This is a genomic window from Ruegeria sp. F5 (assembly GCF_056533845.1).
Window position 1 is genome coordinate 1 of sequence record NZ_JBQFOU010000025.1, and the last position, 53,085, is coordinate 53,085.

The 53,085-nt window shown below is 55.4% G+C and carries 55 protein-coding genes and 1 pseudogene; 27 read left to right on the forward strand and 29 right to left on the reverse strand.

The genetic code is table 11. From position 1 onward, the window contains the following. Positions 1-199: 199 nt before the first annotated feature. The 4 genes from ACR0K1_RS22935 to ACR0K1_RS22950 form a co-directional block, all read right to left on the reverse strand. Entirely contained in the window at positions 200-802 is a 603-nt protein-coding gene (locus ACR0K1_RS22935) for a nuclear transport factor 2 family protein (RefSeq protein WP_480851973.1), read from the reverse strand. A gap of 194 nt (positions 803-996) precedes the next feature. After that, on the reverse strand, positions 997-1,461 hold the full coding sequence (locus ACR0K1_RS22940; RefSeq protein ID WP_480851974.1) for a GNAT family N-acetyltransferase: 465 nt from the start codon (positions 1,459-1,461) through the stop codon (positions 997-999). Between the two features lie 202 nt (positions 1,462-1,663). Further along, complete coding sequence (locus ACR0K1_RS22945; protein ID WP_480851975.1) at positions 1,664-2,152, reverse strand: ClbS/DfsB family four-helix bundle protein; 489 nt, start codon at positions 2,150-2,152, stop codon at positions 1,664-1,666. A 280-nt stretch (positions 2,153-2,432) separates the two neighbouring features. Then, the gene (locus ACR0K1_RS22950) at positions 2,433-4,856 is read right to left on the reverse strand and encodes an arylsulfatase (RefSeq protein ID WP_480851976.1); all 2,424 of its coding nucleotides are present in this window, start codon (positions 4,854-4,856) and stop codon (positions 2,433-2,435) included. A 189-nt stretch (positions 4,857-5,045) separates the two neighbouring features. Between ACR0K1_RS22950 and ACR0K1_RS22955 the strand changes: the two are divergent. Then, positions 5,046-5,147, forward strand: a pseudogene (locus tag ACR0K1_RS22955) (IS110 family transposase); the annotation flags it as partial. 40 nt (positions 5,148-5,187) lie between these two features. Here ACR0K1_RS22955 and ACR0K1_RS22960 read toward each other — a convergent pair. Continuing rightward, complete coding sequence (locus ACR0K1_RS22960; RefSeq protein WP_480851977.1) at positions 5,188-6,069, reverse strand: alpha/beta fold hydrolase; 882 nt, start codon at positions 6,067-6,069, stop codon at positions 5,188-5,190. A 185-nt stretch (positions 6,070-6,254) separates the two neighbouring features. Beyond that, the gene (locus ACR0K1_RS22965) at positions 6,255-7,073 is read right to left on the reverse strand and encodes a nuclear transport factor 2 family protein (protein WP_480616987.1); all 819 of its coding nucleotides are present in this window, start codon (positions 7,071-7,073) and stop codon (positions 6,255-6,257) included. 127 nt (positions 7,074-7,200) lie between these two features. Between ACR0K1_RS22965 and ACR0K1_RS22970 the strand changes: the two genes are divergently transcribed. Continuing rightward, positions 7,201-7,578 (forward strand): winged helix-turn-helix transcriptional regulator, encoded by a 378-nt coding sequence (locus ACR0K1_RS22970; RefSeq protein WP_480616986.1) that lies wholly within the window; start codon positions 7,201-7,203, stop codon positions 7,576-7,578. Between the two features lie 195 nt (positions 7,579-7,773). Here the strand turns inward: ACR0K1_RS22970 and ACR0K1_RS22975 are convergent, their stop codons facing one another. Next, positions 7,774-8,283: a nucleoside deaminase gene (locus ACR0K1_RS22975; protein ID WP_480851978.1), complete on the reverse strand. Its 510-nt coding sequence runs from the start codon at positions 8,281-8,283 to the stop codon at positions 7,774-7,776. 137 nt (positions 8,284-8,420) lie between these two features. Then, positions 8,421-9,098, reverse strand: coding sequence for an ankyrin repeat domain-containing protein (locus ACR0K1_RS22980; protein WP_480851979.1), 678 nt, complete (start codon positions 9,096-9,098; stop codon positions 8,421-8,423). 54 nt (positions 9,099-9,152) lie between these two features. Between ACR0K1_RS22980 and ACR0K1_RS22985 the strand changes: the two genes are divergently transcribed. Both ACR0K1_RS22985 and ACR0K1_RS22990 read left to right on the forward strand, forming a co-directional pair. Then, positions 9,153-9,497 carry a WGR domain-containing protein gene (locus ACR0K1_RS22985; protein ID WP_480851980.1) on the forward strand — a complete coding sequence of 115 codons (345 nt, stop codon included), beginning with the start codon at positions 9,153-9,155 and terminating at the stop codon, positions 9,495-9,497. 518 nt (positions 9,498-10,015) lie between these two features. Continuing rightward, positions 10,016-10,348, forward strand: a complete 333-nt coding sequence (locus ACR0K1_RS22990) for a YegP family protein (protein WP_480851981.1) — start codon at positions 10,016-10,018, stop codon at positions 10,346-10,348. A 467-nt stretch (positions 10,349-10,815) separates the two neighbouring features. Here ACR0K1_RS22990 and ACR0K1_RS22995 read toward each other — a convergent pair whose 3' ends face one another. After that, on the reverse strand, positions 10,816-11,682 hold the full coding sequence (locus tag ACR0K1_RS22995; protein WP_480851982.1) for an NAD(P)-binding domain-containing protein: 867 nt from the start codon (positions 11,680-11,682) through the stop codon (positions 10,816-10,818). Positions 11,683-11,783: 101 nt separating this feature from the next. Here ACR0K1_RS22995 and ACR0K1_RS23000 point away from each other — a divergent pair, with 101 nt between their 5' ends. The 14 genes from ACR0K1_RS23000 to ACR0K1_RS23065 all read left to right on the forward strand — a co-directional run bounded on the left by ACR0K1_RS23000 (position 11,784) and on the right by ACR0K1_RS23065 (position 21,113). Continuing rightward, the gene (locus tag ACR0K1_RS23000; protein WP_480616980.1) at positions 11,784-12,701 is read left to right on the forward strand and encodes a LysR family transcriptional regulator; all 918 of its coding nucleotides are present in this window, start codon (positions 11,784-11,786) and stop codon (positions 12,699-12,701) included. Positions 12,702-12,893: 192 nt separating this feature from the next. Continuing rightward, positions 12,894-13,256, forward strand: coding sequence for a nuclear transport factor 2 family protein (locus tag ACR0K1_RS23005; protein WP_480616979.1), 363 nt, complete (start codon positions 12,894-12,896; stop codon positions 13,254-13,256). 200 nt (positions 13,257-13,456) lie between these two features. Next, entirely contained in the window at positions 13,457-14,260 is an 804-nt protein-coding gene (locus ACR0K1_RS23010) for a class I SAM-dependent methyltransferase (protein ID WP_480851983.1), read from the forward strand. Positions 14,261-14,293: 33 nt separating this feature from the next. Then, entirely contained in the window at positions 14,294-15,004 is a 711-nt protein-coding gene (locus ACR0K1_RS23015; RefSeq protein ID WP_480851984.1) for a hypothetical protein, read from the forward strand. Between the two features lie 173 nt (positions 15,005-15,177). Beyond that, complete coding sequence (locus ACR0K1_RS23020; protein WP_480851985.1) at positions 15,178-15,594, forward strand: hypothetical protein; 417 nt, start codon at positions 15,178-15,180, stop codon at positions 15,592-15,594. After that, positions 15,591-16,133 carry an RES family NAD+ phosphorylase gene (locus ACR0K1_RS23025; protein ID WP_480851986.1) on the forward strand — a complete coding sequence of 181 codons (543 nt, stop codon included), beginning with the start codon at positions 15,591-15,593 and terminating at the stop codon, positions 16,131-16,133. Before ACR0K1_RS23020 ends, ACR0K1_RS23025 begins: the two co-directional genes overlap by 4 nt. Before the next feature lie 296 nt (positions 16,134-16,429). Then, positions 16,430-16,675 (forward strand): hypothetical protein, encoded by a 246-nt coding sequence (locus tag ACR0K1_RS23030; RefSeq protein ID WP_480616974.1) that lies wholly within the window; start codon positions 16,430-16,432, stop codon positions 16,673-16,675. A gap of 175 nt (positions 16,676-16,850) precedes the next feature. Next, positions 16,851-17,108 carry an antitoxin gene (locus ACR0K1_RS23035; protein ID WP_480851987.1) on the forward strand — a complete coding sequence of 86 codons (258 nt, stop codon included), beginning with the start codon at positions 16,851-16,853 and terminating at the stop codon, positions 17,106-17,108. Beyond that, the gene (locus ACR0K1_RS23040; protein ID WP_480851988.1) at positions 17,105-17,497 is read left to right on the forward strand and encodes a PIN domain-containing protein; all 393 of its coding nucleotides are present in this window, start codon (positions 17,105-17,107) and stop codon (positions 17,495-17,497) included. Before ACR0K1_RS23035 ends, ACR0K1_RS23040 begins: the two co-directional genes overlap by 4 nt. Continuing rightward, positions 17,494-18,036 carry a hypothetical protein gene (locus tag ACR0K1_RS23045; RefSeq protein WP_480851989.1) on the forward strand — a complete coding sequence of 181 codons (543 nt, stop codon included), beginning with the start codon at positions 17,494-17,496 and terminating at the stop codon, positions 18,034-18,036. The genes ACR0K1_RS23040 and ACR0K1_RS23045 overlap by 4 nt, the downstream gene beginning before the upstream one ends. Positions 18,037-18,541: 505 nt before the next feature. Continuing rightward, positions 18,542-18,904 carry a hypothetical protein gene (locus ACR0K1_RS23050; RefSeq protein WP_480616970.1) on the forward strand — a complete coding sequence of 121 codons (363 nt, stop codon included), beginning with the start codon at positions 18,542-18,544 and terminating at the stop codon, positions 18,902-18,904. Positions 18,905-19,354: 450 nt separating this feature from the next. Beyond that, positions 19,355-19,729 carry a VOC family protein gene (locus ACR0K1_RS23055; protein WP_480616969.1) on the forward strand — a complete coding sequence of 125 codons (375 nt, stop codon included), beginning with the start codon at positions 19,355-19,357 and terminating at the stop codon, positions 19,727-19,729. A 161-nt stretch (positions 19,730-19,890) separates the two neighbouring features. Further along, on the forward strand, positions 19,891-20,022 hold the full coding sequence (locus ACR0K1_RS23060; RefSeq protein WP_480616968.1) for a hypothetical protein: 132 nt from the start codon (positions 19,891-19,893) through the stop codon (positions 20,020-20,022). A gap of 503 nt (positions 20,023-20,525) precedes the next feature. Then, positions 20,526-21,113, forward strand: coding sequence for a DUF3987 domain-containing protein (locus tag ACR0K1_RS23065; RefSeq protein ID WP_480852012.1), 588 nt, complete (start codon positions 20,526-20,528; stop codon positions 21,111-21,113). 252 nt (positions 21,114-21,365) lie between these two features. On the opposite strand, the gene ACR0K1_RS23070 is transcribed toward ACR0K1_RS23065, so the two are convergent. From ACR0K1_RS23070 to ACR0K1_RS23100, 7 genes are all read right to left on the reverse strand, one after another. Then, the gene (locus ACR0K1_RS23070; protein ID WP_480851990.1) at positions 21,366-23,357 is read right to left on the reverse strand and encodes an O-linked N-acetylglucosamine transferase, SPINDLY family protein; all 1,992 of its coding nucleotides are present in this window, start codon (positions 23,355-23,357) and stop codon (positions 21,366-21,368) included. A gap of 169 nt (positions 23,358-23,526) precedes the next feature. Then, positions 23,527-24,552 carry a LacI family DNA-binding transcriptional regulator gene (locus ACR0K1_RS23075; RefSeq protein WP_480851991.1) on the reverse strand — a complete coding sequence of 342 codons (1,026 nt, stop codon included), beginning with the start codon at positions 24,550-24,552 and terminating at the stop codon, positions 23,527-23,529. Positions 24,553-24,628: 76 nt separating this feature from the next. Next, on the reverse strand, positions 24,629-25,690 hold the full coding sequence (locus ACR0K1_RS23080; RefSeq protein WP_480616965.1) for an ABC transporter ATP-binding protein: 1,062 nt from the start codon (positions 25,688-25,690) through the stop codon (positions 24,629-24,631). Positions 25,691-25,692: 2 nt separating this feature from the next. Further along, complete coding sequence (locus tag ACR0K1_RS23085) at positions 25,693-26,520, reverse strand: carbohydrate ABC transporter permease (protein ID WP_480616964.1); 828 nt, start codon at positions 26,518-26,520, stop codon at positions 25,693-25,695. A 6-nt stretch (positions 26,521-26,526) separates the two neighbouring features. Continuing rightward, on the reverse strand, positions 26,527-27,399 hold the full coding sequence (locus ACR0K1_RS23090) for a carbohydrate ABC transporter permease (protein WP_480616963.1): 873 nt from the start codon (positions 27,397-27,399) through the stop codon (positions 26,527-26,529). A gap of 78 nt (positions 27,400-27,477) precedes the next feature. Beyond that, positions 27,478-28,800 carry an ABC transporter substrate-binding protein gene (locus ACR0K1_RS23095; RefSeq protein ID WP_480616962.1) on the reverse strand — a complete coding sequence of 441 codons (1,323 nt, stop codon included), beginning with the start codon at positions 28,798-28,800 and terminating at the stop codon, positions 27,478-27,480. Positions 28,801-29,019: 219 nt separating this feature from the next. After that, a complete protein-coding gene (locus tag ACR0K1_RS23100; RefSeq protein ID WP_480851992.1) occupies positions 29,020-29,205 on the reverse strand; it encodes a hypothetical protein in 186 nt (61 codons plus the stop codon). Between the two features lie 1,645 nt (positions 29,206-30,850). Between ACR0K1_RS23100 and ACR0K1_RS23105 the strand changes: the two genes are divergently transcribed. From ACR0K1_RS23105 to ACR0K1_RS23120, 4 genes are read left to right on the forward strand one after another with little or no spacing between them, the layout of a single operon-like run. Next, on the forward strand, positions 30,851-31,891 hold the full coding sequence (locus ACR0K1_RS23105) for an ABC transporter substrate-binding protein (RefSeq protein WP_480851993.1): 1,041 nt from the start codon (positions 30,851-30,853) through the stop codon (positions 31,889-31,891). Continuing rightward, complete coding sequence (locus ACR0K1_RS23110) at positions 31,892-34,108, forward strand: ABC transporter permease (RefSeq protein ID WP_480851994.1); 2,217 nt, start codon at positions 31,892-31,894, stop codon at positions 34,106-34,108. It begins immediately after the preceding gene. After that, complete coding sequence (locus tag ACR0K1_RS23115) at positions 34,105-35,178, forward strand: ABC transporter ATP-binding protein (RefSeq protein WP_480616958.1); 1,074 nt, start codon at positions 34,105-34,107, stop codon at positions 35,176-35,178. Before ACR0K1_RS23110 ends, ACR0K1_RS23115 begins: the two co-directional genes overlap by 4 nt. Before the next feature lie 2 nt (positions 35,179-35,180). Beyond that, entirely contained in the window at positions 35,181-35,747 is a 567-nt protein-coding gene (locus ACR0K1_RS23120) for a histidine phosphatase family protein (protein ID WP_170660750.1), read from the forward strand. Positions 35,748-35,753: 6 nt separating this feature from the next. On the opposite strand, the gene ACR0K1_RS23125 is transcribed toward ACR0K1_RS23120, so the two are convergent. After that, entirely contained in the window at positions 35,754-36,545 is a 792-nt protein-coding gene (locus ACR0K1_RS23125) for an inositol monophosphatase family protein (protein ID WP_480851995.1), read from the reverse strand. A 554-nt stretch (positions 36,546-37,099) separates the two neighbouring features. Between ACR0K1_RS23125 and ACR0K1_RS23130 the strand changes: the two genes are divergently transcribed. Further along, positions 37,100-37,663 (forward strand): DUF429 domain-containing protein, encoded by a 564-nt coding sequence (locus tag ACR0K1_RS23130; protein WP_480851996.1) that lies wholly within the window; start codon positions 37,100-37,102, stop codon positions 37,661-37,663. A gap of 325 nt (positions 37,664-37,988) precedes the next feature. Here ACR0K1_RS23130 and ACR0K1_RS23135 read toward each other — a convergent pair whose 3' ends face one another. From ACR0K1_RS23135 to ACR0K1_RS23155, 5 genes are all read right to left on the reverse strand, one after another. Then, positions 37,989-38,426: an adenylate/guanylate cyclase domain-containing protein gene (locus ACR0K1_RS23135; protein ID WP_480851997.1), complete on the reverse strand. Its 438-nt coding sequence runs from the start codon at positions 38,424-38,426 to the stop codon at positions 37,989-37,991. Then, positions 38,410-38,700 carry a transglycosylase SLT domain-containing protein gene (locus ACR0K1_RS23140; protein ID WP_480851998.1) on the reverse strand — a complete coding sequence of 97 codons (291 nt, stop codon included), beginning with the start codon at positions 38,698-38,700 and terminating at the stop codon, positions 38,410-38,412. Before ACR0K1_RS23140 ends, ACR0K1_RS23135 begins: the two co-directional genes overlap by 17 nt. A gap of 373 nt (positions 38,701-39,073) precedes the next feature. Next, a complete protein-coding gene (locus tag ACR0K1_RS23145; RefSeq protein WP_480851999.1) occupies positions 39,074-40,372 on the reverse strand; it encodes a DUF1173 family protein in 1,299 nt (432 codons plus the stop codon). A gap of 605 nt (positions 40,373-40,977) precedes the next feature. Next, positions 40,978-41,385 (reverse strand): thermonuclease family protein, encoded by a 408-nt coding sequence (locus ACR0K1_RS23150; protein WP_480852000.1) that lies wholly within the window; start codon positions 41,383-41,385, stop codon positions 40,978-40,980. Positions 41,386-41,433: 48 nt separating this feature from the next. Then, a complete protein-coding gene (locus ACR0K1_RS23155; RefSeq protein ID WP_480852001.1) occupies positions 41,434-41,790 on the reverse strand; it encodes a hypothetical protein in 357 nt (118 codons plus the stop codon). Positions 41,791-41,945: 155 nt separating this feature from the next. Here ACR0K1_RS23155 and ACR0K1_RS23160 point away from each other — a divergent pair, with 155 nt between their 5' ends. Continuing rightward, entirely contained in the window at positions 41,946-42,725 is a 780-nt protein-coding gene (locus ACR0K1_RS23160) for a hypothetical protein (RefSeq protein WP_480852002.1), read from the forward strand. A gap of 334 nt (positions 42,726-43,059) precedes the next feature. Then, positions 43,060-44,013 (forward strand): LuxR family transcriptional regulator, encoded by a 954-nt coding sequence (locus tag ACR0K1_RS23165; protein WP_480852003.1) that lies wholly within the window; start codon positions 43,060-43,062, stop codon positions 44,011-44,013. Between the two features lie 96 nt (positions 44,014-44,109). Here the strand turns inward: ACR0K1_RS23165 and ACR0K1_RS23170 are convergent, their stop codons facing one another. From ACR0K1_RS23170 to ACR0K1_RS23195, 6 genes are read right to left on the reverse strand one after another with little or no spacing between them, the layout of a single operon-like run. Further along, positions 44,110-44,499, reverse strand: coding sequence for an enolase C-terminal domain-like protein (locus ACR0K1_RS23170; protein ID WP_480852013.1), 390 nt, complete (start codon positions 44,497-44,499; stop codon positions 44,110-44,112). Between the two features lie 46 nt (positions 44,500-44,545). Beyond that, complete coding sequence (locus tag ACR0K1_RS23175; RefSeq protein WP_480852004.1) at positions 44,546-46,057, reverse strand: AMP-binding protein; 1,512 nt, start codon at positions 46,055-46,057, stop codon at positions 44,546-44,548. Further along, on the reverse strand, positions 46,054-47,475 hold the full coding sequence (gene sauS, locus ACR0K1_RS23180; protein WP_480852005.1) for an acylating sulfoacetaldehyde dehydrogenase: 1,422 nt from the start codon (positions 47,473-47,475) through the stop codon (positions 46,054-46,056). Before sauS ends, ACR0K1_RS23175 begins: the two co-directional genes overlap by 4 nt. A gap of 55 nt (positions 47,476-47,530) precedes the next feature. Beyond that, positions 47,531-48,490: a Bug family tripartite tricarboxylate transporter substrate binding protein gene (locus tag ACR0K1_RS23185; RefSeq protein WP_480852006.1), complete on the reverse strand. Its 960-nt coding sequence runs from the start codon at positions 48,488-48,490 to the stop codon at positions 47,531-47,533. Between the two features lie 44 nt (positions 48,491-48,534). Beyond that, the gene (locus ACR0K1_RS23190) at positions 48,535-48,990 is read right to left on the reverse strand and encodes a tripartite tricarboxylate transporter TctB family protein (RefSeq protein ID WP_480852007.1); all 456 of its coding nucleotides are present in this window, start codon (positions 48,988-48,990) and stop codon (positions 48,535-48,537) included. Continuing rightward, positions 48,987-50,498 carry a tripartite tricarboxylate transporter permease gene (locus ACR0K1_RS23195; RefSeq protein ID WP_480852008.1) on the reverse strand — a complete coding sequence of 504 codons (1,512 nt, stop codon included), beginning with the start codon at positions 50,496-50,498 and terminating at the stop codon, positions 48,987-48,989. The genes ACR0K1_RS23190 and ACR0K1_RS23195 overlap by 4 nt, the downstream gene beginning before the upstream one ends. 113 nt (positions 50,499-50,611) lie before the next feature. On the opposite strand from ACR0K1_RS23195, the gene ACR0K1_RS23200 reads away from it, so the two are divergent. Both ACR0K1_RS23200 and ACR0K1_RS23205 read left to right on the forward strand, forming a co-directional pair. Next, on the forward strand, positions 50,612-51,640 hold the full coding sequence (locus ACR0K1_RS23200; RefSeq protein WP_480852009.1) for a LacI family DNA-binding transcriptional regulator: 1,029 nt from the start codon (positions 50,612-50,614) through the stop codon (positions 51,638-51,640). Between the two features lie 314 nt (positions 51,641-51,954). Continuing rightward, on the forward strand, positions 51,955-52,137 hold the full coding sequence (locus ACR0K1_RS23205; protein WP_480852010.1) for a hypothetical protein: 183 nt from the start codon (positions 51,955-51,957) through the stop codon (positions 52,135-52,137). Between the two features lie 114 nt (positions 52,138-52,251). On the opposite strand, the gene ACR0K1_RS23210 is transcribed toward ACR0K1_RS23205, so the two are convergent. Continuing rightward, positions 52,252-52,881, reverse strand: coding sequence for a response regulator transcription factor (locus ACR0K1_RS23210; RefSeq protein ID WP_480852011.1), 630 nt, complete (start codon positions 52,879-52,881; stop codon positions 52,252-52,254). Positions 52,882-53,085 lie beyond the last annotated feature (204 nt).

A 53,085-nucleotide genomic window follows, 5' to 3' on the forward strand; every position in this document is an offset into this window, starting at 1 on the left:
TGGCGGACCTTTTCAGGGCTCGGCGTAGACTGTATCCCATTCACAACCAGCTTCGCTTTGTCTGATGCCACCGAACTGTTTGCGTCTAGTTTGACGCTATTGGCCGTCGCCATTCCCATGCTTTCATCTCCTGTCCCTATGCTTGCGAGGGCACTAGCAGATCCTGGTTTCCAGCGCTTTGATCGGTGTCAACGAACTATCATAAATCATGTCTTGGAGGGTTGTGTTCCGGCGGAATGCTTATTTGAGACCATCGCTGATCACCTAAGGTTTCTGCCAATGCTGTACTGCCTTCAACGTCAGTAAAAAGGACTGACGCCAATCCTTCAGTTTGAATTAGTTCTGGTCCATCTTCTCTTGTTGCATCCAGGAGCCGCGGGATCGCGAGCTGTTCCTTGCCAACAACTTCGGTATTGGGCGTCGGCACCGAGGCGTGTCGGTTGACTATTTTCCACGACGCAGCTTCCAGGACAAATACCAAGACTGTACGATAGATGACCGGCTCATCGAAGCCGGCAAACTGAATCCTATGAAGAAAGGATGACCAGCCTGTTTCTCCGTTTTCGAAAGCTTCGGCTTCAAGTTCCTCAAAGACTGTCGGCGCTGGGATTTCTGCAAAGAGCTTACTGACTCCTTTGCGAGCGGCTAGACCGCTCCAAAACTCGTCGTCTCCGGTTCGGATGAACCGCAATTCTCTAGCGCTCGAAAGAAAACCACTCAGTTCGTCTGTGTTTAGCTTGGTTCTGAGTATCTCAAACCAACGTCTTGAAATGGATAGCAGTTCAGGTGAGGCACGTATCATGTGTTGGTGACCGGAACAGTACTTCAGCCTTTGCTATCAAGGTTTTCCGACTTTTATCTTCTTTTTGGGAACTTGCCGCCTCATGCTGCCGGCGAGCGGTCTTTCAATCAAGATGTTTGTTTTTGCTCAGCGCGAAAAAGCGCTTTGTCAGGACAGGCAAAGGCCGAAACTCACACTCAGTGGCGCTCAGATGGCTAATCGAGTTCCTTTACCATCAGCAAAGCTTCAGTTGGCTCTTCGCCAAATCTAGACAGGTCGAACGGTCGCCGGGCGCGCTCGGTGTACCCTGCCCGCCGATAGAGGCCTAAAGCGTTTGTGTTTGTGGCGGCAACGATAAGCGCGAGCCCTGGGCAAGAGCCTTCACGTGCCTGCTCCTCAGCCTTGTTCAGTAAGGCAGCGCCGATGCCTTGCCTTCGCCCGTTGGGCAAGGCGGCCATAAAATTGATGTACCAATGACCCGGCGCGAGCTCCGCGAGTTCCTCGACGCAGACAAATTCCTCGGGAACGTCAGGCCCTACCGGTTGCGGCGTGGTCGGGAGAACGTAACCGATCAGTCCGCCCAATGCAGCACCATCAAATTCGGCAATGAACCCGTTTCGATAGCTGAATTCACCAGCTTTTGCGGCAACAATTGCGCGCCCGACGTCGATGCCGTCCATGTCCGGAGGGGCCATCTCATCCCAGAGCGTAGGCACTACTCCGTCACTTGCCATATCCACGACGCGTACAAGTAGGGGCGCATCGTCCGGCCTCGCTTTGCGAATAGTCAGTGTCATGGTGCGTCTTCCGTGTGTACCTCTGTCCCGCCGCACGGGTATTTCATAATCTTGAAGGTCAAAAGTGCGGCGAGGAGAATTAGCCTCAGCAAGCGCTACGCAGCGCCTTTCGGATGTAAGTATTGGCGGATCGGAAATGTGATGGACCGGACGCCTCGGCAAACCGACCAAGGGTCCATTTGCCGGTCCATGGAAACACGCAACTGGTGTATAGCAAGGCGTCATCTTGAGTCTCAACAAAGTGACGCAGTTTGTCGCAAGCGGCCCCGAATTCCGAGAGCAGTTCCACCCAAGGAGTTTCGTTGCCTCTCGCATACAGCGGAGCATTGTATTCCTTGAGCTGGTTCCATTTGTAGCCCTTAGCTGGCACATGCACCTCGCGCTCCGCAACGCCGTCTTCGTACCACTCGTGGAACATCCCCATCCAATGGATGCGGTGCGCGATTACACCCTTGATCGTGGTGTCGTCATCAGGGGCCGACAAAGATGCATTTGTTTCGTCGACGCCATCGAGCGTTTTGCTTAGCTTGGCTAAATCCTTATCGAACTGGGCAAGCAAATCGGTTTTGTTCATTGCTGCTGACATGACTCACTACTAGTCAAACCAGACGATCGGTTTCTTGATCTGGCTCAACGAAACCAAGTTTTCCAGCGAGGCCATTGCGATTATTCGCGCCAATGCAGCGACAGCTCACTTCGTTCCGATTCCGGACATTGCCTCCTCAGTGTGAACTCTTGAATGTCCGCACCGAGCCCTTACTTTCTTGTTCCGCTCAGCGTTGAAACGTCTGCTATCCAGGCAAAAAGCGAAGTGAATAGCTCTACAGCGCTTTGGGACCTTATGAGATCAATATCTACTGTCGCTTAAGCATGCGCTTTGCAGCCGCTTCCATGCTTTCGTAGCTGTCACCAGACACCGAAACAGCAACCTTCTGAATGATCCCGCCCTCGAACTCTCCGGGTGTGGTGTAGAGCTTGCTAACTGCGTCGCCGCTGTCGTACCCGATGCACAACCCATCGCCTGACAGTGTGAACTTGCCCGACTGGGCGCGCATATCACCTGAGGCGACCTCCTGATCGTCGATGTAAAGCTTCATCGAGCCCAAGACCTCACCGTTGTCGCCAGTGCCGGTCGCGTCAAACTCCATGCCAAGAGTATAAGCGCCGGGCTCTAGCTCCACATCGGACTCAAAGATCTGCTCAGGTTGAATACCAAGGAAGTTGTACGTGTAGTACAGCTTATTGTCCTTCACGACCAATGCATGACCCCCAAAACGCGAACCGTGGGCAAAGATCACGCCGCCTGCGTCGGCATCTTCGATCTCGACGTTGGCAAGGATTTTGTAATCGCGCCCACGGATATTCACGGCGACGCCTTCCGGCACACATGTTGTGTTTGGATAATAGACGTAGGTGTCACGTGGCGGCTCGGCGGTGGGGCGGTCGATCCCAAGGATTTCAACCGCGCTGCGGTCATCCAGCGGCAGGACGTTGTTCTTCGCAGCCTCGTCGAACCAGACCTGAATGAGTTCCTGTAGTTTTTCAGGTTCCTGTTCGGCCAAATTGTTGGATTCTGACCGGTCGACATCCACGTGATAAAGCTCCCACACATCTTTGTCGAAGTTGCTGGTTCCTGTTAGCGGAGCGTGAACGGCAACCGCTTTCCAGCCATCCTTCCAGATGCCACGGGTGCCCAGCATGGTGTAGTATTGCACCTCCTTCTGGGTGGGATCGTCCGGCTTGGCGTCAAACGTATAGGCCATCGACACACCGGACAGGGGATACTGATCCACACCATTTTTCGACTTCGGCATTTCCAGCCCGGTAACTTCGAGGATCGTAGGTACAATATCGACCGAATGGTGATACTGATGCCGGATCTCACCACCGTTCTTGATGCCGTTTGGCCATGAGATGACCAGCGGGTCGTTGGTGCCACCGGCATAGTTCGAATACCGCTTGAACATCTTGAATGGCGCTGAGAATGCTGCGGCCCATCCGGTCGGATAGTGGTTGTAGGTGTCCGGACTGCCCAAGGTGTCGAGATACTTCATGTTCTCTTCCAGCTCATCCGGGAAACCGTTGAAGAACTTGTTCTCGTTCACTGATCCATTGGGCGAGCCTTCACCCGAGGCCCCATTGTCGGCGGCATAGATGATCAGCGTGTTTTCGTACTGACCGGTTTCCTTCAGATAGTCGATGATCCGCCCGACCTGGCTGTCTGTGTATTCAGAGAAACCGGCATAAACTTCGGCCATCCGCGCGAACAATTTCTTCTCATCGTCATTCAGAGAGTCCCAGGGCCGCACGGCATCGTCAGGGTTGGCGACGTCTTCGGGCATGAAATTCAGTTCGGTATTCACCGTGCCTTCCGGAACGATCCCTTTGTCTATCATCGCTTGCGTGATCTCTTCACGATAGACGTCGTAACCCTCGTCGAACACGCCCTTGTACCTATCCGCCCATTCCGTCGAAGCCTGATGTGGTGCGTGATTGGCGCCGGGGTTGAACCACATGTACCAGGGCTTGGAGGGGTTCGTGGCCTTCTGATCGCGCAGCATCGTTATTGCCTGATCTGCCAGATCCTTGGACAGGTGGTAGCCATCTTCGGGACCATAGGGCTGTTCGATGAAACGATTGTCTTCAACCAGGTCCGGATACCATTGATTGGTCTCGCCCCCCAGAAAACCATAGAAACGGTCAAACCCCTGGTTCAGTGGCCATTCCGTGCGGCTGGCCCCCGAGGCAACATCCTGCTCGGGCACGTTGTGGTTCTTACCGATCCAGAACGTACTATACCCGTTGGCCTGCAAAACTTCAGCAATTGTTGTCACCTGCGGGGGCAGCCTGCCGCTTGCCCCTGGAAACCCGTCGGCCGTTTCTGTAATTGCCGCCATCCCGTTCAGGTGATGGTTGCGTCCTGTCAGCAGGGTTGAGCGTGTTGGCGAACACAGTGCAGTCGTGTGCCATTGGGTAAAGGTCAGACCTTGAGCCGCGAGATCATCCATCGTGGGCATGTTGATCTTGCCACCATAAGGTGACCAAGCACCAAGTCCCGTGTCATCGTAAAGAACAAAAAGAATGTTCGGGGCACTCTCTGGTGCGGCTTTGGGAGTGAAGGGTGTCCAATCTGACTCGGAGTCCCGGACGTCCAGCTCAATCTTCCCGTTGAACCCTGGATAACCCAAAGGTTCCTTCATCTCCGGAGCATCCTGCGCGGCCGCTGGCAACACACCCAAAACCGCAATCGCTCCAGCAGTTAAAAAACGATAGATCATCAATCAATCCTCCCATGGAATAGTTTGTTTTGTCACAAAAAACTGAAATTAAAAATCAGATTACCAACTTGCGACTATCGATCAACCTAGCGATACAATTCGCGCCAGATGGGCATTTCAAATGAGCCCGTCGTCTCATTTGTCGATTTCTGGGATGGACTTTGGGTTTTCGTAAGCCGGACGCTGCGTAAGATGGGCATTGAGCCAAGAATCATTCCCGCGATCTATGTGAAGCCTTTCATCAAGGGCCAGAAGAACGATTACATCGATGCTGAGGCGATAGCTGAAGCGGTTTAGATTTGGCACTGCATCTCAGGTTGGCTGTGAGCCCTCAGCCGCCGTTGGCAAGGAACTCTTTGATCCGCGTATTTAGGGTATCTGGTGCGTCCTCGTGGATCATGTGTGACCCGTTTTTGATGATTTCGACATGCGCATCAGGCAGCCGCTCGCTAAGTCCATCGATTAGCAGCCTGAACAAGTGCGGACTATCACCCCCGCCTACGAGAAGAACCGGAATATGGATGTCCGAAAACGATGTTCCGATCAGATCAGGGAAGCCATGATACAGTGAGAGGGCTTTGTCAGGACCTCGGTTATCCCAAACTTGAGCGTAGCGTTCCTCCGACAGTGCCTCGAAATATCTGTCACCCAAAACCCCTCGGCCAAACGTTTCAATTGCCAATTCATCGTCGCCGGATCGAAACGCCTTTTCAGAAGGGCCAACGGTGCCTACGCCAAACCTAATGATGGCGAGCGCAAGTCGGGGCGCCGAGAACAAAAGGCCGATCAACTGGACCGGCTTTGGTGGAATACTCACGTACATTGAGACAGTAGGCGGCTCTATGAGGACGAGGCTGCGGAACATCTCCGGCACCTGCTGGGCCGCTAAGAGTGAAACAAGGCCGCCCCACGAATGCCCTACGACGTGTGCCGGTCCTGCATCCATTACTTTTATCAAACTCGCCAGGTCTTCTACATGCACCTGGATAGGGTCTCTGGCATCGGTTGATATCGGAGCGTTCGGCACATGATAGCGTCGACTGTAGGCAATCGTGCGATAGTTTTCCGAGAAAACGCCAAGCTGTTGGGACCAAGTGCGCACGTCCGAGGCGCTGCCATGCACAAAAACCAGTGGCTCGCCTTCACCCTTTTCGAAGGTCGCAAGAACGGCACCGTTCACTTCTACTGACTTGGCTTCATCCAAATCGAGCATGGTTCTAAAAATAGCGCAATCCAACATCGTTGTTAACGGCAGCTTCGCCGGCCGCACTGCAGGTGCGGCTTTGCAAGATGAACGGCAGGTTTGAGTCGAGAGTACTTGCTGCGACTGCCCAATCGAAGGCCGGTTTTTTTGGTGGGCGGGTCAGCCAACTCCGACCCGCCATCCCCCTATGGTTTTTAGAACTTACCGTTCCCATGCGCCATCTCTGCAGGGGTGGGCGAAACGACATCCCAATGCTCGACGATCTTTCCGTCCTCAACGCGCCACAGGTCGAAGAAAGCCCAAGGTTTCTCGCTGACAGTGGCATCTGAAGCGACAAAGACAAAGTTGCCTTCTGCCACAACGATCTGTGGCTCAAATTTAGTTATGACGTTGCCTTGTTCAGCCCAGGCCTTGGTGCCATCCATCAGACCATCAATCCCATCGGCAAGCATTGGATTGTGCTGCATATAGACCTCAGAATACTCGGGGGCTTTCTCTGGTGCGGCTCCACCCAAGACGTCGCGAACAAACCCAAGAACCAACGCCTTGTTCTCTTCTGTTTTGTCCAAATCGGTGATCTCTGTCGCGCCATCCGTCATCCCCCGACCAGACACCGTCGTTTCAGGAACTGGCTGCAAATTGTCCCAATGCTCTGCAACTTTGCCGTCCTCGACCCGGAATATATCGAATGCGGCAAGGGTCGGTGCGCCAAACGCATCAGCATTTTCAAAGGTGCTGTGCAGAACCACCATATCGCCTTCTGCGATGACGCGATGGGTTGTGCCAATCATTCCGGATTGCTCGACCAAAGGTATCAGGCCAACCAACCCGTCGGCTCCGGTCGGGATTTGTGGGTTATGCTGGATGTAATCCGAGGTCACGAGTTGCCGCACGGCTTCCGGATCGTGATCGGCAAAGGCAGCGGTAAAGAGTGCGATTACAAGTTCTTTAGGAGACATGGCTTTATCCTCTGATTCGTATCCTCTCGATACGTGGTAGCAAAACCATACCACATTGCAATTACGTACCTTAAACTAACTTGGTATGCTCAACGCTACTGCTATATAGATCGGGGTGTTGTGCAAAACCTGATGCAGGGCTATGGTGTCCCTCAGTTTCGAAATAATACCAGAGACTGATATGCTACCTATTGGTGTTGCCAACAAAGCAGAAGCTTCCAACTGCTCAATCCGCTCCGTGCTATCCAATGTGACCGGCAAATGGCGGATGATTATTATCCTAGCTCTGGAAGATGAGCCGAAACGCTTTGGCGACTTAAAACGCTGCATCGGAGACGTCACGCAAAGTGTGCTAACCGAGAACCTGCGTGGATTGCAGCGTGACGGTTACTTGACCCGCACTGTCGATCCCGGGCCACCAGTGGCTGTTTCCTATGAATTGACGCCTTTAGGCCGAAGCTTACTCGAGATGCTGAAGCCACTTGTCTTCTGGTCGCATGAACAGATGGATGAAGTCAGAAAATTCCGCATGCAATTTGACCGCGAGCAGGCGAGCTGACCTCAAAGCCGATACATGTCTATTTACGGTAGATAGTTGCAATGTTGCGCAGACTGTGGGTTCAGCGAAACCTCAATCTCACGCACGCCGCGAACGGCAGCAGGCCGTTGAACGACCAAAGGCGAGAATGGGTCGAGACTTCCAACCGTGGAAAGCGAACGCTACAGGAAACTTCGATGATGGTTGAAAACCATTCTAACTGCAAAGCTTCGGGGAACCTGCGCTCGTGATTTTCCGGCCGTAGAACATGAGGCGGACTCCAGCCCAGTATGCCGCAGCTTCACACATGGGACATGGTCGGGAAGATGAGTACATGATCGCTCCGCTCAAATCCCGGTCACTGAGTCGACGCGCCGCGTCCCTGATCGCGGCCATTTCAGCGTGGGCCGTGGGGTCTTGATCCAAGATGACCCTGCTCCATGATTGGCCAATAATAACGTTGTCGCGCACCACAACTGCGCCATACCCCTGATCTCCATGATCAATCGCATACTGACGCATTTCGAAAGCGCGTTCCATGAATGTGGCATCCTTGGGATCACTTGGTTGAGGTATTGCGTCGTCCGCCCTTGTAGAAGTTTGGCCTACAGCGGAGCCACTCAATCCAATTGTCAGTGCGCCAATGCCTGATGCAGCGAGAAAGCCGCGCCTCGGGAAAGCGAGCGTGCTGTAGCAGTCCTGTTCACTTTTTCTGATCTTGTCCATTGTGCCGTTACCTGTGAGATGTGTTCAACTCTGTCCCCGCTCCGCTACGAGAGGAACTTGATTTGAGGTTGGTCTCATACAAGCTGCCATCGGCACGTGTGAGGTGGAACGCTCCGCTTCAGCCTGCTGGACTGGTCTCAATCCTCTTTTCTTAGCCGTTCTGCCATCTCAGCAAATCCGCGTAGTTCAGCGTGTTCGATTGGCGTAGTTCCGTTTCGATCGGCAAGCGATCGGTCAGCACCCGCTGCCAACAGTGCATCCAGAACTGCAATATGATCCGGCCCGCCGTCACCAAGCACAACGGCTTCGATAACTGCTGTCCAGTGCAGATTGTTCACATGGTCCAGAGGCGCGCCAGCAGCGATCAGCCGTCTGACAATCTCAACATGACCAAGGTGCGCGGCCGCGATCAGAGCCGTTCCTTCATAAGGGCTGGTCGTTAGGCCGGGATCGTTGCCCAACTCGATTGCGAGCGTCATCAGTTCTGGATCGTTTGCAACGGCCGCGATCGTGACCACGTCGTAAGCCTGACCTTCTAACGCATTCATATCGGCGCCAGCCTCAGCCAGTGTACTCAATGCCTCGTCCTCTGAAGCAAAGGCGGCCACATGGGCTGGTGTGCGACCCCGCGAGTCCCGCGCGTTGACGTTTGCCCCTGTCGCAACGAGTTGCCGGATCCTTTCTTCGTTGCCGGTGTGAGCGGCTGCGAAGAGACCGTCGTATTGCGCGACCTCATCAACCGAAGGCGGTGTCTGCGCCGCGCTTGCGCTGGCGGCTAGACCCGTCACGAAGGCAAAAAGTAGAAAACGAAACATGGCTGATCCTATTACCTACATATTGATCAGCTATAGTATTAGCGGATGCATTCGATGTCATTTTCCATTCAGGATCAGAATCCTTTCACGGGAATTGATTTCGCAATGTCATTGGACAGACGGGCTGAGTTTGCCGACAGTCGCGTCATGGAACTGACAGACACCACACCTGTCCACCTGATCCATGTGGATCCAGACGTCAACATGGCGCGGTTCTATGGCATAGAGTTGCAGCCGACGCTGTTTGGCGAAGTTTCCGTTCTTCGTACCTGGGGACGCATTGGTACAAACGGGCAGGCCATGATGGTGACATATGACAACGAAGCCCAGGCTGCTGATGCACTCCATAACCTCGAACAGCAAAAGCGCCGACGAGGCTACGTCCCGGTCGGAGAGTGACTTAGGGTTGCAATCTGTTTCCGTAGCAAATCCCGAGCCTTTCGGCTCGTGACCAGTCTCTAGATTCCTGCCAGCGTGCCGGCTTCTACTCAGAACACCCCAGCATGATCTCCCTGACACAACGGCCCCTGCATCGTCTCTCGCGAGCCGGGGCAGCTTACACGTCTGCGCTTGTCTGGCTTGGTTAAGTCAAGGCGCGACGGGAAAAGCATCTATTACAGGATTGCGGATGAACGAGTGCTGGCGATTGTTAAGGTCCTGTACGATTTCTTTTGCAGCGAAGATGCGAAAAAGTGATCTGTACCCGATGCGGTCATAACTGCGCTGGACAAAATCGGACTAACGAAAACGCAGAGCCCTTTGCGCGTCTTTTCTAAGCAACTAGTTTGAAACTATGGACTCCGTATCCCAACTCACCAACTAGATGATTTGGATTTTTGTATTTTTGCCTTGTGACGAACCGGCGAACATAGCAACGTCGTGTCGAATTTTGGTTCAACAATAAAGAGGTAGGTCACATGGCTGGAAAATTCGAAATTTATGAAGACAAGGCGGGAGAGTTCCGGTTCCGGCTCAAAGCCGGTAATGGCGAGATTATCTTAGCCAGCGAAGGTTATGTACAGAAAGCAAGTGCCGAGAACGGTATCGGGTCCGTGAAGACAAATGCGCCAAATGACGACCGGTACGAGCGCAAGGAGACGAAGTCAGGCGGGTATATGTTTAACCTCAAAGCCAGCAACGGTCAGGTGATCGGCACCAGCGAGAGCTACACCAGTGCATCCGCTCGGGATAATGGAATTGAGTCCGTAAAACGAAATGCGCCAGACGCGCGTGTCGAAGACCTGACCTGATCTGACAAAGACTAAGCTTCGGCTGAGCAACACGCTCGCCGAAGCACTGCACTGGTGGTGAAGAATTACATTATCATATACACCGCGCTGGATTCAAAAATGTAGAAATAGAGCCTAACCTCCAGAGAGCGGATTTGCGTACCATACCGGTTTTGTCACCTGGATGAGGACTGCTGTCGATCCGCGGCGGGCATTTAGATCCAAGTTTTTCAATATTTGAGAAGCGCAACAAACTCGCTGTTCACTATCGTGCAGCAATGGCAGCTTCCCACCCTACCCTGGACATTCAAAACAAGACTCTGCAAATGCCGCTTCGCGGGACTTTGCGGCCATCCGATTTTTTCTCCAAAGGACCGCAGGCAGCCCAAACCGGACATTGGCGACGAAACTTCGCAATCCCATGTACGCAACTTTGCAGCCGATTGTTTGTCAAGTCGAATGGCCATTTTGACAGTAAGCCTTCGATATCAAAAGGCTTCCGTCATGTGCTGGACCAAAGAGGTTAATTGTTTGTCTCCATTTCCATCCTCCCACGCGGCTTTTGTGCGGTCATGCATAATTCGGATAAAGTCAGCCGGTGCATTCAGAGAAACGCACGTCTTTAGAGCGTCCTCCTGGGCCAATGCGTAAACTTTCAACGAGGCTTCAGCGCCGTCATAGTCCTCGGACGGAACAGTTCGGGCAAAGAGATCATAGTAGTCATTTACCAATTTGATCGTGGCAGGGAGTTGATCGGCATAGACCTGCATCGGAACACCTGCTTTCTGGCAAACCAGTGCGCCGTATATCATCCCAAACATGAACCCCTGCCGGACAGTGAAGAGACCGGCAAAAAGTGCTGCAAGAGCTGCGGGTTTCTCACCGATCTGAGCGGATTTTCCCCCAAGACACCTTATGACTTCGCCGAAGCGATCCCAAGTTCCGGCACTGCCCACGGTAAGGATGGTGGTGTCGCTGCTACCAATGCCGGAAGGGTATGCATTGATCATGCCCAGCATGTAGTCGGCCTTTTTTTCGATGAGAAATGAGACCAGTGAATCAGCATCGGACGTATCGCCGGTGCTCATGTCGCAAATTGTTTTTCCTTCCAAAGACACACTTAGCCCACGGACCAAATCGACGGTTTCCTTGTGGCTTTTGATACAGACGACGACGAAATCAGACGCTGCAACAGCATCTTCTGGCAATGCGCAAATAACTGCACCTACCTTTGCAAACGATTTTGTCTTTTCAGGTTTCCGATTCCAGACGCAGACGCTGTAACCTGATTGGAGCAGGCAATGCGCCAGCGCCGAACCCATGTTGCCCAATCCCAGTACCGCAAGCGTTGCCATGATTTCCTCCTGTTCTGGTCATTGGTGTTTCAGTCAACATGCGTGAGAATCGAGAAATCGCGTAGTTGTAAATTTTTCTGTATTGTTAGATTTTCTCACTTATGGATTGGCACGCGTTACCCTCGCTGACGTCTCTCAGAGCCTTTGCCGCCGCCGCAGAGTTTAGAAACTTGACCCGCGCGGCAGCGGCACTGAATGTGACCCATTCCGCCGTCAGCCAACAAATCCGAGGGCTGGAGCAGCATCTAGGAACCCAGCTTGTTACTCGGACGCGACACGGTATCGCTCTGACCGCAAAGGGAGAATTCTTAGCGGCGGGTCTGCATGAAGCATTCGCCTCAATGGCGTCCCTGACTGAGAGCATATCAAATGCAGAGGCGGTTCGCCCGCTGTTGGTCAGTGCTACACCGATGTTTTCAAGCGCAATCCTCATGCCGCGCCTATCGGCGTTTGTTCAGGAGTTCCCGGATATCGAGCTTCGGATCGACTCAACAATCCAGGCTGTCGACCTCAAGCCAGGGGGCATTGACATAGCCATTCGATACGGCACCGGGCGCTGGTCGGGGCTGGTGTCGCAAATGTTGCTACCTGGCTGTCTGACAGTGGTTGCTGCAAAAGAATTGATTGGAGAACGGGTACTCAAAGACCCAATTGAGTTGCTCGACTTTACTCTTCTTCAGGAACAGGCTTCGGTCGAATTTGACCTGTGGTTGGAAAAGGTTGGAGTGCCACCTGGTGCAGATAGGAGAGTTGTTCGCTTGCCGGGCAACATGCTGCTTGATGGAATCCGCCAAGGTGATGGTATCGGGGCAACGGTTCCGGCATTCATCTCTGACGAATTGAAGTCTGGAGATCTCGTGGCGATTTTCGATGATCCAATCCCGCAGATCGGCTATCACCTTGTCACGCTGCCTGGAGCAATTCGCCCAGCGGCAAAGGTGTTTCAGAAGTGGCTTTCGAATTCAATTACCGAATATGAGAAAAGCCTTTTCAGGTGGACGCCTGCTCATTTAGTTTGACCGTTGTTGGTGTTCAACTCGATTGGATAGAAGCAGCCCGAAGCGGACCTTCACTATGAGCTTTGCACCCTCTGAGATGCGGGACGAAGCGGTCATTGGTAACGGCGGTGGGATGCGATACAGTAGCTTGGTAGCCATCAAGTGCTACGACCGATTGACCGCATCACTCCTAAAAATCCGCGAGATGCAAAAATGGGCAATGAGGAAGAAGCCATCCGGGCCGTGATTGAAATGTATGTGACCGGCTTCAATCGAGGCGATAAGGCACTGCTAACGGGGGCCTTTCATCCGCGATTTGTGTCGTCGGGGCTGATTGATGGCGAACTTCAATGGGATAGCGCAGAGAAGTTCGCTGAATTCTGTGTAGAAGCTGCTCCCGACCCTACGGGCCCGGTTCCGGACTGGGAAATCAGGTCGTTGCATGTTTCCGGTGCGACAGCGGTCGCAGTTGTCCACGACCAATGGGGACAACGAAAGTTTTGCGACACGCTTACATTGTTGAAGGACCGAGGACGCTGGCAGATTGTCTTCAAGGCATTTCAAAGCCTCTCATAGACAGTGCGGAGGCACAGGTTGGGCTCGAACCGGTCATTCGACGTTTCCGGTAAGGTTCGTAAGCTTGCCTGACGTGTTCAACAGCGGCTCAGCGGACATAGCCGCTGGTTGACCGACTTGCCCAAATGTCTGCTTTTTTTGATTTCGAGGCGGAGTACGGTTAGCGTACTGCCGCATGATGTGTTTCGAGGAGCGAAGCTATGTCTGATCCATATTCTAATCTAGGAGCGCAAGATCCTGAGATTCAGGAACGGATTGCAGCAGCGATGGAAGCCCGCTGTCTTGAGCCTGCACAGGTAGCAATCCGCAGAGCCTATCTGAATGATTTAGAGCTCCCGAGCAATGCAAGTGCGTTGGAATTGGGGTCCGGCACCGGCCATGTAACTAAAGACCTGTTGGACCTTGCTGGCGCATCAACCGCGCATGGGCTCGAACCCTCGCCGATTATGGTGGAACGGGCCAAAAAGAGCTTCGGCGATGATACGCGTCTCAATTTCGATATCGGCGACGCCAAGAACACAGGTTTTGAAGACGCATCATTCGACCTTGTTTTGATGCACACCTTGCTCTGCCATGTGCCTGACCCCGAAGACGCAGTTCAGGAAGCATTCCGCATCCTGAAGCCGGGCGGTGTGTTGGCAGTCTGTGACGGCGACTACGACACCGCGACGGCGCAGATTGCAGATTTTGACCCGCTCGATCAGCTCATCCGTTTCATGATTAATCAAAACGTCACCAATCTTTGGATTATGCGACAAATGTCCGGCATGCTTGCCAAGACTGGTTTTCAACTTGGAGCGCGCAGAGGGCATGGATACGTCGCCGAAGGAGAGGCGACATATTTCCTGACTGTTATTGACCGAGGCGCGGATCGCATGGTCGAAGAGTGTTTACTGTTCCCGGAAACAGCGGAGGCACTAAAGACAGAAGCAAGACGTCGGGTGTCCGAAAAGACCTTCTTCGGCTTTATGTCTTACGTGAGCCAGATTGCCACAAAGCCCTAGGAAACTAAGAAATCTCGTAGTCCGGACATTCGTTTGACGCGCAGCATCGGTCACTCAGGGGCACGAAACGCTATTTCGCCCCATCGCGTACGAGCGGCTGTTCAAAGCGTCGAAGCTGACATTCCCCGTTTTCCCTATGAGTGCACAGTGGCGATGGCCCGGCTTCAAGACGCCATCTCAGATGGTGTACAGGAGCTACTTGTCCGGGCGCGACTTATCCTACGCCGTCGACTGCAACAGGATGTTCTTCAGAACCTGCTGGACGAGTTAAATGAGTGTGTCTCTGTGGAAAACCGCTCATCAGAAACCTGCGAGCCCACCAATTTGAGGGATGGCGACGGCGAAATTGAGGGGCATAAAGAACACTCACTGAATCCTAATAGTAAAAAGGAAGATCAGTATTGGAAGAAAGTGACCCAGGATCAAATGGAACACGCATTTCCTCGGTTGTGCTCAGAATTGCGGTTCGCCCGAAATCAAGCGCATTGTGATCAACTAATGGACCAATTAGCGAACCACATGAAGCTTGGAGAGGCTTGGTATGCAATGAAATCATCACATGCCCCAGCGGTACGCTTCATGGTCTTAGGTTATGTTTTGCAACGCGTTGAAATAGTACGAAGCCATAGAGCATATCTGATGTCGATTATGAACAAGATTGACCGCGGAGAAATGGAACTCAGGACTCTGTTGATACCTCAGAAAACCAGGCGGGATGAATGGGAGGATCGTAAGAATTCTTAGCGCGGTGCCGCGGATGGCGGCCATTTGCTTGAGGGCAACACCGGAAACCTGTGTAGCGGTTTGTCTCCGGCGAATGATTGAGAAAGCGAGGGTAGGGGAGTTGTGTACTGAACGCGGATTCTATGTACGATTGAGCGGCTGGCTGGCCAACGTTTCACTACGAAACGCGAAGCATGGGATCTGGCTTCCTTGATTGTCAAGAAAATTGCCACTATATTATGGCATCAGGAGTGATCGATATGGAATTACGTGATCTTGTAGAAGACCGGATGATCTCACCGGATCGTCTCGCCCGGCACCTGAAAACCACCAAGCGTGAGATTGGTGAGACCTTGGGCATTGCTCCGGAGTCTTTGTCTCGGCGGAAGCGAATAGCATCCGTTTCAGTTCAGACATCGTTGCGTCACCTGGTCGAGATTCTGAACGCTGTTGCGCCGGCAGTTGGAAGCTCGCTCATGGCTTATGCCTGGTATCGGTCTGAACCCATTGTGGGGTTTGGCGGGCGGACGCCCGAGGAAATCGTCAAGGACGGAGAAAACGCGGCGTTGAAGTCTCATATCCTGCGGCGTCTTGAAGGCGGTTACGCTTGAAACATGCCATACGGTTACGGCGCACGGTCATCCGTGCTGCCAAACCGCGTTGGTCATATTTGCCAACATCAGGGGAGGGCGCTGCACGACGGGGCGGGCGGTTCAACCCGATCGGGGTACCCGCCCTCTATACGTCGCTTTCCCATGAAACAGCCGCGCGCGAAGTCCGCTTCAGCCTGAATCAAGAGCCATATACCTTCTATTTTCTCGCAGTAGATTGCCAACATATCGTCGATCTTACCAGCCGGGATACAAGACAGGCATTGGGCATCTCTTGGGAGGATATTGCCAATGACAACTGGGAATCCGAGATGCACCAGGGACTAATCCCTTCAACCCATGATGTAGCCGAAAGGCTGAAAGGCAATGGCTATGCCGGTGTCCTGGTGAACAGTTTCGCATCAGGGGCCACGCCTGATGACATCAACTTGGTTCTTTGGGATTGGGATGCGGTCGACCATTTGCCGTCAAGCAGAGCAAATGCGGTGATGGTTCTGCACCGGGACGATCTACCGAACAGTGATGTATCCTGGCAATAAGATCACTCCCCCCGATCTCGAGGATTTCTTGATGGTCCGCGAACCCGTCTTTTCTTTTGATATTCTGAAAGAACGTGGCGTTGAATAGTCTTGCGAGGGTTACGCTTGCCAAACGCGTTGCTGATAATCTTCCCTGTTACGGCGCTCCGCATCGATCCATGAGTTGAAAGTATGCTGCGGAGTAGGCGGCAACTTTGGTTGCGCCCGTAGCGAATGGCAGCAATGCAGGCTGCAATTGCAGCATTTGAATACATAGCTCAAGGTCCGGTTCGGGCCGCCCAGTTAGGCAGCGCAGCTTGATTAAGTTTCTTCAATTGATCCGTAGCCGCATTGCCGGGCCTTACCTTAACGACATCTGGAAAACCGTGCTGGGTTTGAAGGCAGGCAACCATCAGGTCAACAATTTCGAAAGCCTCAAGGTGGGCGAAAAGCGCAAGAAGCTGGATGCGCTGTTCAATGACCCGGAGACCCGTGAGGCGATGCAGCTTAACAAAGCGGTTGAGAAGCGGATCGCCACATGGGTGCCCGAGGGCATGGTCTGAAAACCGCAGGTGGGGCGCGTTAGCGCCCTGCCACTCCGATGACGTTCTTGCAGGCGATAACAGGTTGAAAGCGAACGCGGAAAACAGCCAATAGAGGCGGACATTCACTCACCCATAGCTTGAATGGAGTGGCAAGGCGATATATATTAATGATAGATATCAAATGGAGGTGACAATGCCAGATACAGCGGTTGCAAAAGTGTTCATGACCGGTCGGTCTCAGGCGGTTCGGTTGCCGAAAGAATTCCGCTTCAAGACCGATGAAGTGCGGATCAGGGCCGAAGGCTCAAAGGTCATTCTTGAACCCATCGAAAACGATTGGGAGTGGTTGAACGAGCTGCACAGGCTGGGTCCGCTTGATGAGGATGCTGCGCGGGCTGCCGAGGAAGATGTGGCACCGCAAGACCGCCCGGAACTGGATGTGTTCAAGTGAAATTCCTCCTCGACACCAACGCCGTCATTGGGATCATCGCTGGCAATCGCGATTTGATTGACCGTTTGTCCGAGCATGTGCCTCGTGATTTCGGTGTTCCCTCTGTCGTCATGTATGAACTCTATTGGGGCGCATACAAAAGCGCGAGAGTTGCTGAGAATGTTGCGCGCGTCGATGCGCTCCGGTTTGAGGTGCTGGACCTGTCGGTAGAGGATGCGAAAGCCGCTGTCCTGATCCGCGCTGATCTGAACAAGAAAGGCACGCCGATAGGGGCCTATGATTTGTTGATCGCGGGGCAGGCGGTTTCGCGCTCCCTGACGCTCATCACCAATAACGTCAAAGAGTTTCGCCGGGTTGAAAATCTGATCTATGAGGACTGGCAATCATGACTAATGTCACCACGCCAACCGCCGCGGAGAACGCAATCCGCCGCGTGTGGAAATCTGCGCAGATGTATATCGCGTTTCACAAGGACCAGAGTGGTAATGAACGCTCCGACCCGAAACTTTGGCCTCCGAAGAACGGCAGCGCGTCACTGCATGATGATATCGCCGAGCAGGAAGCCATTGTTGTCGTCAAAGCCGCTGATGTTGAAGTCACCCAGGATGTGCAAATCAAACTGCATCCCAGCCGGATCGTTGTGCGTCGTGATGCCGACAAATGGTGGCAGGGTGTTGCGATGGACGATCATTCGGTGACCGTCCGTATGGCCGATAACACGATGATCGAAATCCGGCATGACGGGTCGATCAAGCGCCGGTCCGCCGAGGATGAAACCCATGTTGAAGCGGATGGCAGCATTTTCAAATGGACGCCGCACGCGGAGGCCATGATGACCGGCGACGGGATCGAAATGTCCCGACGTACCGACGACCGGATTGCGGCGATCACGCATGACGGCGTTTTGGATCGGGCCCGCAAGCGTTAGCCTGACTTCAATACCTCCAGATTTTACTACGGTTTGACTGGTGGCCCGCATCGTCGGGCCATTCCTTTGCCATTGCGCCGGCGTCGATGCTCCTCTGGTGCCGCTTGACACCCGGGGCCGTTGCCCCATGTGCCGACCCGATTGGTCGCTTCGCTGTGACGGCCGCTATTGCGTCCGGTGCATCGCCGAACCCTGGCGCCAGGGCACAAACGGCTCTCCGCCTCCGCTGGCAGGAAAGGGCGACTTGCGCCCCTACGCACTTTACCAATCTCCTGCAAGTCAATCCGTTTCAGGAAGGCCACCAGCTCGCGGATCTGAGCAATGCGCGTGTGATGGATCGACTTGGTTTCGCCGTCATCAGAAGTCGACCGGTGTTCAAGCCTTTCGCTCGCATCGGCCCCAATAGTTCGTGCCACTAACCCGGACTGACAGTCTTCAACCCGTTGCCAATGAAGATCCACGCTCCCCGTGTTTCTTCAAGATGAACATATGCGAGCAGTCGGGAATGGCACTGCTGATCTGGCAACAGATCAGCAGCTTCAACGACTATTTTCCGCAGCCGGACAAGCCCAGCTCTGCATCGCGAAACAAAATAGCCGCTGACATCCCCTTAGTGCCCGCAAAACCCATGTTCATCGAAACACTCAGAAGCGAGGATCTAACAATGGCAACTCAAACTCTGAAACTGAATGTCAAAACCGGCGAAAAAGATGGCACGAACTACTGGGACCGATGCGGGGTTCTCTTCGCAAACACCGACGACGTTTCTGGCGAAATCAAGTCGATCACCGTCAAACACAGCATGTTCCCCAGTGTCGAAATGGTGGCCTTCCCGAAGCGGAGCGACGACGATGGTGTAACCGAGTAACAAAAGGTTAGGGCGGCGCAAGTCGCCCTTTCCCGTGCTCCGGCATTTGGTCGGTTGTAGACCCGCTGCATCACTACAGGCGACGTCTGGCTGAGTTGCCGCAAAGGTCTAAGTTGAGCCCATCGTTACAGAGTCAGCCGGTTGCACGAACGTCCGCTTCGCCTCAACCGCAAGTCACGACATCGTCTACCAGTTCGTGATCAAATGTGTCGTTAGCTTGCCGGACCCGGTTCATCCAGCAAGACCGACCGAGGGCGGCGTATTTATTTGCGCTGCATCGCTGAAGACGAGACCGATCGAGCTGGCCACGACAGCGACTGCGGGCTTCACAACACGCCTGGGCCGCAATCCAGGACCGGCGATCGCGCTTTGGCTAGGTGCCTGATTATGGTACTACGGTGTAGGTGAGCGGGCTGATTATTGGTCTTCACGGAAACTAGGGAGGCGAAGATGATCGCGTACACGACAATCGGGACCAACGATCTGGAGCGAGCCTTGGCGTTCTATGATGCTCTGCTCGGCGAGATCGGCGGTAAGCGAGCGGCGGAGTTGCCCGGCATCGTTCTTTACGTAGGCGCGGACGGCACGCCATTTTTCGCCGTGGCGGAGCCTTGGAACAATGAGGCCGCCACCGTTGGGAACGGCTCGATGATCGGCCTTGGCGCCGGGAGTCAGGATGCGGTCGACAATCTATATGAGCGCGCGATCGACCTCGGGGCCGTCGACGAAGGCGAACCAGGCCCTCGAAAGAGAGGAGCGCTGGAGTTTTACGCAGGCTACTTCCGCGATCTTGACGGCAACAAGCTGAGCTTCTTCCACATGTAGTCTGGGGTCTTGTATCTTCTTTTCACTCCGCAGCGCGATCGCTGCTCGGCACTGGTTCCTACAACGCCTACGGCCGATAGCTGCGAGCCCGCTTTGCGATTGGCGCTGCTCGATTTGAGTTTTGACCAACCTGATGGCGCTGTGACCCGGCGAACGTTCCGATGACCGACCTCGAAGACTGGCTGTCGCAGCACGACTTGTCGGCGATCGGGCCGACGCTGACTGCACACGATATCGATCTGTCGACGCTGCCGATGCTTGACGAGGTTGGGCTGTGTGCGGTCCTCCGGTGAAAGTGGGCCAATGGCGGCAAAGTCCGGATTTTGTTGAAAAACTCGAAAAGCCGGGAAGTTTGTTTTTTTTCCGCGAATTGGCGTTCGACCGAAAAGTCCGCCTCCGACATTTCTGACAGTCGTTGACGCGTCCTAAGGCAGCCGGTGTTTATTTTGATCCGACCCCTAAGCTGAAAAAACTTAGCGGCTCTGTACGCGCAATTTTTGATTTAAGTTTTGCAAATTCGGAGTTTTTCAACAGTATCTCCGCATAGCTGCCGTCAACGACGACTGGTGCTGCAACCGCAGCGAAAGGCGGCTGTGTGGCCTAAGTGTCAAGTTCGTTTTGTTCAACTTGCTGAGGAACGACCTCAACCACCTGCTGCCCAGAAACTCTGCCATCCGAGCCCGGATCGTTTCTGACTTGGCGTTGTGCATTAGATCCAGCGCCACCTCGATCGCCCGGGTCTTGCCCAAGGAGCGGAGCTGCTCTGCCTCCTGGATATAGGCGTGCTGAGCCGACGATAGAAGGACTGGTGAAGCTCTACCTTGTCGGCCAGCCGAGCCTTGGCCTGTTCTCTGACGAAGGCGGCGGGTTTCTGGGCGGTCATGCCATGAATTCGGACAACCGCATGAAAACCGTTGCAGGGCTTTCGAAGCTCTGGGACGGCGAACCGCCCGACCGGGTTCGTGCTGGTGACGGTGCCGTGACGCTGTATGGTCGCAGGCTAGCGATGCACCTGATGGTGCAACCGGTCGCTGCAAGGCCCTTGCTATCAGATCCGATTGCATCTGGTCAGGGGTTCTTGGCGCGGTTCCTGATAACCGAACCAGTCAGCCATATTGGCGGACGATTGAACCGGCCCGCCGCTCAAGTAGCAGATGCAGCAAGTGTAGCAATGTCAGGACGGCTGAACGCGATTTTGATCCACCCTAAACCGGTGGATGAGGATAAGCCGCAGGAATTGCGCCCACGGGCGTTACACCTGTCGAATACCGCCAAAGACATGCTGTTTGCATACTACAAGGCAACTGAGTTGGCGCAGGCCGCAGGCGGTGATTTCGAGCATATCAAATCATTCGCTTTGAAGTCGGCGGAACGGCGCGGCTAGCACCATCACCCATGTACGGCCCGCCGCCTAGTATAGCGCGAACTTCTTAGCTTTCGGTGACAGTAAATTGGCTCTGTGTCCCGGCGACTGTGCTCAGGCCGCCATCCGTCCCAAAATCCCTGACGACGGACACTGCCCACGGCTCCAAAACACTGCATCTTTGATTTAATTGGCAAAACGGATTTTAAGTGGCGTTCGTCAGTTGTGTGAGTGATCAGCCTGTATTTCAGTCTCCGTCAACGTGAGGCGGTTCTAATCTGATGCGTTGCCTTCGGTCGAAGTGGCAGAGACTTGAAAAGATTCTGCGGGCAGGTCTGCCGCACGGCGTGCTTGCGCCTGAGTGTATGCGTCTTCGAGATACCGCGTGTGGGCCGTCGTGTAGAATAGCGGGCAGGTCAGTCGATTGGAAGCGAGCCGGTTGCGGATTGCCCCCAGTCTCTCGGGATCAGTGGCGAGCGCCAAGGCGAGGCTTTCGTAACCGGCGTCGCTGGTGGTGATCATCTCGGGCAGGTCCGCCGCTGTCAATACGCTGGCGGCAACGCGGGCGGAGAACTGGTCTCCGATCCGGGTCAGAACCGGCAACCCGGCCCAGAGCGCATCGACCGCAGTTGTATGCGCATTGTAGGCAAAGGTGTCGAGGAACAGATCCGCCAGACGGTGCCGGGCAAGGTGTTGCGGGTTGGGCATCCTGTCGGCGAACACCAGCCGCGCGTCGTCCACCCCGTGCGCCCGGGCGGTGTTACGCAGGTTGCGTTCGGCTAGTTCGCTGGTCCGGAGTAGCCACAACACGCTGCCGGGTGTTCGGGAGAGCAGCCGCATCCATATCGCGAAGACGCGTGGGCAGATCTTGTAGCTGTTGTTGAAGCAGCAGAAGACAAAGGCGTTTTCCGGCAAGTTGTGCTCGGCCCGGGTTTGGGGGTCTTCCGAGATCGGACGGTTGCGGTCGCTGGGAAAATAGCTGTGGGGCAGGGAAATGACAGCCTCGGAAAAACCGTAATGCCGGTCGGGCGGCAATACCGTGCCATCGGCGATCACGTAGTCGATGTAAGATGCTCCGGTGGTGCCCGGATAGCCGAGCCAGGCGATCTGCGTTGGGGCCAGCCGGCGGGAAAACAGCGCGGCCCGGTTGTGTCGGGTGTAGCCCATCAGGTCGATGGCAATATCAAGCCCGTCCTCGCGCGCCAGTGCGGCGGCCTGCGCATCGGAGAGGCCGCTGATGTCGCGGAACCGGTCGCAATGAGCGCTGACCTTGTCCCGCATCGCGTCGCCGGCGCCTGTGAGCGCATAGGCAAAGAGCGTGAAGCGGGATTTGTCATGGGCGGCCAGCGTGCCGGTCAGCAGATGCGCGACGGCGTGATCGCGGAAATCCGCGGATACATAGCCGATGCGCAGTTTTCTGTCCTTGCCTCCACCACGTTCGGGCAGGGCCGGCGCGAGGTGGCCGATGCTGTGCTGTACATGAATTGTGGATCGCTGTTTTTGCCGGGCGGGGTGATCCTCAAGCGCCAAAGTGGCGAAGGGGGGCACGGGTTGATCTGTAGTTCCCAGCGTCTCAAGCCGAGCATTCAGCCGCTCCATTTCGGTCCAGTCGCATAGGTCCGCCAGGTGATGCAGGGCTTGGACAAGGAACCGGTCGTTGTCAGGGGCCAGGGCTTGGGCGCGCAGGAAATATTCGCTGGCAAGTTCGGGCTGTTCGGCATCCTGCAGGGTGAGGGCCAGGCCAAAACAGGTTTCGGCGGAGTGAGGCGCCTGATTAAGCGCCTGCCGCAGGCACTCGATCGCGGCCTCATAATCCCCAGTACGGCGCAGCGCGTTGCCCTTGTTGACGAGGGCGTCGTAATACTCCGGCTGCCGGTTCAGCGCGGCGTCGAAACATTCGAGTGCCGCGGACCACTGATGCTGCTCCTGCCGGAGATTGCCCAGATTGTTCCACGCCTTGACGTGATCCGGGTTCCGCTTGAGCACCGAGTGATACTGCGCTTCGGCGGCGTCGGTTTTCTTCATCGCCTGCAGCGTCACGGCGAGGTTGTAGCGCACTGTGACGTCATCGGGACACAGTGTGAGCGCCTGTTCGTAGCACTCTGCCGCGACTTGCAGCTCACCCAGTATCTTGGAGACGTTCCCCAGTGCGGTGTGAACCCGGGCGGTGTCCTGGGCGGGGAGGTTCCGGGACAGAACTTCGCGATAAAGATCGGCGGCTTCGCGGAAGTGACCGACACGCAGCCGCGCCTCGGCCCGGCGCATTAGAAGGTTGACGCTTGGCATGTCTCTCCCACTTTTCGGCTGCGGCCACTTGGACCCATGTTTGGGTTCCGTATAGCACTTAAGTGCGGGAAGCGGTGAATTGGCTACTGGGGTTTGCACAGTACCAGATCTCCATAGCGCACAATGCGACTTTCCATTTCTTGCGGAGTCATTTCAGCCTCCTTGATTTTTTTGTAGCTGCGTGTTGGAGCGCCGTATCGGGGATGCGGGCACTTCCGCGGACGATCAGTTCGCCGGGAATAACGACATTCTCAGGCATTCGTTCTCGGTCCTTGATTTCCGCAATCAGCAGCCTACAGGTAGCCTCGATCATTTGGGACAAGGGTTGACGCACCGTCGTCAAATCGAACGTTTTCCAGCTGGCCATGGGAGCGTCGTCGTAGCCAATGACGGAGACATCTTCAGGTACCCGCAATCCGAGTTCTTGGCGGAGAACTTCCAGCACGCCAAAGGCCATGTGATCGTTGGCAACGAAAAGCGCGTCGGGCGGCGTATTGGATCTAAAGAGTTTGCGGGTTTCGTCCATCGCGACTTCGCGCCGGAAATGGCAGTCGATGCAGGCAACGGGCTCTATCCTGGCGTCCTGCATTGCGGCCAAAAAGCCTTCCCTGCGGTCGATGCCATTCAATGCGCCACGCCAGCCAGCGATATGTGCAATGCGTTTGTGTCCATTCTGAATCAGGAATTCGGTCGCTCGCTTCGCTCCGTCGTAGTTGGACGCAACGACCATCGAGGCGTCAGGATCGATCTGACCGCGATTGAACAGAACGCAAGGAATGCCCGACTTGCGCACCCGCTGGACCAGCATGTTGGACAAGCTGATCGAGGCAAAAACGATGCCGTCCACCTGATCCGCCAAGAGGCCGTCCACGATATCATCTATCTCTTCGGCGCTGTTGCCCGCGAAATAGACCGTGACCGAATAACCTTGAGCGTTCAGCGCTTTGGAGAGGCGCTGCAAGGTCTCGGCGAAGAAGCCGTTCTTTAAATAGGCCAGAACGACGCCAATCCTGAATGTCTGACCGGAGTTAAGTGATCGGGCCACGAGGTTGGGAATATATCCTAGCTCTTTTGCGACCGCCCGAACTCTCGCTGCTTTTTGTGGGTCAACGGACGTCGTCTTCGTGAAAACACGGCTCACGGTTGGTTGGCTAACCCCGGCGGCCTTGGCCACATCGCTTGCTGTTACGCGGGGTGGCGCCATTTCTCAGGCCCAGATTCTACGGAAAATTTGACTGTGGTGAGCCATGTTAGCTTGCCCGGATCCGGTTCCCCGTTACCGGGTCGAAGAGATATAGATGGGCGGGGTTTAGCGAGATGCTGACCATGTCGTCCTGTTCTTTGCGAAGGTGGCGGTCCCCCTTGGCGATCACCCGCTGTTTACCCCACTGTACGGTAAGAAGCGTAGCTTCACCTGTGTTTTCGAAGGCGTAGATGCGAACGTCGATGTCGCCATCGCCGTCAGGCAATACACTCATGTCGTCTGCTCGGACGCCGAGAACGACGCTGTCGCGATCTTCGGCATTCACAGCGATCAACCGCGTACCGCCCGTCGTGACAAACTGCCCATCTTTGACCGAGCCATTGATGAGGTTCATCGCAGGCGAGCCAATGAAGCCCGCGACGAAAAGGTTGGCCGGATCATTGTAGATCTCATCCGGTGTCCCAAGCTGCTGGATGACACCGTTCTTCATGACGGCCACGCGATCGGCGAGCGTCATGGCTTCGATCTGATCGTGAGTCACATAGACGGTTGTGACCTTTAGCTCCCGGCTCAGGTGCTTAAGTTCAGCGCGCATTGTCACGCGCAACTTAGCGTCGAGGTTTGAGAGCGGCTCGTCCATAAGGAACACCTTGGGTGTGCGCACAATGGCGCGTGCAAGCGCCACACGCTGCCGTTGGCCGCCGCTCAAAGCCTTGGGCTTGCGGTCGAGGAATTCGGACAGCTCAACCTGTTCAGCCGCCTGTCGCACGCGCGGATCAATCTCGGGCTTTGGCACCCCGCGCACTTTGAGGGGGTAGGCGATGTTGTCGTAGATTGTCATATGCGGGTAGAGGCCGTAGTTCTGGAAAACCATCGCCACGTCGCGGTCCTTGGGCAGATCGTCATTTACAATGCGGTCGCCGATCCAGATTTCGCCAGTTGTCGGCTCTTCAAGCCCCGCAATCATCCGCATCGTCGTGGTCTTTCCGCAGCCGGAAGGACCAAGCAGAACCAGAAATTCCTTGTCCGCAATCTCCAGCGACTGATTATCGACACCGACGAAATCGCCCCAGCGCTTGGTCAGGTTCTTGAGAATCACTTCGGCCATTCTTAGCGCACCGCCCCCATTGTCATGCCTTGCACGAAATACTTCCGGATCAGCAGCGCGAGGATGAACATCGGCAGCATGATGATGATCCCCGCCGCGCTAAGCAGGTTCCAGAGGTCTCCCTCTTCAGCCTTGAAAAGCGCCAGCCCGATTGGAAGCGTCACGGCGTCCTTGTTTGTCAAGATCAGCGCGAAGAGGAACTCGTTCCACGCGATGATGAAGCAGAAGATGCCTGCCGTCAGGAGACCCGGCGCGGCCATTGGCAAAACGATGTTTCGGATCACCTGAACACGTGAAGAACCGTCAACCATGGCGGCTTCTTCCGTGTCCATTGGGATGCCATCTATGAATCCTTTGATCATCCAGATCGCAAACGGCATAACGATAGCGAGGTTTACAAGGATCAGACCCACCCGCGTGTCTAGGAGGCCGATGTCGCGGAACATCACAAAGAACGGTAGGATGATCACGACGGCAGGAACGAACTGAGTGGCAAGGATCGTTACAAGCATGGCCGTCTCGCCGCGAAGCCGGAATCGGCTGAAGGAATAGGCCGCCATGGTCGCGATCGGGATCGCAAAGAGTACTGTCACGAATGCGACAATCGTCGAATTGAAGAGCTTTTCGCCAAGGTGATACGGCGCATCGAAGACCAATCCGAAGTTCTCAAGCGTTGGCGTGAAGAAGAGCTTCAGCTGATAGACATCTACATGGGTCTTGAAAGCCGCGAGGAAGATCCACGCAATCGGCACCAACATGATGAAAGTTGCAATAAGGATCAGCGTTATCTGCACCGCGCCGATTAGTTGTTTTCTCTGTCGTCCGGTCATTGACGTTTACCTCTTTTTGAACACGTACTTTGCATACGCGTAGGTGAGGAAAATCATCGGGATGACCATGAGCCAGGCCACGGACGCGGCGTAGCCGATCTGCCCGTATTTCATGCCGTTGAAGTAGATGTAGTGGCTGAGCGTCTGTGTCGCTGTGCCCGGCCCACCGTTAGTGAGCATGAAGATTTGGTCGAACGTTTTGAGGCTAAAGATCGACTTCAGAATGATGACGACGGCAAGAACTGGCGCGAGTTGCGGGAGCGTGATGTCACGAAACACGCGCCAGCCGCTGGCACCGTCTACCTGCGCGGCCTCAATCGTATCTTGCGGCACACTTGCCAATCCGCCGATCAGGACGAGCGTCAGGAATGGGATCCAGCCCCAGACGTCTGCCATCACACAGACTGCAAAGGCGAGGACTGGGTCCGCCAGCCAACTCACATCTGCAAGAGGAGGGATCATCACACCGAAAAAGGCGTCAAAAAGGCCGAACTCAGGATTGAACATAAATCGGAAGCTCACACCGATCAGAGCCGGCGACATAGCAAAAGGCAGAATCAGAAGGGTCTGAACGCCAGACCGCAGTTTGCCGCCCGGCGCGAGCAACAAGGCCAAACCCAAGGCCAGAAGTGTGGTGAGCGCAACGGTCAAAACCGTGTAGATCGCCGTGACCTGCACAGAATTCCAGAATGCCGGTTCGTAGAGAAACGCCCAGGTGTAGTTCTCCCAGCCGAGATATTGCTCCAGCGATCCAGGCCGGTTCAGACGACCAACCGTGAAGGACAAGCGAAGGCTTTCGATCAGCGGCCAGATCGCTGTCGCGAAGACCACCAGCACCGCTGGCATCACGAGTAAGTATTTCAGCGTTTGATCGCGCATGAGTGGTCCCCGACAGCGCAGACCGGTACCTCGGTCTCCGGACTGCAATGGCCCGCCCCAAAGGGTGGGCCGCACGTTCTATTGGATCCGACCGGCGCGGCGGAGAACCCGCTCGGCTTGCGCAGCGGCATCCAGCATCAGCTGGCGCGTGTTGCCACCCGCCGCCGCTTCGGCGATTGCAGCCGACAGGATGTCGCCAACCTCGGGCCATTCCGGGATCTGCGGCATGATGTCGGACTCTTTCAGTGAGTCCCAGGCGGCCGCCTGAATGCCGTCGTTGGCCGCATTTACATCCGGGTCCTGCAGGGACGAGATGTGGGTGACCACGTTGTTGACAATCGGCTTGCCTGCAACCTCACGTTCGGTGGCGTTCGCCTTGTCCATCTCCGGGTTCGACAACCACTTCAGGAATTCCCATGCAGCGTCCTTGTTCTCGGAATATTCCGAGATCGAGAACGGCATAGAAATAGCATAAGTTTTCGTCGTCCCTTTGTAGGACGGCATACCCGCAAATGCGACCTGATCCTTGGTCAACGTAGATGAGTCCGGGTTGTAGAAGCCCGAATAAGCCCACCACCACACAGGGATCATCGCCGAATTGCCCTGCATGAACGACTGACGCGCATCCTGCTCAACAAATGCCAGGCTGTTCGGGTTGGTCACTCCATGTACGGTGTGCAGCGCGATGTAATCTTCGGTCGCCTGCAGTGCTTCTTCGGACGTCCATGCTGGCGTCCAGTCATCATTGAAAATGTCTGCACCCGCTGCCCAAAGGAAGTTGATCCAGATGAACAAGTTCTGCCGGTTGCCGTCATTGTTGTAGTAGAGCGCGAGCGGCGCGATATCCGGGTTGGTCTCCTTCAACTCTTTGCCTATCTCGATCAGCTCTTCCCAGCTTGTGGGCGGCTCGGGGATGAGGTCCTTGCGATAGAACATAAGTTGCGGGTGAGCGCGCAGCGGGAAGCCCAGCGTCTCGCCTTCGAACTGCGCTGAACGGGCGAAGGCTGCCGGGTAGCGATCCATCGAGATGCCGTCGCGTTCCATCAGATCGTCGATCGCCATCAGCCAATGCGCATTTGGCGGGCCCCAGCTGTCGAGATAGTTAACAACATCAAAAGTTCCGTTTGCCGCGATACCTTCAGCGTTGATCTTCTCCTGAAGGCTCCCAAACGGAATGAACGTCCACTCGGTCTCGATACCTGTGAGCTCGGTGAATTCGCCGTCGCGAAGCATAAGGCCGTCAAACTGAGGCGTAACAACACTCAGAATGTTGAGCTTGGTGCCTTCAAATGGTTTCCCGTCAAGCAGGTTGTAAGGTGCGTTCTGGGCCGAGACCGTGAGCGGTGCCAGAAATAGGCTGGCCACCGCGACACCTGCCTTCAACAGAGTCCTTTTTCGCATTTCATCCTCCCTTATGAATGGCAACTGATTCGAGCCTAGTGGGCGATGAATGCGTATTCAAGGTTGTTTTAGAGAAGGACTTTTGAGGTATTTGAAGGCAAGACACATAAGATTGCCAGCTTGATCAAATTGCCGCCACTCAACGCTCTGGGTCCGCAGGAGTTTCGGCGCAACATGGGGTTCTCTCAGGGTCAGCTTTGTCCCGCATAGCCGACATTCCTACTGGTCATTGGCGGCCTGAAGAAACGGCTTCAGCCAAGCAGCAGGAAGCCAATTGTCAAAGGCGGCATGGCGAACTCTGAACGCGGCCATTCCATTTTGCACGACTGGACCTTCAACAATCGTTCCAACTTCACTCGTAGTATTGTCTGGGAAGGTGGCTACCAACCTGTCGCCAATTTCCATAGCCTGCCCCTGCTTTTCAAACGCTCAATCTTGCAAGTTTTTTGAACCTAAAGGTTTGAGTCTACCGGCCCAACGGTCGGCATGCTCCTGCAGCGTATCAGCACGACTGTCGTGCATCGCCATCAGTTCGCACGCGGCCCACATTGCTACGTCCTGGTTCGTGCTCTTGCTACTCAGCAAGTAGGCGTTAGCGGTCGCCGTTTCTGGGGTCGCTGGTTTGTGTCTCACTTCGGGTTTCCCATCTTCACGTTTGCCGCATCGAGGTCCAACCCAGGATGTTGACGCGCCTCGGATAGCACAAATGCCTCTGCTGTTAATACAGGGGATTTACAGCCGGACTGCCCCTCGAAATAGTGGCGAGACAGGTGCGACGCGCCAAACTCATACCCCCTCTTGGAAATCGTTAACCCCCTCGGGGCGCGCCGCACTTGTTTGGTATGGACACAGATTGTTGGAATTGTGTCTGCAACAAGGTTTTGTGCCGTTAAGTCCGAGAGCACGCACATGTTCCCTGCTTGAATGAGGGATAAAATCTACACTTATTACGGGAAAACCCCAATTTCGGAAACATGAATCAGAGGGTAGTGTTTTATCAACGGATCACTTGACCCAATCCGTTGCAACACACACAGGGGCTGGCCAGTTATACCCCCTCACTTGTGCCAGCCCCTCATACCATCCATCATAAGTAATGCGGTTGTGCGCCCTTAATTGACGGCAAACTATGAGCCGGTCTAAAGAGCCTTGCCCCCATCCTGCCGGTAAGGGTTCACCGCCGGGTCATGTTGTGCGCCTTTATGGACTTGGCCCGCTCTATTTCCCCACTTGGGAATGTCAGCTTGATTTCACCGGGAAAGTAACACCGCGGACAGACGAGCTTATCCAAGATTGTGAATGGCCACGGAGACTGGATGTTCTACGTTCATGCGGGGCCTGACGGGCAGGTGATTGATAGATTGTGGTTGATTGACCTAAGGGCGTTCAGAGCGGCGCTGATCCGGCACAGAACGACAGGCACGCACTTGCTCATGGGCCACAAGCGCAACGCCGATGGCACGTGTTTCAAATAGTTCGACATTAGGTCGTTTCCGAAGGAGCCGCCTTTGGTGGTGGCGCAGGGATAGGAGTAAATCTAGCCAGAGACCACCCCTTGAACCGGGTGGGCTTTCTCGTTGGCAATGTCTGGTTTGAGCCCATTGTTGTCGTTCGCAGGGTAAGTTTCCTCGGTCAAGTAGGGCGATGAGAACGCGCTCACTGCGTGAACCCACACATCACAAGTGGGGTCAAAATAGGAAGCTAGCTTTCAACATTCGCGGCATAATCTGTATGACCGCTAGACCATCTGATTGCCCAGAACACATTCGCCAATTGGCGCAAGTATCAAGCTCCGCGCATTCGAAGGCTATGGGTGAGCTTGCGATCTTCCTTTGAATAATGCTTGCAATGGTGCTCTGTTTGGATCGCACTGATTTTGTCGCTCTGCAAAAATCCTTGCGAAACAAGTGTTAGAGTGGTCAGACTTACATAGTCACAAAGAGGAAAAGCCGTACCGAGACCGGTGAAATAAGAAGATGCCACAATTAAGCGTGGCCGCCCTCACAGGTGACATGACAGTTCCCGGCTCAAAGCTGGAAGCTGGATAGTTATGGGAGGAAAGACTTTGAAAAAATTGACAAACACACTTGCTGGCTCACTGATCGCATTCGCCGCTTCCATGGGTGCTGCGCAAGCCGACAAGCTGACATTCTACTGTTCGGCGCAGGAAGACTGGTGCCAGCTGATGGCGCGCAGTTTCGAGGACGCCACCGGCATTGACGTGAATATGACTCGCAAATCCTCTGGTGAGACTTTTGCGCAAATCCGTGCGGAAAGCTCAAACCCAAAAGGAGATGTCTGGTGGGGCGGCACGGGTGACCCGCACCTTCAAGCGGCCGAAGAAGGTTTAACTATGGAATATGTCTCGCCCATGCGTGACCAGTTGCATGACTGGGCAATTTCACAGGCCGAAAGTGCTGGCAACAAGACCATCGGTATCTATTCGGGTGCGTTGGGCTATGGCTACAACTCTGACCTCCTGGCGGCCAACAACCTGCCTGAACCCGCCTGCTGGAAGGACCTGCTCAAGCCTGAGTATAAAGGGCACGTTCAGATGGCGAACCCGAATTCATCCGGAACTGCCTACACGACGCTGGCGTCGATGGTGCAGATCTTTGGCGAGGACGAGGGCTTTGAGTTCATGAAAGGCCTCCACTCCAACATCAACCAGTACACCAAATCCGGTTCGGCACCCATCAAGGCCGCGGGTCGTGGCGAGAACACGATCGGCATCGTCTTCATGCATGACGCTGTCAAGCAGGCGGTGTCGGGCTTCCCTGTAAAGGTTGTCGCTCCTTGCGAAGGCACCGGTTACGAGATCGGTTCGATGTCGATCATTGAAGGCGCTCGCAACGAAGAAGAAGCCAAGAAGTTCTACGACTGGGCGCTGAGCGCCGAAGCGCAGAACCTTGCACTTGAAGTCAATGCCTTCCAGGTTCCGTCCAACAAGGGTGCGCAAACATCTGAAAGCGCCCCGGATATGAGCCAGATCAAGCTGATTGACTACGACTTCAAAAAGTACGGCTCCTCTGATGAGCGTAAGCGTCTGCTGCAAAAGTGGGACGAAGACGTTTCGGTGCTGCCGCAGTAAGTGACTGACACTTCGAAAACCAGGACCCACCCGGTATTGATCTTCTGGATCATTGTCGGGTGGGTCGGCTACGTCCTGCTGCCATGGTACATGGTTGAGGATGGCCTTTGGTCATTTGAATGGCTCTTTAACGGCTATCCGTTTGACGAAGATTTTGCGCCCGCTCTATTTCTGATCGGGCAGGGTGAAAAGCTCTGGCTTGCACCCTTGCTGATACCGCTGGCATTGCCAATTCTGGTGCTTGGGAAACCTAAATCTGATCCGATCTACGCTAAGATCCTGATACTTGCGGGTGCACTGGGCTTTGGCTGGCTGATTGCGCAAGGCTTCGGGATCGGCATTCGCGGCTTCAACTTCGACTGGCTCAAGGCCCTGTTTGGCGCGCCAAAAATCCGACAGTTCGGCATGGGTTATGGCGCGATGCTCTGTGCGTCGGCCTTCCTGTTCCTGCTCACGCAGGGCATCGCGGCGCGCGGTGCAGTCAACGGCGATGTGTTTGTCGTCAGCGCCATCGGCGGTGTCATTTCAATTGTCACCGCCTTCGTGTTCTTTCCAATTGCCAACATGCTGTTTTCGGCTTTTGTGACCGAAGACGGCGCCTATTCGGTATCTGTTTTTGCCTCGAAGTTCTTTGATGATCGTCTCTGGGGATTGGGGTGTTTTTGGGGTGCGAAATGCGGCGCCGCGTGGAACTCCCTCTTTTTAGCCATTCTCGTCGGCCTGATCACTACGGTTCTGGGACTATGTTTTGCACTTGTGGTCACCAGGTCAGGGTTTCGGTTCAAGCGTGGGATGCGCGCGCTGACGGTTTTGCCAATCATCACGCCCCCCTTCGTAATCGGGCTGGCCTTGATCCTACTCTTCGGTTTATCCGGGTCGGTCACAGTCTTTTTCGCTGATCTTTTTGGCGTGCAACCGTCGCGATGGCTCTATGGAATGCCGGGTGTCCTGATCGCCCAGACGCTGGCCTTCACCCCCATCGCATTTCTGGTGCTGATCGGTGTTGTCGAAGGCGTGTCGCCGTCGATGGAGGAAGCCGCCCAAACGCTGCGCGCCAATAGGTGGCAAACCTTCCGAACGGTGTCGCTGCCCCTGATGAGACCCGGTCTGGCGAATGCCTTTCTGCTCGGCTTCATCGAAAGCATGGCCGACTTCGGCAACCCGCTTGTTCTAGGCGGTAATTTTGACGTTCTGTCGACCGAGATTTTCTTTGCCATCGTCGGCGCGCAATATGATCAGGGTCGGGCCGCCGTTCTGGCCATGGTACTGCTCTTCTTCACGCTGTCTGCTTTTTACGCGCAGCGCGCCTGGCTCGGTAGGAAAAGCTACACCACCGTTTCCGGCAAGGGGGACGCCGGGGTGCATCCGCTGATGCCCAATGGGCTGGCAATACCCGTGCTGGCCATCGCGACCATCTGGGCGCTGTTTACAGCGGTTGTGTACGGCATGATCATTTACGGCAGCGTCGTTGAGCTTTGGGGCGTCAACAACACGCTCACCTTCAAACACTATGTCACCGCCTTCTCAGTGCGCTTTGAAGAGGAAGGTATCCGCTGGACGGGTGCCGCATGGGACAGTTTCTGGACCACCATCAGCATTGCGGCCATAGCGGCTCCGCTGACGGCAGCTGTAGGACTGGTAACCGCCTACTTGCTCACGCGCCAAAATTTCGCCGGAAAGAACGCCTTCGAATTCGGAACGATGCTGTCCTTCGCCATTCCCGGTACCGTCATCGGGGTCAGCTACATCCTGGCTTTCAACGTTCCCCCGATCGAAATCACAGGCACTGGTGTGATCCTCGTGATCAGCTTCATTTTCCGCAACATGCCCGTCGGCGTGCGTGCGGGCATTGCATCCATGTCGCAACTGGACAGGTCGCTTGATGAATCCTCGCTGACGCTGGGTGCAAACTCGTGGCAGACGTTCCGACGCGTGATCCTGCCCCTGCTCAAGCCCGCCATCCTAGCGGCACTCGTCTACAGTTTTGTCCGCGCGATGACCGCGATCTCGGCAGTCATTTTTCTGGTATCGGCCGAATACGACATGGCGACCAGCTACATCATCGGGCGCGTCGAGAACAATGATTACGGCCTTGCCATCGCCTATTCCACCACGCTGATCTTCGTGATGCTTGCATCTGTAGGGCTTTTGCAATTCCTCGTGGGCCGCGTGAAGATCGGACGGCGCACCCAGATCGGAGCGGAAAGAACGACATGACGGATACCAACATTGCCAGTAAAGCCGCGCCGGTTCGGTTCGAAGGAGTGTCAAAAGTATTTGGCAAAGATGTCGTGGCCGTCGACAACATCGACCTGCATGTGGAAGCAGGTAAACTGGTGACGTTGCTGGGGCCATCGGGCTGCGGCAAAACAACGACGCTGCGCATGATTGCCGGTCTGGAGATGGCCAGCTCGGGCAGGATCGTGATTGGCGATCGCGACGTGACCAAGCTGCCCGCGACCGATCGCGATGTGTCTATGGTGTTTCAGTCTTACGCCCTGTTCCCACATATGAGCGTGCTGGAAAACGTGATGTACGGTTTAACATTCTCCGGCTTTGATAAGAGCGAGGCCAGATCGCGCGCGCTCAAAGGGTTGGAACTGGTGGGCCTCAAAGGCTTCGACAAACGTTTGCCTAGCGAGCTGTCAGGAGGCCAGCAACAACGTGTCGCAGTCGCCCGCGCGCTGGTGCTGGAACCGCAGGTGCTGCTCTTTGACGAACCCCTGTCGAACCTCGATGCCAAACTGCGCCGACAGGTGCGCGAAGACATTCGCTCGATTCAGCGGGACCTCGGACTGACGGTTGTCTATGTAACCCACGATCAGGAAGAAGCGCTTGCCGTGTCCGACGAGATCGTCGTCATGCGTAACGCCGCCATCGCCCAGATCGGCACACCACGGCGACTCTATGACTCACCAATCGACCGCTTCGTGGCTGACTTCATCGGTGAAGCGAACCTGATCGAGTGCAAAATCGTCGAAGTCGATGGCGACCAGGCCACAATCGACATCGAAGGACACCGCCACAGCTTGCCCTCTCGCGATTTGCCCGTGGGTCCGGCAACGCTGGCGGTGCGTCCGTCCCGCATCCTGATCGGATACGAAACCGGCATCACGGCAAAAGTCTCCAAGGCTACCTATGTCGGCGTGCGCATGGAATACACGCTGACCGGCGCATTCGGACAGGTGTTTGCCGTGCAGGACGACGTGGATGACCCGTTACAACCGGGCGCTGACGTCAAAATGGCCTTTGCAGACCGGGGACCGGTTTTGCTGCCGAAGGGCTGACATTGCCGAAACTCGTTATCATTTCGCACCCGGAAGTGGTCGTGAACCCAGAGATCGCAATCACCAACTGGGAACTGAGTGAGGTGGGCCGCACCCGGGCCGAAGCATTTGCAAATGCGCCGATCATGGCCTCGGTAAGCGCCATCTGGTCCAGCACCGAACGCAAGGCAGAACAGACAGCTGCGATCCTGGCCAAGCCGCACGGCCTTGAGGTGAAGGTAAACCCGGCGCTGGGCGAAAATGACCGCAGTGCCACCGGTTTCTTGCCACCGCACCAGTTCGAAGCCGCCGCCGATGCATTCTTCGCGGCACCCGACGTGAGCTTTCGCGGCTGGGAAACCGCGACAGATGCTCAGGCCCGGATTGTCGGGGCAGTCACGTCAATCATGGACGCGCACGATGGTGGTGATCTTGCCATCGTAACCCACGGCGCGGTTGGGACGCTGCTGTGGTGTCATCTCTCCGGAGTGCGGATTGATCGCCAGCACGACCAGCCTGGGCAGGGGCATTTCTGGAGCGCTGATTTGGACACGCTGTGCTGCAACCCCGGCTGGCGGGCTATCGCCTGACGCAAATCAGACGTGCCATGCCTTCTCGCAAATTGCTTTGAGATCATCAAAGATCTTTGGCGTACCGGCAATGACGCGGCCACCATCGCGGATCATTTCATTGGCGTCCTGTTCTTCGACGACACCACCCGCCTCTGTGATCAACAGCTGACCGGCAAGACAGTCCCACGCGTTCATATGCTCTTCGACGTATCCCAACAGCCGGCCTGCCGCGACATAGGCAAGCGACAGCGCGCCGCTTGCATTGCGATGATACATGGCCCCGCGTTCGATGATAGCTGAAATGATTGGTATCACCTTTGCCGCTTCGATGCGGTTCGAATATCCGACCGAGACGGTTCCGCTTGCCATATCGACGCCTGATGCGACCTGCATTGGCTGCCCGTTGAGCGTTGCTCCCGCCCCCCGCATGGCGACATAGGTCTCAGCCACGTTCGGCTCGTGAATGACACCGATTTGTGTTTGTCCCTCTGAAACAACCGCCAGGACGATCGTCCACGCCGGAATGCCGTTTACGAAGTTCGTGGTGCCGTCAATCGGGTCTATTACCCAGTCAAACCCGCTGGACCCTGATTTCGCAGCGTGCTCCTCTCCGAAGATTCCGTCATCGGGATAGGCCTCGGTTATTTTTTCGCGAACATACGTCTCGACATTCCGGTCGGCTTCGCTGACCCAATCCTGAGCACCCTTTGCATCCACCACCAGAGTGTCTCTATTGCCAAAATAACTTATAGCCAACGCGCCTGCTTCTTCAGCCACTTTGGTGGCGAACATACTTCGATCAGAGATGCTATGCACTCGACCCTCCTGCCGTTAAATTCTGTTTCTGATTATGAACAATAGGCGGTGCCGGGGGTCAGCACCACCAAGCAACTTTAAAACCCGTTTCGTCGGTTTACTCAGATAGATATTACGACAACGAAATGAAGCCCCAAACTAATGGTGGACAGCGGACCTATGCAATTGATGTCTCTGACGTGAAGGCCCGCTTTGAGCGCGTTGTAGCCCAAAGCCGATTAATTTCCGACGGTACAGCTTAAGCCCATAAAACCTTTGACCGACCATAAATGTAGCGACTGCTTTAGTCCGCATAGCGGTCGCTCGTGATAATCACGCGAACGTCAGCACCGAGCCCCAAAGTGTCGAATGCAGCAACTTGCGCAAATGGAAGTGAATTTGCACAAAGCCGACTTTGATCGGTAAGAAGCCGTTTATCAACGAGCATAGGATTTAGAACCGCGCGCCGTGTTGCGCCCTTGCCAAAGGCAGCCATCCAGACATTGTATCGTTTCTTCGCTGATGCGAAGTTTGCCGAATGGCCGTATTGATGCTTGAAACGAAAGGGTGGGAACTTGGCATTATTTCTTGGTTACGATCCCGGCGGAAAAGCTAAGAACGGTGTGGCTGCAATTCGTGTGGAAGCAGCTGAGATTGAGGTATTGCAAACGGAAATAGTCCTTGATGCCTCCGAAGCTTTGTCATGGCTGACAAGGTATACAAGCAGCGCGCAGGCGCTTGGCATAGATACCCTTCTTGCATGGTCCCCCAAGGGCGGGCGCGCTTGCGACGACGCACTCCGAAGCAAATATGGCGGCAACTCGATTGTAGCGCAGAACTCCCTCTACAGCGCGATGACACTAAATGGCGCAATTGTCGCTAGGCGGATTGGTTTACCGGTCTACGAAAGCCACCCCAAACTTCTTCTTAAATCGAATTCCAAGGCGGGAATCTGCGATGTTTATGACAAAGCCGTTGTAAAGGACGGCGCAGATCATGCGGGAGACGCGATAGTCGCAGCTTGGTGCGCCGCGATGGGGCACACACGTGAGTGGACAGTTGAACTGTACTCGGACATTGAGGACGATATCGAACTCGTAGTGCCTGACGCAAGTTATCCATGGTTTGAGCCAGTCTAGAACCGTCACTGAAGTAATGCTTTAGCGAAGCGCAAACTGCAGCCGCTTATGCCGCAAACATCAAAGGCAGCTTAGTCCGCAAATTGTGAGTTCCAGACCCTCTCGATCATGCGGTGGCAGCGAATGTCCGGTCTGGTGAAGCTGCAGCGCAGAGATTGACTACATCGGCAATGGCAGGACTGGGCCGTCCGCGAAGGATGATTCCGGGCTGCAGGCGGAGATGCTGCACCGCCCCCGACGTCGGCAGTGAGCCCAGAGCAGACCGGTTTCATTCCAGTACCCGCGCCTAAACGAATGATTGCCAATCGCCTAATGCAATTGAGCGTTAAGTGAAAATTTCGTAAGAAAAGACCTCTAAGTCTTCATCAAAACCGCGCAAAGAATGCGCCCCCAGTTTTAGCGGCTCTTCAGATACCAAGTTCACAAAATCACCCGTTGCTAAAAGCCGCGCCTCCAGTTTTCGCGTCAGGCCCTCTAACCTGCTGACAATCGCGACTGATGTGCCAGTTACCGTAAAATCCAAGCGCTTTTCAGTGCCAACATTGCCGTAGACAGCCGCGCCAGTGTGCAACCCAACGCCAAATTCAGCACGACCTGATGGATCAAGTTCTTCATTCCTCTGAAACGCTTCGCGGGCCGCGGACAGGGCTGCTTCGCACATGTCTTCGGGTAGCCTTCGTTGACCATCAAATGGAAAGATCGCAAGCAACCCATCGCCAACGAATTTGAGAATCTCTCCGCCGTGATCACCGCGCGCCGCCATCGAGGTTTTGCACCGGGTCATGCGGATTGACACCAAGCGCGGCGGCGGTGGGCGGCATCAGCTGCGCAAGTCCCAGCGCGCCTTTTGGGCTAACAGCATTGGCGTTCCAGCGGCTTTCCTGATGGACCAGCGCATGAAAGAGCGGCACCGGAACACCGTGGCGTTTGGCAGCGCGTTCTGCCTCTGCTGCCCATTCGCCATTGGGGCGCGAACTTGCGTTCTTCGAGGCAACCTGTTCCGTATTGCCTCGGTCCTCATATTTGAGGCATACCATTGCACCTGCCCGGAATGCCGGTTCCAGACAGGTGCGGGTGGGGGCGGTCGCGCAGAGCAAGCGCCCTCCACTCAACAGCGGGCCATCACGGCTCGCACAAATTGCTGACTCGTCGTTCTGCGCGTGGGCAGACGATGCGAGCGCTGCGATCAAAGGGAGGCCAATCAGCAACGGTTTGAACAAGTTTCTAATGTCTGCTGATTGTCCTTTTGAGACTTGGAGTGGATTGAAATAGGGGAGGTCTGCCGATCTAATCCCATCCCAAACCCGGATCGATCGGCATCTCTCTCCGCCGCGTGTTCGTCCTGTCGGCGGGGAGGGAACCCATCCCGGTCCACACAAGTTGTCGACGCGGCCTTTGTTTTGAAGCTTTTCAATCCTCATCGGGGAACCTTTCGATTGCTCCGCTTGGAATTGGGTTGTCCCAGGTTTCGTCCGCGTCCCCCTCCGGGAGTCGTGAGTGGCAGCTGGAGGGGGACGCACCACGATCCGGAAACGGGCGCATCGGCCCATCGTCAAACCAGCACCAGCTCGGGTAGTGCCCTTCTTCCGAGGCGGTGGTGAGCAGTGCCAGCGCACCGGCGTCGTCGGGATTATCAGCAACGAACACGGCAACAGGATCTGGCGTGTCCAGCAGAACAGCGGATGCGATTGGTGCATCAGCCGGAAGGTTGAACCGCATCTGTTTCTGGAAGGCGCGGGACTGTTCGGTCAGCGCATTCAGCACTTCCAGTTCGCGCAAGCCTTCAAACGGAATCCAGTTATCCGTGACCAGCATCATGCCAATCTCATGCAGAACCGGATAACCCGCCTTGGCGATAGAAAAGCTGGCGATCACGATGGCATGACCAGACCCCATGGCTTCAACGAGGCGCAGCTGATCCCCGAACACGTTCTCAAACTTCTGCGCAAGCTCCGCATTAGCAAAGAACGCGCAATCCGGGGCATGTTTGAAGATGAACCGCGCCCCGTGCGCCGTGGGTTCCTTCCATTTGTGTTCCGCGACCACCAGACCGAAAGGAGTTGCACCGCGTCCAGCTGGCCGCAGGTTGGCGAAGAGTTGGTTTCGTCTGGCTGCAATCTCACCTTTGTTCTCAGGCTTGAAGTATTCCGGGACATAGAGGATGCGGGCCAGCTCCTGACCTTTGACGATCTTCGCCGCCGCGGCCCTGCGCAGAGCGTGGTGGTTCACACCCCAAAACCGCTTTCCTTCCATTCTCGGATACCATTTGCCCAGATCCGCCTCATGCCAGAGGAAATGCAAAACGCTTGTGATCGTAAGCTTGCGCGGTGCGGCCTTGGCCTCGGTTGGCTTTGCACCAGTCTGTTCGGGTGCAGTTCGGCCCGTGCTGTTCTTGCGCAGCGGAAATCCTAGTTTGAGCGTGGTGGTGCCGTCATCAGGATCTTCGGTGATGGCCGACGCCTGGACCTGTGCCAGCCCGGATAGTTCCTCGGGCGGCAGGAAGGACGGGCAGTCAATTGCGTGATCTGGCCCGGTCCCGGGCATCCGTTTGACGATGAACCTGCCAGCGGTCGCCGCGATATACATCTCTGGGGAAGGCGAACGGCACCCGCATTGAACTCGTGTGCCGGCATTGTGCGCCACCGTCAGAGCGTGTTGACCCGCTTCGCTGTCGACTACCAACGGAGTGCCGTTCAGAAACAGGGTCATTCTGCAGCCCCCAGACTGCTCTGAGGCGTGTTGACCAATCCGTGATCGATAAGGGTTTTAATTTGGATTGAATAGGTTGGGTTGAGTAGCTTGTGGTGCGTAGCATCTGGTGGATTGCAATTTACGGAAATGTGGTAGGTGCGGCTCAAACCGAACCTAGCCACATTCTCTCTTCGGTGTAGCACCACATGCATCGAAGAGAGGTCATCTCGGAGGTTGCCGTACGACGGCGAGATACCGTTATCGGGGTTTAGGTCAAGATATTTACCATAAAACGGATTACACGGAACGCGACTGCGGCGCTTGCAGGCGCCTGACAGCCTGCAGGCTATTAGATCCACGAATGGTTCAAAAACCAGCCAGAGCTGAGGTCTCTCGGTCGAAGTCATTGTGATTGACTCCGCCGTTGTGCTGTCCTTTTTAGGAACAGCATCGGGGTTTGCTGTTTTCTTCATCGTTACGGTTTTCTCTTGATGCGCGAGAATTGCCCCGGATAGCTTTGGGGCGTCTCTGGCCCTGTCAGTTGTTGGCGCAACCGACAGGGCCGTTAACTGCTCGATTTAGTTCGCTTCCTCCTGCTGCATTGTAGTTTCCAGTCTTTCAGTTTACTGGCACCAGGACTGGCGTTTGCCGCCCCAATATTCGCGAGCGAGACCCTCTGAAATCAGAGTGGTCCCAACATCCCACCCATCCACACGGCCGACCGCCAGGAAGCGGCCATGCCGGTCGACATCCTCTTCAATTTCAAGGTCGATGAACCCGGCCGTTTTTATGAGTTCCGTGAGCCGGATCTTGGCTTTCAAACCCAACGCTTTTTCTGCGGCGCACTGCAGTTTGTTGGTTTCAGGCGTATCAAAACCCACAAGACGATATCTGTCATCGCCGTGATCAATTGTATCCCCGTCAAGAACGAGCACATCAGAGGCTTTTATAACCTTTGTTTTTGGTGCCTGAGCAAGCCAGATCACAAACAACGAGGCGAGCGTTGCTACGAGAAACAGGAGCCGCGTCATGCCCCCTGCCCCCACAAATAGATTACCCGCGTGTTCGAGCGTGACCGGTTAGGTTTCGGATTTCGCGTCCAGAGCCTGTGCTGCTTCCAGACCCTCCGGAGTGATCGACTCGATCGTGTAATCTGATTTGACGCAGAGAATGCGCCCGTCCCCAAACTCCTGGTGATGCTTGAAAAGGCCCGGCCAAAGATCAAACTCTCTGGGTTCTGCCCCCGTGCGAGAGATCTTCGACTTGCACAAGGCTCCAACATAGGTCGGAGAGCTGTATATGCAGTGGTACTTTGGCCGTCCAAGGGATGCGAGTCCGATAAATTCATAGCGGCAGGTAAAAGGAACCTGATCCTCTTTCAGGCCCCGAACCATCTCGATGGTTACCACAGTGTACTGTCTTTTATTGTCCGCCATGACGACCCCCTATGGGCCGCCTTCTACATCCAAAAGTTGTGGACTAAAACACAATCTACGTCAATATAGTAAAACATACCGATATGCCATATTAGATTGAATAACGTATATTGGCGGAAAATTGCTAATTGGATTCGCAAGAAGGAAACACCACCATGAAACACCTCAGATCTGGAATTCGAAACCGCGTTAAAGCCCTTGCACTCGCACTCGCCACTCTGCCGGCGTCACAGGCCAGTGCCTACCCGATCGACTGCGCCATTTTCCTCTGCCTTGCCGGGGGCTGGCCGAGTTCACTGGATTGTAATGCTGCTCGGGCCGAGCTCATCCGGCGTATCACGCCCCATCCGATTGAACCGCCGCTTCAACTCTGGCGGTGCCCAATGGGCACCGCTTCGGGATCTACCAGTATGTCGCCCCTACAGCGTCTCGAAGCCATAAAGTCATCAAGTGCCAATCCGCTTCCGGAATTTCCCGTGAATAACGAGACTGCACCTCAAGTCATGGACGTATCTTATTCTGCGGAATTCCGGGCAGCGTTGAGTGTCGCCAACGCCACAGAATGGATGCCGCTCGGAACGGGAGGAACCTCGTCGACAACCGATGAGTTAGATCCCCCAGTTCTTCCAGAACCCATGCTGGCGGGCCTGAATTTGTCCTCTTCCGACTTCGATGTCGTCCGATCGATCCGTGTTTGGCACGTGCGCCATTACAGCTACCGGGTCCGAGAACGAGAAGGCCCGTGCGAAGTCCGATTGGATATGGTTGTCGGAACTTACGATGAAAACACGGACTTCCAATGGTCAGACTATGCACCTGGCCCACGCCCAAACTGGCTCCCTATTCGCAAGCATTGCCCCAGTTCCTTCCGCGGCGTTGGTGTCGAATGGACGGATGTGTTCGGCTCGAGCGGCTACGAACTGGTAAAATACTGATGTAGTTAACGCGACAGCGGAACGTATGGCTTTTGCCACTGTCATAAGAATTGCCAGCTGTGTTTGATTTCCAGTTTCATAGTGCTGCTGGCAAGAAGGGCGCGAGAGGAGGAAAATCACCGACGTCTGTATCGTGAGAGCAGTGTTCGGCTACCGAGAACCGCGTCGTCTGCTTTGTGGTTTCACCGCACCATCAGCGAGTTTCCGCCTCGTTTCCGATACCAGAACAGAAATCTGCCTTCCGCTGTGATTGTCTACGGGAATTCCCGAGTGTTTTATAAGAGATTGGGTTGTTATGTGGCTTGGGACGCTCCGGGCTATGGGAGAACGATCCATGAAAATCGCGGATATTGGCAATTCTGAACTTGATTTCCGGCAAACCGGAGAGGCGCGCCTTCAGGAAATTTGTTTCAGGTTCGGATTGGAAAACGCCTCGTACGCCCATATCGACAAACATCATAATGTGGTTCACGGCTGCACCACGTTTTCAGAAGAATGGGTCAATTACTACGTTGATAACGAACTGATCCTGATTGATCCTCTCATTCGGTTTGGCGCCACCATGATTGCGCCAATTGACTGGGCGGTGTTTGACGATGAGCCTGATCACGCGCCGCTATTTGAAGCGGCCAGGCAATTTGGTGTCGGAGACAACGGTCTTTCCATTCCGGTCATCAATCCTTTTGGTGAGCGCGGCGTCTTTACAGCAACGTCCAATCTGCCTCAGTCCGATTGGAACCCCTTGGTCGCGCAAATGCTCCCTGCCCTACGTCATGAAGCGCAGGTTCTGCACCTGCTTGCACTCGATGTAATTGGCACGACATTCAACTTCTGCGCGGACGCACTCTCAGATCAGGAGATGGATATCCTGAAAATGCTTGCATCGGGAATGATCCCATCCGTCATATCGCGACAGACTGGCCTCTCCTTCCGATATGTGCATGCTCTCACATCCTCAATTGTCACCAAGCTCAAGTGTCGGACAAGAGAACAGGCTGTCGCGCGCGCTGTCAGCACGGGTATTGTCAAATGGACCGATTTCTTTGCGGACCCAGTTGCCGAACTTGCAGATGCCAAAAGACGGATACTCTGTGGTGGTATCGTGCGTTGGTCTGGCAGATATCACGAGTTGATCCCCTTCGAAGAGGGTCGAACGATGCGGAATCTTGATAGCTTTCAGGCGGTTCAGCTCCAAGAAATTGCCGACAACTTCAATCTGGATGTGAAAAGGATTCTTGAAGAGATTGGGCTCAACCGGGATCAATGCGCGTGGATCAGGTACCTCTGAGTTCTCCCGAGAAATTGGTACAGAAATTGATTCTTGCATCTAACCATCTGTTTCGAAAGCCCTTCGGTTAGACTGAATATCTCCAATTCCGCTAGTTCAAGCGACACGTTTGTGCATGAACGCTCCCATGATTGCTTTGTCGGAGATTTCCTGCCCCAGACCAGGCCTTTCCGGTACGCGATAACGGCCATTCTCCGGTTGGTAGTCGTGTTTGCACAGGGCAACCACGTCGGGATGTGTAGAGCGGAAGTGATGTTCATGGATGCAGAAATTCGGGATCGCCGCCTGCAAATACAGCGCTGCTGCGGTCGAAATTGGCGAGCCGGCGACATGTGCTTGCACTGTGGCGTCAAACACTTGCGCCATGTCGCAAATCTTCTTGGCCTCGGTCAACCCGCCGACGCAGCAAATATCCGGCTGGATCAGCTGGATCGCGTGCTCGCGGAACGAGCAACGGCCGTTGAAATACCTCAGATCTGCAACAATGTAGAAAAGGTCAGCAGTACTTCGTTAGTAATAAAACTGCAGTGGGTTACGTCCTCGAACCACCGATCTTGTCGTTGAGAATCTCGAGTATTCTGTTTCTTTGTATTTTCCCTGATGGCCCTTTTGGCAATTCCGGCACGACATGGACTTGATCGGGGGATTTGAACCGACCCAGCTTGGTTTCGCAAATCTGCAATAGGGTCAGCGACGTCAGCTCGGATCCGTCCCGGATTTTCACGGCGGCCTCAACGGTTTCACCATAGCTGCGACAGGGGCGCGCAAAAGCTGCGGCTTCAACAACGTCGGGATGGGAGTACAGCGCTTCGTCGATCTCACGCGGGGCGATATTTTCACCGCCTTTGATGATCAGTTCTTTCAGGCGGCCGGTGACATAGACGTACCCATCCTCATCCATACGCGCCAGATCACCCGTACGCAGCCAGCCATCGGCTGTAAAAGTACCTGCAGTCGCATCCGGGTTCTTGAGATATTCAAGCATGACGTTCGGTCCGCTTATTACCAACTCACCTTCAGTCCCATGTGGAACCCGTTGCTGATTTAGGTCCAGAATCGCGGCGTTATTTCCGTACGCAACACCTGGTGAGCCGATCTTGCGCACGCCTGGCGGAAGGGGGTTTGACAGGATCTGCGCCGCAGTTTCCGTAAGCCCCATAGTTTCGATGATGGGTACCTCGAACCGCTCTTCAAATGCGCGTTGCACATCGGGTGCAAGCGCGGATGACGCGGACCGCCCGAACCGCAACTGCTGTCGCGTCTGGGCATCTGGGTTGGTGTCGGAATGCAGTAGATGAGAGATGATTGTCGGGACCACCGAAAACCATGTAGCATGCGTTTTCCCAACGTTGTCCCAGAACCGGCTTGCCGAAAACCGTTCGCACATGGCCAGCGATCCACCCGAGACGAGCGTTCCCATCACCGTCACGCAAAGCCCGTTGATATGGTAGATCGGCAAAACACAGAAGCCACGGTCCGTGTCTGACAGCTCATGCGCGATGGCAGTGGTCCAGCCGCCAGCCAACAGGCTGGAATGGGTGTGAACGACACCTTTGGGACGGCCGGTTGTGCCAGAAGTGTACATGAGCAATGCGTGATCGTCAGGCGTCAGATCGTAAAGCTCGGCAGTGGCGTCACTGGCGTCAGTGACCTGCAAAGCCGTGGTCACCGCAGGATCGGCAGTTCGGTCAAACAACTCGGTTTGATCCGGGTGCACAAACGCAAAGCGCGCGCCGCTGTGGTCAAGCGCGTAGGTCACGGCACTGTCGCCCGCAACAAGATTGATCATGGTTGCCCGGAACCCACCACACAGAACGCCGAACAAGGCAATCAGCGCCTCGCGGCAGTTAGGGTAGACAAGGGCGACACTTTCGCCTTTTTGCACGCCCAGGCGCGTCAACATGCTTGCCACGTTTCGGGACGAGCTGCGCAGCTCCGCCCAGTTCAGATCCGGTGCGCCATCGGGGAACACAAACCCGGTTCCGCCCTGGTCGGCCCTGCGGTCCAGCCAGTCGCGGACTGTGCCTTTTGGCGGTTCCATCATTGCCCGGCCTCCTGCCAATACGCGCCGAAAACATCCTCAAGCGCGGGTTCGCGCGGGGCTATTTCACGCACGATTTTGGTCGTTTGGACGAAGTGCCGCCAATGCAGGTTGGTATCGATTGAGTTTCCGCCCCAGCTGCCGCATCCCATGGACAGGGAAAAGGGCATTCCGTTGGTAAAGCTGCCACCGGTGGCAAAAGTGTGCGCCTGATTGACGATGACTCGGCAGGTTGGCAGTTCGCGGCCAAGCTCGACCGCGCGCGCGTCGTCGCTGGTGTGAATTCCGACCGAGTGTCCGGCCCCCTGATGGGCCAGAACACGGGCTGCGGTGGCTTTTGCGGCGGCATAGTCCGAGGCCCGGTACAGGGCCAGAACCCGGCTCAGCTTCTCTCCGGACAGAGGGTGTTCGGGGCCGATCCCGTCGGTTTCGACCGCCAGAAATTTCGTGCTTTCGGGGGCTTTCCCGGCCATTCCCAGCGCCTCAAGCATCTTGTCGGCGTCCTGAGCGATGGCTGAGCGGTTCAGGTGTCCATCCGGCCAAAGCCGCGCGACGATCCCTGCTTCGTCAGAGGTGGGAACCAGCGCGCCGCCCTCAGCAGCCATTGCGGCAATAAAATCATCATAGATTGCATCCACCACGACAACCGCGTTTTCGGACGAGCAGGATGTCGCGTTGTCAAAACATTTCGAGGCCGTGATTTTGGCCGCAGCGGCCGCCAGATCGGCTGTTTCATCGACGATCACCGTGACATTGCCCGCGCCAACCGCGACGGCGGGAGTGCCGCAGGACTGTGCCCGGTGCACGTTGTTCTGGCTGCCGGTGCAGATCACGCGATCCGAGATCTCCATCAGCCGTTGCGTTTTAGCCTTTGACCCCGGTGCGGGGATCATCTGGACCAAATCCGGGTCCAGTCCAAGCTTGTCAAACTCGGCGTGAATGAAGCTCAGCAGCAGTTCGCAGGATGCCACGCCCTTGGGCGAGGGGGCGACGACGATCGAGTTGCCGCCCTTCAGAGCATTGATAATGTTGTTGGCCGGCGTTGCCGCAGGATTGGTCGATGGAACCACCGCGCCGATCACGCCGATGGGGCGGGCGATTTCGGTGATGCCTGATTCAGGATCGTCACTGATGACGCCATATGTCTTTGCCTCGGCAATATCGCGCAAAAGACCCAGCGTCTTGCGGTGGTTTTTGGTGATCTTGTCAGGGACATTGCCTAACCCGGTGGTTTCCACGGCCAGTTCTGCCAACGCCAGATTGCGCGCGGGCTCCATGATCGCCCAACCCGCTGCCAGCGCCGCCTTGTCATAAAGCGCTTGGCTGCCTGCGGCTTCATAGGCGATCTGGGCCTTGCGGGCGCGCGCCATTTTCCGGTCAACCTCGGCGATCTCGGGGGATATCTCGTTCGGAGCGTTCATGTTCATCCTCGATTTGTTGTCCGGGGCGGGCATGACCCGCCCTGATTTGGGTCGGTCAGAGACCGGCCAGCAGTTCGTTCAAGGTCTGTTGGCGTTGTGCCCACATCTCGATCACTTCGTCACGCGTCATGATGTGCATGGGCGAGCCGCCTGCTTCCATCTTTTTGGTAACGCGCGAATTGGCGAACATCTCGGGCACTGTGGCAGCCAGTTTCTCAATAACCTCGGGCGGCGTTCCCTTGGGGACCATCACCCCCCGGAAATTGACCGAGGAATTGTCCACTTCCAGACCCTGTTCCATCATCGTCGGTACATCCGGCAGGAAGGCGTTGCGCTCAAGATCGGCGACGCCCAGGATTTTGACGTTGCCCGCCTCTTGAGCGCGGAAGGCATCGGACAGGTTGTTGATGCCGCCCATGACCTCGCCGGCAATGACGGCTTTCATGGCCGCAGCTCCGCCGCCTTTGGTCGGGATGTATGCCATCTTGGTTCCCGCTGCTTTGTCAATCTGCAACGCGGCAATGTGGTGACCCACAAAGAGACCCGCGCCCGAGACGGTCAGCTTGCCCGGATTTTCCTTGGCGTAGGCCACGACGTCTTCCATCGAGTTGAATTCGCTGTCGGCACCAACCACGAACACAGCCGGGTCTGCGCCCCAGTTTGCAATGGGCTCAAAGCTGTCCGCCGAATACTCGACACCACCCTTGATCGACTGGGCGATGAAATGGGGTACGTTGTAGGCGGCTAGAGTATAGCCGTCCGGATCGGCCTGCGTGGCGAACCAGTTCCAGCCAACGCGCCCGCCTGCACCGGGTTTGTTGATGATGGCGATGGGCATCCCCAGCGCATCCTCGTTCCCGGCGGTCATGGTGACAATCCGTGCCTGAAAGTCGGTGGCCCCACCAGCCCCGTAGCTGACCATCATCATCAACGGTCGTTCGGGATATTCCTCGGCCATCGTCGCTCCCGTTAGGCCCACTAGGGCCAATGCTGCTCCTGCTATCAATCGTTTCATTTTGCGTTTCCTCCCTGATTTGGTTCATCCGCGCACCTTCGCGGTCAGAACAGAATTTCTCTTGGTGTGTAGACGTTCAAAAGCATCGCAAAGAGCCCGTACATCACCGCCACAAAGACTGCTGTGATGATCCCGCGTTTTATCCAGCTTTTGGCTTCGGTATGCGGTGCGGGGTCGTAGATCGACAGCAGGATGAAAAAGGCAACGGTGGTCGCGGTGTAGAACCCTAGCGATTTTGCGGCCCAGAACACGTAGATCAGCGCGATGATCAGACCGGGCAGCATGTTCACAAACATTGTCCGCGTCACGCCATTGCCGACTTTGGACAGCCCCATGACGGCTTTTCCAAATGTCCATCCCGCCAGAACGACGAACACCGTTGCGATCAGACGCGGGAACAGGAATGCCTCTGCCGGTTGCTGGGTATAGCTGACCCATGTGACCCAGAGCCCGACGGCAAAAACCAGACCTGACCCGAAGATATGCTGCGAGCGGTTCATGCCTGTGCCTCCTCTTTGGTGGTGTAGCGGCGGCTGCGCAGCTCCATCCAGGCCGAGTAGGCAATCGAGGCCAGAACGACGGCGATCAGGAACAGGTTCAACCCACCGGTCAGGAAGTACGACGCCTTGCCTACGGTCGCATCAGCAATCATTCCGCCCTGGATAAAGTTGGCCTCGGCGATTGGGCCGAGGATCAGACCCAATACCAGCGGTGCGGCTGAAAAGCCGAAACGTTCCAAAAAGAACATGCCGATGCCGAGGCACGCCATGACGTAGACGTCGCCCATTGACCCCTGAACCGAGTATGCGCCGAAGACCGACAGCGCCAGAACGATGGCGGCCATAACCGATTGCGGAACCTGTGCGACGCGCGCTGCAAGACCAGCGACGTAAAGGCCGAAGATACACATCAGCACCTGCCCGATCAGCATCGAGTTGATGAAGGTCCACGCCACATCGGGGTGATTATCGAAAAGGTCTGATCCCGGGAAAATCCCGTGGATCAGCAATCCACCCAACAGCACTGCGGCGGTCGGGCTGCCGGGAATAGACAGCGTCAGCAGCGGGACCAGCGACGGCCCGACCATTGCGTTGTTAGCGGACTCCGCGGCGATCACACCCTCGGAATAGCCGGTGCCGAACTTGTCCTTCTCGGCCGAGAACTTCTTGGTCTGATCATAGGCGACGAGACCCGCGATCTGCCCACCAACACCTGGGATCAGGCCGATGATCGAACCTGTCAGCGTTCCGATGCTCAGCGCGCGGGTGCGGCTGAACAGTTCCCTGAACGCAGCCATGATCGAGTGGCGCTGCACTTCGATCACTTCGGCGCCTGTGTTGTGACGCCCTTTGGCGAACATGGTCAGCACCTGCGGGATCGCAAACAGACCAATCAACGCTGCGATGATATTGATGCCGCCGCCAAGAGCCGGGTGGAAGATAAAGCGCTGCGCGCCCATGATGTCGTCGAACCCGATCGTGGCCAGCCACAATCCGATACAGCCTGACAGTAGGCCTTTGACCACTGACGCGGAATCCAGTGTGCCGATCACCGTGACCCCCAGAATGGCAAGCCAGAACAGGTGCGACGGGCCAAAGGCCAGCGCCCATTTCGCCAAGACTGGGGTCAGAAAGATCAGTAGCAGAACACCAAAGATGCCGCCCACGGCCGAGGCGAGAAATGACAGTTGCAGGGCGCGAGCACCCTGACCCTGTTTGGCCATCGTGTGTCCGTCCAGAGTGGTGGCAATGTTGGCCGGAGCACCGGGGATCTTAAGCAGAATGGCGCTGACCGCCCCGCCGGCCACAGTCGAGGTATAGGCCGCCCCCAGCAAGATCAGGCCCTGCGCTGCCTCAAGTTGGAAGGTGAATGGGATCAACAGGGCCACTGCCATCGTTGGCGACAGGCCGGGTGTCGCGCCCAGGATCAGCCCGCCGATCGTACCGCCCAAAAGCAGCAGGAACGACATCGGCGTGAACACATCTCCAAAGTAGTAAATGAATTCCATCCAGGGCCTCCCAACCCGTCTGTTCGCCCGTTTAGCTTTGTTGACAAATCAGGGTAGGCAATGAAAATAGTATTGCAAATGTTTTCATTAAATTGGTCGTGCGGGGTGAATTTATGGCGAATTTTCATAGGGGTAAGGTGGACATCGTTGCAGTTGCAAAGGCCGCAAAAGTGTCACCGTCCACAGTTTCTCGCACCTTCAATCACCCTGATCTGGTAAACCCCGCGACTCGCAAAAAAATCAACCAGGCTGTTCAGAGACTGGGGTATATCCGTAACCGGGCGGCCCAAACCATGCATGGCAAAAGGTCGGGCACGATCGGTCTGGTCGTACCGACGATCAATCACGCCATTTTTGCCGAAGTCATCCAAGCCTTTTCAGATTCCATCGATAATGCCGGGTTTAGCCTGCTGTTGGCATCGCATGGCTATGATCTTGATCGGGAATACGCGATGGTTCGCAAGCTTTTGGAACACCGCGTGGACGGTGTGGTCCTGGTTGGGTTGGAGCATTCGGACGCCACCAAACGCTTGATCAAGCAGCAAAAGATTCCGACATTGGCAATCTGGAACTATGCACCAGACTCGCCCTTTCCATGTGTGGGGGCGGACAACCATCTGGCCGGGCGTCTTGCGGCCGCGCACCTGTTGGAACTGGGGCACCATGACATCGGGTTGATCTTTCCGGAAACCCAAGGAAATGACCGCGCGCGACATCGCCTGTCCGCGGTGCATGACGCACTGGGTGAGCAGGGGGTTTCGGTACCCGATGACCACGAAACACAGGCCCCCTACAGCGTTTCTCAGGCGAAACAGGCGGCTTTGGCCCTTCTGACGACGTCGAAAAGGCCGACAGCACTGCTGTGTGGCAATGACGTCATCGCGCAGGGGGCGTTGTTTGCGGCCCAAAAGCTGGATTTGCGCGTTCCTGAGGATTTGTCGATTATCGGTATCGGAGATTTCAAGGGGTCCGCTGATGTTGAACCAGGGCTCACCACTATTCGCATTCCAGCAACAACCATTGGAAAACTCGCAGGCGAAAGATTCACCAATTACATTACGTCAGACGATCCAGATCACTTCAGTATCTGCTGCAAATTGGAGTGCGTCGTCAGAGGAACAACTGGTCCAGCGTTAGTATAGGTTCAACGTCAGAACAAAATTCTGGTCAACCTAATGCGAATGCCAAACCATAGTGAAGTCAAAACGTGGGGCTTGACCTGCATGCAGCAACAAGAAGCAAAATTACCGGAAATCTCTCCTGAAACAAGCGAAGCGATGTCGCCCGTAAACCAGTGGTTTTTGAGCGCTGGTCGCGACAAGGCAAACGTTTGTGAGCTGTTAGAGTCCCTGAAGTTTTCTAGGGCGGGTTGCATCAATCGAACGGTCGAAAGTCCCCTACCCTTCGCTTGACGCTGGGTTTGAGGAACGGACGTGCAGGATACCAAGGAACGAAAATGCAGACACAGCAATCGAACGAGCGAGCGAAAAGAGCCGAACCGATCATAGAAGTGCAAGATGCCAATACTGGCAAAACAGTGGTGCTAGTCTATGCGTGGAACAACGGACAGGTAAGCGTAGCATCTAACAGTGGGTTAAAGGTGGTGGAGCTTTCTCCTGATGCGCGCCTTCGTCTTTGAAAAGGTAGCTCGTTCTGCTGCTACAATGGCAAAAGACGTACAATTCACATAATTTCACTTACACCAAGATATTGCGTGTTCGATAGTACACGCCCGGCTATTGGCGCAATTCAATTAATCTGAGGCTGCGCCAGAAGAGTAGAAGAATGCAATCGCTTGAGTCCGATTTTTGACTGAGAGCTTTTCATATATATTGGACAGGTGAAATTTCACCGTGTTGGTCGATATCTGCAGTTCCTTGGACAGCTCGCGGTTGGACAGACCCCGGGCCAAGGCCTCGAGAATGGCGCGCTCTTTCCGGGACAGGTTTTGGATCGGGTCCTGCTGCATCTTGCGGACATCGATGAACGGAAACACCATCTTGCCAGCGGCCACATCGGCGCAGGTTTTCAGCAGGCCCTCAACCTCGGTGGACCGGGCGGCGAACCCCGCCGCCCCCGCCTGCATCGCCAGCCGTGGAATATCGCCGGTCGCATCGCCATAGACAACGAAGCGCGGCGCGTTGGCCTGCTCGCGCATCACCTCGATCAGCTTGGCCGCGCCCAGAACCGGCAGGTTCCAGTCCACCACACCGACCTGAACCGGGACCCGCATTGCCGTTCCCAGAAACCCCTCGGCGGTGGCCGATGTCGCGACCAGAGAGAATCGGGGGTCGCGCTCGAAAATCTCGGACATGGCGGACAGAACCAGCGGATTGCCATCCGCAAGCATGATGTCGATCCGGTTATTGCAGAGGTCAATCATCTGATTTTGCCCTGATTTTTCCGAAACCCACCCGAACGGGTAGGTACGGTTTTGGTATACACTGGTATTTTTACCGCTTTGGGTAGGAAGTTTCCCATACTTTTAGGCATCCAAAAGCAGTAGTAAGTTACGTTGCGTCGTAGGGCAAGTCCGCGTTTTCTGCTCGGCAACGTACCACACCGGGCCTCAGCGCCCAGCCAGTTG

Coding starts and splice junctions, on each gene's coding strand:
- ACR0K1_RS22935 (WP_480851973.1), bottom strand. CDS start 802: ATGATACGTGCCTCACCTGAACTGCTATCCATTTCAAGACGTTGGTTT.
- ACR0K1_RS22940 (WP_480851974.1), bottom strand. CDS start 1,461: ATGGACGGCATCGACGTCGGGCGCGCAATTGTTGCCGCAAAAGCTGGT.
- ACR0K1_RS22945 (WP_480851975.1), bottom strand. CDS start 2,152: ATGAACAAAACCGATTTGCTTGCCCAGTTCGATAAGGATTTAGCCAAG.
- ACR0K1_RS22950 (WP_480851976.1), bottom strand. CDS start 4,856: ATGATCTATCGTTTTTTAACTGCTGGAGCGATTGCGGTTTTGGGTGTG.
- ACR0K1_RS22960 (WP_480851977.1), bottom strand. CDS start 6,069: ATGCTCGATTTGGATGAAGCCAAGTCAGTAGAAGTGAACGGTGCCGTT.
- ACR0K1_RS22970 (WP_480616986.1), top strand. CDS start 7,201: ATGCTACCTATTGGTGTTGCCAACAAAGCAGAAGCTTCCAACTGCTCA.
- ACR0K1_RS22975 (WP_480851978.1), bottom strand. CDS start 8,283: ATGGACAAGATCAGAAAAAGTGAACAGGACTGCTACAGCACGCTCGCT.
- ACR0K1_RS22980 (WP_480851979.1), bottom strand. CDS start 9,098: ATGTTTCGTTTTCTACTTTTTGCCTTCGTGACGGGTCTAGCCGCCAGC.
- ACR0K1_RS22985 (WP_480851980.1), top strand. CDS start 9,153: ATGTCATTTTCCATTCAGGATCAGAATCCTTTCACGGGAATTGATTTC.
- ACR0K1_RS22990 (WP_480851981.1), top strand. CDS start 10,016: ATGGCTGGAAAATTCGAAATTTATGAAGACAAGGCGGGAGAGTTCCGG.
- ACR0K1_RS22995 (WP_480851982.1), bottom strand. CDS start 11,682: ATGGCAACGCTTGCGGTACTGGGATTGGGCAACATGGGTTCGGCGCTG.
- ACR0K1_RS23000 (WP_480616980.1), top strand. CDS start 11,784: ATGGATTGGCACGCGTTACCCTCGCTGACGTCTCTCAGAGCCTTTGCC.
- ACR0K1_RS23005 (WP_480616979.1), top strand. CDS start 12,894: ATGGGCAATGAGGAAGAAGCCATCCGGGCCGTGATTGAAATGTATGTG.
- ACR0K1_RS23010 (WP_480851983.1), top strand. CDS start 13,457: ATGTCTGATCCATATTCTAATCTAGGAGCGCAAGATCCTGAGATTCAG.
- ACR0K1_RS23020 (WP_480851985.1), top strand. CDS start 15,178: ATGGGATCTGGCTTCCTTGATTGTCAAGAAAATTGCCACTATATTATG.
- ACR0K1_RS23035 (WP_480851987.1), top strand. CDS start 16,851: ATGCCAGATACAGCGGTTGCAAAAGTGTTCATGACCGGTCGGTCTCAG.
- ACR0K1_RS23045 (WP_480851989.1), top strand. CDS start 17,494: ATGACTAATGTCACCACGCCAACCGCCGCGGAGAACGCAATCCGCCGC.
- ACR0K1_RS23050 (WP_480616970.1), top strand. CDS start 18,542: ATGGCACTGCTGATCTGGCAACAGATCAGCAGCTTCAACGACTATTTT.
- ACR0K1_RS23055 (WP_480616969.1), top strand. CDS start 19,355: ATGATCGCGTACACGACAATCGGGACCAACGATCTGGAGCGAGCCTTG.
- ACR0K1_RS23060 (WP_480616968.1), top strand. CDS start 19,891: ATGACCGACCTCGAAGACTGGCTGTCGCAGCACGACTTGTCGGCGATC.
- ACR0K1_RS23070 (WP_480851990.1), bottom strand. CDS start 23,357: ATGCGCCGGGCCGAGGCGCGGCTGCGTGTCGGTCACTTCCGCGAAGCC.
- ACR0K1_RS23080 (WP_480616965.1), bottom strand. CDS start 25,690: ATGGCCGAAGTGATTCTCAAGAACCTGACCAAGCGCTGGGGCGATTTC.
- ACR0K1_RS23085 (WP_480616964.1), bottom strand. CDS start 26,520: ATGACCGGACGACAGAGAAAACAACTAATCGGCGCGGTGCAGATAACG.
- ACR0K1_RS23090 (WP_480616963.1), bottom strand. CDS start 27,399: ATGCGCGATCAAACGCTGAAATACTTACTCGTGATGCCAGCGGTGCTG.
- ACR0K1_RS23095 (WP_480616962.1), bottom strand. CDS start 28,800: ATGCGAAAAAGGACTCTGTTGAAGGCAGGTGTCGCGGTGGCCAGCCTA.
- ACR0K1_RS23100 (WP_480851992.1), bottom strand. CDS start 29,205: ATGGAAATTGGCGACAGGTTGGTAGCCACCTTCCCAGACAATACTACG.
- ACR0K1_RS23105 (WP_480851993.1), top strand. CDS start 30,851: ATGGGAGGAAAGACTTTGAAAAAATTGACAAACACACTTGCTGGCTCA.
- ACR0K1_RS23115 (WP_480616958.1), top strand. CDS start 34,105: ATGACGGATACCAACATTGCCAGTAAAGCCGCGCCGGTTCGGTTCGAA.
- ACR0K1_RS23135 (WP_480851997.1), bottom strand. CDS start 38,426: ATGGCGGCGCGCGGTGATCACGGCGGAGAGATTCTCAAATTCGTTGGC.
- ACR0K1_RS23140 (WP_480851998.1), bottom strand. CDS start 38,700: ATGGTATGCCTCAAATATGAGGACCGAGGCAATACGGAACAGGTTGCC.
- ACR0K1_RS23145 (WP_480851999.1), bottom strand. CDS start 40,372: ATGACCCTGTTTCTGAACGGCACTCCGTTGGTAGTCGACAGCGAAGCG.
- ACR0K1_RS23150 (WP_480852000.1), bottom strand. CDS start 41,385: ATGACGCGGCTCCTGTTTCTCGTAGCAACGCTCGCCTCGTTGTTTGTG.
- ACR0K1_RS23155 (WP_480852001.1), bottom strand. CDS start 41,790: ATGGCGGACAATAAAAGACAGTACACTGTGGTAACCATCGAGATGGTT.
- ACR0K1_RS23160 (WP_480852002.1), top strand. CDS start 41,946: ATGAAACACCTCAGATCTGGAATTCGAAACCGCGTTAAAGCCCTTGCA.
- ACR0K1_RS23165 (WP_480852003.1), top strand. CDS start 43,060: ATGAAAATCGCGGATATTGGCAATTCTGAACTTGATTTCCGGCAAACC.
- ACR0K1_RS23175 (WP_480852004.1), bottom strand. CDS start 46,057: ATGATGGAACCGCCAAAAGGCACAGTCCGCGACTGGCTGGACCGCAGG.
- sauS (WP_480852005.1), bottom strand. CDS start 47,475: ATGAACGCTCCGAACGAGATATCCCCCGAGATCGCCGAGGTTGACCGG.
- ACR0K1_RS23185 (WP_480852006.1), bottom strand. CDS start 48,490: ATGAAACGATTGATAGCAGGAGCAGCATTGGCCCTAGTGGGCCTAACG.
- ACR0K1_RS23190 (WP_480852007.1), bottom strand. CDS start 48,990: ATGAACCGCTCGCAGCATATCTTCGGGTCAGGTCTGGTTTTTGCCGTC.
- ACR0K1_RS23195 (WP_480852008.1), bottom strand. CDS start 50,498: ATGGAATTCATTTACTACTTTGGAGATGTGTTCACGCCGATGTCGTTC.
- ACR0K1_RS23200 (WP_480852009.1), top strand. CDS start 50,612: ATGGCGAATTTTCATAGGGGTAAGGTGGACATCGTTGCAGTTGCAAAG.
- ACR0K1_RS23205 (WP_480852010.1), top strand. CDS start 51,955: ATGCAGACACAGCAATCGAACGAGCGAGCGAAAAGAGCCGAACCGATC.
- ACR0K1_RS23210 (WP_480852011.1), bottom strand. CDS start 52,881: ATGATTGACCTCTGCAATAACCGGATCGACATCATGCTTGCGGATGGC.